Raw genomic sequence first — 57,671 nt, 5'->3', positions numbered from 1 at the left:
CTGTTTTACCATATGAAAAGTCACCACTTTGGAAACCGCCAGCACCAATCGCTTGCTTTTCTTTAACTACGTTAGTGCCATCAAACACCGTTGGTGTTTCAATGAAGCCGTTACCGTTTTCGAATGTATTTGAGAACCACATCGCGTTTTGCGATTCGTTTTCGTAACCTGTGTAGAAACCTTCAGCTGTGATTTCGAGTGTTTCATTAGGTGCCCACTGTAAAGAGACAGACGCAGCTGGACGCTTACGAAGACCGGTGAATGAAGTACCAAAAATAGCATCACGTGCAAGTAAGTATTCAGTTGGCTCACCATTTACGTCTAAAGTAGAACCTGCTGCAGTCGGTAGACCTAACTCAGTACCTTGAGTCCAAAATTCATTTGGTACACGTGAGTACGGTGAGTAGTTGTACTGTGGTTTATCAGTAAAGAATGGGAACGCTGCACCCGCAGTGATGGTGTCATCGCGGTAATGTGTTTCAGCATAAGAAATATTGAAAAGTGCGCCAAACTCACCAGCGCCGTCGATTTCCCAACGGTTAGAAAGTAACGCACTGATATTTGGATCAACTTCATCTGGTTGATCTGAGTAAATCGCACGTGCCGCTAAAACAACTTTTTCACCTTCGAAGTTGAAAGGACGGTGGGTTTTAATATCGATCGCACCTGCGATACCACGTTCAATTTGATCCGCCGAACGGGTTTTATAAACTGTTACACCCGAAAGTAAACTTGCAGGTATGTCTTGCAGCGCCACATCACGACCCGCACCTGTAAAGATAGCGCGACCATTTACTGTGGTATTAACATCAGTAAGACCACGGATTGAAACCGCACTTACTTCACCAGCACCACGGCCTGTTGTTTGTACACCCGTTACACGTTGTAATGCTTCAACTACGTTGTTATCAGGGAATTTACCAATATCTTCAGCAACAATTGCATCCACGATTTGAACGCTTGCACGTTTTTCATCTAACGCTTTGTTTAAACTGCCGCGAATACCTGATACTTGAATAACCTCCATCTCATCGACGTTATTCTCAGGAGTGTTTGGTGCTTCCTCCTGTGCAAAAGCAAATTGACAGGTAAATGCCATAACTACAGCACTGGCTATGTGTGTTCTTTTAAACATAAGCGGTGTTCTCCAAATTATAGTTATATCGGTCCGCTGAACTTTCCCCATTCAGTTACCGAAGAGTGACCACTGCATTGTGCATCGTGTGTTGTCAAAACGGTGCGCGAGTGTGTCTACATTTTATTATGTTAATACATTGCTGCCTGAACTTTAATCATATTGTATGATTATTTAACAGTCAACTCAAAAAGCCAAATTAAAATTAGTGCCATAGTGTTTACAAAAAACGTTGTAATTATAACACGTTACAAACTAAAAAAGGGCTGCGTTTTTATCTTGGGAATTTATGTAGACCCATTATTATCAGTCACTTAGCGTTTGTTTGTTTGCTTGTTTTATTTGTTTTTTGTTCATCCAGAGCAACAAAAAAGGGCTAACAAGTTATTTACCTGGCGTTTTTTGGTGCTACTATGATAAAAATACAATAATACAATATAGAGTTATTTTTTGCTGCACTTTTACTGGTTTGTTTCGATGTAAACAATCAGTTACTCAGTATAATCAGGCATACACTGTGTATTATCTGGTCATTCAGAGCGAGCTCTAAGTACAAAAGCTGCAGTTCGAACAACAATTATTAGTCACAGAGGACACTCATGAAGAAATTGAAAGCGTTAGCGCTGCCATTGCTTTTTTCGAGCAGCTTAGCCGTTGCACAAAACCCATTATTCACCGATGTATTTACTGCAGATCCAGCAGCACTTGTTCACAATGACACCGTATACCTTTATACAGGTCATGATGAAGCACCTAATAATGATGTGTTTTTTGAAATGCACGACTGGTTAGTCTTTTCATCAACAGACATGGTGAACTGGAAAAAACACGGCCCAATCATGAAAGCAACCGACTTTAAATGGGCTAAGGGCGAAGCATGGGCTTCACACATGATTGAGCGTGATGGCACTTTCTATTTCTTTACAACCGTTCGTCACAACGACACAAAACCAGGTTTTGCAATTGGTGTTGCGACGTCTAAATCACCAACAGGTCCATTTAAAGACGCGATTGGCCATGCATTGGTTACCGATGATATGACCAAGCATACGCCAAATGATTGGGACGACATCGACCCTGCTATTTATACAGAAGAAAACGGCGATACTTACATGTTCTTTGGTAACCTAATGCCAAAATACGTAAAGCTAAGCGACGACTTACTGTCTCTTGATGGTGAAATTAAAACGCTAGATTTACCAAACTTTACCGAAGCGTTATGGGTTCATAAGAAAAACGACAACTACTATGTATCGTACGCATGTGAGTTCCCTGAGAAGATCTGTTATGCCATGAGTAAAAGCATTCATGGGCCGTGGGAATATAAAGGTATTTTGAATGAAATCGCAGGTAACAGCGAAACCAACCACCAATCAATCATCGAGTACAAAGGTAAAGACTACTTTATTTACCATACTGGTGCTGTACCACCGATTGATGGCAAACCAAGTGGCGGGCGTTTTCGTCGCTCAGTGGCGATTGAGCCACTTTACTACAACGAAGATGGCACACTTAAACGTATTATCATGACCACTGAAGGTCTAAGTAAACAAGACAAGTAATATCAAAAAGGGCTCTTTAAGAGCCCTTTTTAATGTTCAAATGTAATACAAATAAACAAATTTAACGGAAAATCCTCTCTTTCAGATAAGTAAAAAACTTCCCTAATAGCGCAAAAATACCGAAAAAAACGCCAAAAATGACAACTTGAGAAAATTAAAATCACACTGTACATATTGTAAACACTGATACTTCATGTTTACATACCAATTACCTTTGCAAAAGTATTTGCACATTTTAAATCATACTATAAAATTACAATACTACGTTCTTATTAGTTTGATATAGGCACGCGGCAATTTTATTGACAACAATCGAATAAAAAAAATGAATCCCAGTTTCAAGAGGACACATAAAATGAAATTAAATAAATTAGCCATGGTCATAGCCTGCTCTTTGGCTGTTACAGGTTGTGGCAAAGAAGATGGTACTAAGCTTGACACAGCACCAGCGGTTGCCGACCCGCAAAGTGCAAAACCGACAGTAAGCAGCAGTGTTGAATACACTGAATCAGGTAGCGTAATGGTTACCAATGTAAGCGTGCACGATCCTTCTGTCGTTAAAGTTGACGACACTTATTATATTTTTGGTTCACACCTTGCTGCCGCTAAATCAACTGATCTCTTGAACTGGGAAATGGTTTCCTCGCCTTCAGTAGTAAAAGTAGACGGGCAAGATGTATTACAGGTCAATGAAAGCCCGTTGTTTGATTACAATTACTTAGCAGAAATAGCCGAAGGCGTTGAGTGGACCGATGGTTACCCTAGTAACTGGGCAGCCGATGTAATTCAATCACCAAATGGTAAATTTTGGTTCTACTATAATAGCTGCGGACAAGACAATACCAAAACGACTGACATAACTAATGATCAAATTTGTTGGGATAGAGGTTATTTAGGATTAGCTGAAGCCGACAATATTGAAGGCCCTTATACAAACAAAGGCATTTTCTTACGTAGCGGCTATCGCAATGAAGCTGAGTTTGCTGCATACCCTCTAGATAACGGGCAAACGACCTATGATGGTGGCATAGATCCGAATGTGATCGACCCAGCGGCATTCTATGATACAGACGGCAAACTGTGGATGGTGTACGGTTCTCATCATGGTGGTATTTTTATACTGGCTATGGACGAAGAAGCGGGCATGCCAGAAGCTGGTCAAGGCTATGGAAAACACCTTCTTGGTGGTGCTGGGCGCTTCATCGAAGGTGCTTTCGTAATGTACAGTCCAGAAAGTGAATATTACTACTTATTTTATTCTACTGGTGGCCTTGACTTAAACGGTGGTTACAATATCCGTGTAGCTCGTTCAAAAACACCGGATGGCCCTTACCTAGACAACGCAGGTAACGATATTTCAACATTAGGCGGCTTAGAAGTTGGTGAAAAACTAATGGGCGGCTATGAGTACACGCAAGAACTTGGCGAAACAGCACCTGCATGGGGCTACCAATCACCGGGCCATAACTCTGCTTACTACGATGAAGCGACAGGACGTCATTTATTAATCACGCATACGCGTTTTCCACAAACGTCTACTGAGTTCCCTGAAAATACAGAAGCGCACCAAGTTCGCGTACATGAAATGTTCATTAACTCATTAGGTTGGCCTATGGCTTCACCGCAGCGCTACGTACCGCTTGAAGGCGACAACATGGTTGTGGCAAATGAACTTTACGGTTATTACAAATTTATCAATCATGGTAACGATGTAAATACAGATGCTATTCGTTCAATGCATATTGCACTAAATGAAGATCACTCAGTAACAGGTGATGATCCAGGTATCTGGTACATGATTGATGACTCAAATATTAAGCTTGAGTTAGATTCTGGTACGTACTTTGGTGTCGCTAAATGGCAATGGGATGATGCAACTAAAACGATGGTTGTCACTGTATCAGCAACATCAAGCGAAGGTGCAACCATTTGGGCAAGTAAACGTGATGAAATTACCGCAACTACAAACGTGCTGAGCACTGTTCAAGAAGCACTAGATATCAAAACTGAATTATCAATTGCTGACGAAGGTTACTCATTACCAACTAAAGGTAAAGACGGTGCTGTAATTAACTGGGAAAGTAGCGATGAATACTACATCACCAGTGAAGGCTCAGTATTCATTCCAACGCCAGATCGCGGTGATAAAGCGGTTACTTTAACGGCTAATATCTCTTTAAACGGCGAGAGCACAACCAAGACATTTAATGTAAACCTTGAAGCACGCCCTGAGTTTAAAAATGCGATTGCTCACTATGCATTTGAAGACTCACTAAGTGATAGTCTGGATAATCTTGATGATGCGGGTGTAACAGATAACAACCTACTAAATGTAGGTGCTGGTACAGCTGCATACGCAGAAGGTCAAACAGGTAAAGCATTTAACTTTGACGGTGCAACCGGCGTACGCTTACCTGATGAAATTATTAACTCTGACAGTTTTACAGTTTCTTTTTGGTCAAAACCAGACACTCTCAATCCTTACACACCACTATTCTTTGCAGCAGAAAATGTCAATCGTTGGATTAGCTACATACCTGCTGGAGCTGCTCATTTTACCGAAAATCCATTAATTTGGAGTTTTTATCTTGGTGATAATGGTGAAGAGCTATGGAATCAAATAGTCCATACGCAAAAAGCGACTCTAAGCGCATGGACTCATGTGGCTATTAGCTATGATGAAGGGGTTATGAACTATTACTCGAATGGGGTATTAGTTGGCTCTATGCCTCGCCCCGATATGTTCAGCCATGAATCTAGTAACTTTGCGCTGGGTGTGAACTACGGTTGGGACTTACCTTTCCAAGGTCAAATTGATGAATTCATTGTATATGACTATGCCTTGAATAGTTTTAATATTAATGCTGCAGCAATGACAAACCAAACCAACCCAGATAACTTCCCTGCATTCATAAAGAGTGCGCTTGATTTAGGTGATGTATCTGCAGTACGTGAAAACTTTGAATTACCACGAGTAGGTCCATTTGTATCTGGTATTAGCTGGACGTCAAACAACGAAGAGTACTTAAAACCAGTTAACGGCACGGCTGTTGTGACACAACCAAGTGCGTCTGCTGGCGACCAAGTTGTAACATTAACTGCAACCATTAAGTACAAAGACTTTACTGATACTAAGTCATTCGATGTAACCTTAAAATCACTTGCTCCTGCTGAATACAGCTTCGAAGGTGACTTAAGTGCATTAAACGGTGCGTATGCGGCGGGTAAATCAACGGGTGGTTTCATCAATAATACAGGCGGTAGCGTAAGCTATGTTGACGGTGTAATTGGTCAAGCAGTATTCCTAGAAGGTTCAGGTGTTCGTTTACCGGATAACCTAATCACAACTAATGACTACTCAGTATCTATGTGGCTTAAACCAGAAAGCTTCACAGATTACACAACAGCGTTCTTTGCCGGCGCAAGTGCAAACGCATGGTTAAGTTATGTACCATCGATGGCTGACACAGCGCTAACGCGTTTATGGGCAAATAACGGTGCCTTCTTCGATAATGCAGAACTAGATAGCCGTATTCCTGCAAAAGAGTGGACACATGTTGCTTTCACTGTTGATGGTACAAACGGTGATGTACTGAAGATGTATGTTAACGGTGAACTACAGCTAGAAGCCGATGGCTTCCCACGTGTATTCACGGTTCCTGGTGAAACAAATGAGTTTGCTCTAGGTGTTAACTACTGGGATACGCCATACCACGGTGCTATCGATGAACTGAAAATTTTCAACGGTGCGATTAGCGCTGAAGAAATAAAAGCACTCTTTGATGCAGCACCTGCACAAGAGTAACAAAGTGAGGTGAGCTGCCTCACCTCAACTATTTGTTGTCTGGAAAGGCCGGGTGAAAACCCGGCTTTTTTCTAAAGCTTTAGTACCTTTTGCCGATACATACATATCATTCACTTTCATCGCTCTCATTATGGCTATTAACTCATTAGCAAGTGCGTTAACTAACTCAAACGCAGATACAGCAAGCAGTAATACCAACTCAAAAGTAGGCTACAAACTCAGCAACCAAGAAATGAATAAGCTCTCTGGTCGTGAAGTAGAGCCCGCTCAAAAAGAAGAAGTATCTAGCGAACTCCCCGCACATATTCGCAAAATGGTTGAACAACTTGAAAAGCTCAAAGAACAACTCGAACTTGCCAAAGAGCAATTAGCCAAACTGCAAGCACTCAAAAACCAAGAAGATGAAACTGTAAAAGTGCAAGTTGAAACACAGACCAAGATGGTTATGGAAATCCAAACGCAAATAATGTCTCTTAGCCAATCAATTAGCGATGCGCTAAAAGAAGCTGGTATTAGCGATCCCGGAGTGCTAATGAGTATGTTAGTTTGATGAAGGCTTTGAGCTTTAAGTCTCAAGATTTGCTCTTGCAACTTTCCCCTTGCTCACTCCTCATATAACACCCAAAAGCGAGTCAAAACCCAGTGAATATGCGGGCTCTGAAATATCGAGTGCGGAAATACGAAACTTCCTTTGCGGCTAAAATCAGTTATCTCATCTGTCATCTAGGCACACTACCACAATAGAGAAAAGTTAAACATTTAACTTTAAAATCAAAGCCATAACATTAAGAAAACAAAAGATTTAACCTTCTAATAAGTTCGAAATTAAAGCTCTCCTAGAATTAAATCAAAGCTTAACCTTATCAAAACCCCGCTGAGCAATACTTTGTTAGTATAGAAATTAGCCAGCTCAATCGTACTATGGACTCCCCCTATCAACGAAGTGAGGGCGTGTTATGCGTCAAATTTTATTACTTTCTGTAAATGGATTTACGCTACAAAGATTTTTATTAATGACATGTCTTTGGGTGTGCTTTTTTGCCACAGCCGATGAAACAAACCCGATTCTTACCGCAAGATCATGGTTAACTTTAGTGGACAATGCTGAATATATAAAAAGCTGGGAACAAACTGATCCACAATTTAAAGCAAAGACTCCACAAACAAAATGGCTTAAAGCATTAGATTACGCGCGAGTTCCTCTTGGTAGAGTGATGTCTAGAACTTACTTTTCCACTTCAGAGTATTCATCACTTTCGGGATTACCTGATGGCGAGTATTTAGTTATTAAATTTAAAACCGAATTCATTAATCAAGACAGTGCCATGGAAACAATCAGTTTGAGTAAAAATAATGGCCAGTGGCAACCTTTAGGTTATTTTATTAATTAGGAGTTTGCAAAGTTTGAGATGGATTATGTTGGGTTTCGCTTCGCTCAAACCAAGCTACCCGAAGAATGAGTAGGGCAAGTAATATGGTAGGCGTCACGCTTGCTTGGCACGTCATGAAAGCAATACCCTACGAGCAGACAAACATATCACCAACATACCCCACCGCTCAGCTAAAAACTGACAGCTGAAGGCTGACAGCCACAAAAAAGCCACTCATAAATGAAGTGGCTTTGGTTGAGTCGATTTTTTACTTATAACTTAATTTGGTTCACGCAAATGGAACACTTGGCACTTGTTACCTAAATCAGGTTGTTGTGCGAAGTTAGTGTTTTCAGCTAAACCACAGTTACTTAAACCAAGCGCTTGTTTTGTGTAGCGGTTGATAAGCATCACACCACCACCTTCTACTGGAGCAATGCGCCACTGTGCTGTTTTCGCCGCACAAGAAGCCATCTCTACGTTGGCACCGGGTACTAAGGCGTTATCAGCCACCGCAGCACAGAAATCGCTGTCAGCGCTTTGTTTAAGGCTTACATAGCCTGTATCTGTTGGTGTGAAGAACCATTGCTGTGCATCTTTATGCGTGTAAGCTTGTTGCTCAACATTGGTACCCGCTTTAACCGTACCAGCCACGCTAAGTGCTTTACCACTTTGTTGGCTTAATACTACAACACTGCCCATAGGGCGTAATTGCCAGTCGCCACACGCTGTTACGTCGCTTTGCTGTAAAACCGCTTGGTTTTGTGCAGCAGAACAACCAGCAACCGCTAATGGCTTGCCTGTGTAACGGTTGGTAATAGAGACATTACCATCTGTACTTGGTGCTACTTTCCATTGCTGGCAGAAGTTATTACGCCATGCTGCAGATTGTACTTTAGCGTTATCTGCGTCATTACAGCTTTCAAGCTCTAAGAACTTGCTGTCTTCACGGTTAGCTAAACGAACAAAACCATCTGTTGTTGCATCAATAACCCATTGACCATTGGTGCTTGCACACTGACGTTGCACAGCACGTGCATCTTGTGGATCAGCTGCGATGTCTAAACATGAGCCACTTGTTGCATTCACTAATTGATAGCGCTGACCTTGTACTCGCGTTACCAGTGGACCGTATTCACCTGATGGCGGAGCTACTTCAACGCCTGGTGTTAATGGTTTACCAAAGCTTGGCGTGCCATCGTCGTTCCAAGTAAATTTTTGCGCACGTAATGAACGAGTCGCACTACAACCGTGCTCTACCGAATCATTACCGTGATAAACTAACCAGTCTTCTGTACCGTCTGGCGATGTGAAAAAGCCGTTGTGACCTGGGCCAAACACTTCTTCTGTACGCTCAAATACTGGCTTGTCGTATTTTTTCCAGCTGCTCGCTTTAAGCGGATCGTCACCAACAAGCTCAAGCATACCTAGTTTGTAATCTGGGGTATTACAGAAGCTTGCTGAGTACGTCATAAACGTACGACCATTGTGCTGTAAAATTTCAGCACCTTCAGTTACTTTACGACCACTGATTTCCCAATCTAGCTCAGGACGCGTGATCACCGTATGCGGTGAGTTCTTCTTCAGAGTCCATGGGTTTTCCATTTCAGCAATAATGTTTAATTGCTGATCACCCTGCCATTGTGAGTAGATCACATACAACTTATCTTTGTACGTTAGGTAGTTACCGTCGATGTTCCATACGTTAGGCATTAATGCGCCCTTGTATTCGTATGGACCCATAGGATCGTCACCGGCACTTTCTAGTACGTTTAAGTGTTGGTTATCTAAAGTGCCATCAGTACCGGCTGTGTACATCATGTACCAACGGTAGCCGTTTGGCCCTTTTAGACGATGGAATTCAAACGCCCAGAAGTTACAGCAACGCTCAGGGTTTGCATCAGACCAAACATTGATAGGTGTTGCATCAGCAAGGCCCGCTAATGTTGGTGATTTACGCATCACTAACTCAGAAGTCCATGTTGTTGTAGTTAGGTAATAGTTACCATCCCAATACTCAAGCCATGGATCGGCGCCATTTGGGAAAAGAGGATTAGTAAAAATACCATTATCTTGGATTGGCGCTTTTGCTGTGGCTGCGATATCTGCTTTGGCTGTGTTGTCTTCAGCCGTAGTCTGACAGCCCGTCAGAGCGCCAAACGACAAGGCAAATACGCTGGCTAAGCCAGCCTTTTGCATTGCGCTTTTAAGCTTTGTTGTTTTCACGATTGTGTTCCTTTATTTTGTACCAAATTCGTACACGATGCGTGTTGAATACACGTCACCTGGCAGTAATGTTGTGCTTGGGAACGTTGGCTGATTAGGTGCATCAGGGAAATGCTGTGGCTCTAAACAAAAACCACTTCTGAAATTATGCACTAAGCCAGACGCTTGCTGAGTACTACCGTCTAAGAAGTTACCTGAATAAAACTGTACTGCAGGCTCTTCTGTGTAAACTGTTAACGTTCGGCCTGAGTTTGCTTCGTAAACCGTCGCAGCTTCTACAAGCTCATTGCTTGGCGTGTCTTTAAGCACAAAGTTATGATCATAACCTTTACCAAGTTTCAGTTGTTCGTTGCTTGCTTTGATATCTTGACCGATTGCTTTAGCAGTACGGAAGTCAAACGGTGTGCCAGCCACATCCATCAACTCACCAGTTGGGATCAAGCCGCCATCGACAGGGGTAATTGCTTTTGCGTTAATTTGCATTTGGTGATCAAGAATGTCGCCTTTACCCGCTAGGTTGAAGTAGCTGTGTTGCGTCATATTGATTATGGTAGGCTTGCTTGTTGTAGCAATAAACTGCATATCTAGCGTGTTGTTGTTCGTTAGCGTGTAAGTCACTTCTGTGGTCACTTCACCCGGGTAACCTTGGTCACCATCAGGGCTCACTAAACTTAAAGTAACGCCAGCGCTGTTTTGCGTCGTGAAAGGTGTCATGTTCCACACTTTTTTGTCGAAACCTTGCACACCACCATGTAAGTGGTTGTCACCGTCGTTGGTTGCTAATTGGTATTCAGTGCCGTTTAAGATGAATTTACCGTTTGCGATACGGTTACCAAAACGACCGATGATTGCACCGTAGTAAGTTGTCGCCTTTGTGTATGCTTCTAGGTTATCTAAACCCAGTACAATATTACCCATTTCGCCTTTTGCATCTGGCGTTTCAATACGCGTGATAATGCCGCCGTAGTTAATTACATCAACGCTAATACCATTGCTGTTAGTCAACGTTACTTGATTAACTGGGGTCTGATCAGCAAGTACGCCATAGGCCGTCATTGATGCTGAAGGGGAAGTCGTCATATTGTCTCCTTGATGAGCACACGCTGGTGTAAGGGCAATCCCACATGTCACCAACAATGCATAAAGCCCGCGCGACTTTTTCGTGTTCGAACTGGCTGTTTGATGAGTTGTTTTTAAACCTTGGAAAACACATTGCAATGACATATGAATAACCTTTTTGTAATTGTATTTATAGTTTTATAATACAATTACAGGTGTCATTGCAAATTTAATCGCTAAAGTTGGATTTTGCCGTCTTTCACCATGATGCAATCCATCCCCGCACTTTTGGCGGCTTGGTAGCCAATTTGCGTGTCTTCAAACACCACACATTTACTTGGTTCAACACCTAAAAGCGCTGCCACTTTTAAGAATGTTTCTGGGTTCGGCTTACCTTTACTAACATCACTGGCAGTCACTAAGGCACCAATTTTATTAATTAAATTCGTATCTGTTAGATGATCAATTGCATGTTCGCGATCAGCCCCCGTGCCCACGCCCATTGGCAATACACCATGGTACTTTTCAAGTACTGCGACGGTTTCGTCAATCACCAGTGGTTGGTGCTGTAAATCAACCCAAAACTGGTGTTTATCTTTTGCCACAACTAGAGGGTCGTGTTCTAAACCAAATTTTTCGTTAAGCATTTCAATTGTTTTAACGGTCGGAATGCCACCTAAGCTGTACATATAGTCGTAATCGAATGGGTAGCCATAGGCTTCGCAAGCTTTTTGCCATGCCTGTAAGTGACTGCCCATTGAGTCAATTAAGGTGCCATCCATATCAAAAATAATGCCTTGGTAGGCGCTTAAATCGATCATATCTACTCCTAAAAAGTTTCGCTTCACAATAGCATAAGCCAGCGAAGAGCGTGGCTCATCACTGGCTTAATCGACAACAAAATTTGGGGTGAACGTGCTCACACACAGCACGTTCTAGTACATAAAGTACTAATTCTTACAAGCCACGTTTTAGCATGTAGTAAGCTGCGTTATGACGAAGCTCTGTTTTGAAACCACGGATCGTCGTATTGTTATCGATGATCATCGTTTCAACGCCAGCCATTTCAGCAAAATCGATAATCATATCGGTTGTTACTGCTTGGCTGTATGCAGTGTGGTGTGCACCACCGGCGTGGATCCATGCAGCTGATGCTACAGATAGATTTGGTTTTGGTTCCCAAAGCGCTGAAGCAACAGGTAAGTGAGGTAAATCAGCTGGCGGAGCCACTGTGTCTACTTCGTTGATTAAGATACGGAAACGGTTACCCATATCAATTGGTGATACGTTGATTGCAGCACCCGGTTTTGCAGTAAACAATAAACGACCTACATCACATTTAACACCAATAGTGTGCTGGTGAACTTCAAGACGTGGTTTTTGCGCTGCAATTGAAGGACACACTTCTAACATGTGCGCGCCAAGTACTTGGTCAGTCTCACCCATGTTGTAAGTGTAATCTTCCATGAATGAACAACCGCCGTCACGGCCTTCACCCATTACTTTCATGATGCGAACCATAGCAGCTGTTTTCCAGTCACCCTCACCACCGTAACCATAGCCTTTCGACATTAGGCGCTGTGTAGCAAGACCCGGAAGACCAGAAAGACCTGATAAGTCTTCAAAACAGTTTGTGAATGCTTTAAAGCCGCCTTTCTCTAAGAAACGCTCCATACCAAGCTCTAAACGTGCTTCGTTACGTAGCATTTTCACTGCGTAATCGTCTTGTAGAGTTTCGTCAGCAATTACGTAGTCTTGCTTATATAGCTCTAACTGTGCATCGATTTCGTCTTCTGTGATTGTATCAACCACTTTTACAAGCTCAGCGACACCAAACGCGTGTACTTCATAACCAAAAGTAATTTGCGCTGAAACCTTGTTACCTTCAGTAACTGCAACTTGACGCATGTTGTCGCCAAAACGCGCAACTTTAAGTGTTTGGCTTTCTGCCCAACCTTTTGCCGCACGACACCAGTCATCTAACTGCTGTTGTACGTCAGCACGTTGCCAGTGACCTGCAACCACTTTACGCTCTTTACGCATTACAGTACCGATGAAACCGAACTCACGGTCACCGTGTGCACTTTGGTGCGTATTCATGTAGTTCATGTTGATGTCAGACCAAGGAAGGGCTGCATTGAACTGAGTATGAAGGTGTAACCAAGGCTTACGTAATTCGCTTAGGCCAGCAATCCACATTTTCGCAGGTGAGAAAGTGTGCATCCATAATACTAAACCAACACAGTTAGGATCCGTATTTGCCGCTTGGCAAACAGCGTGAATTTCTTCAGGTGACTTAACGGTAGGCTTACATACCAAGTTTACTGGTAGGTTCGCTTCGCTGTTTAAGCCCGCTACAATTGCTTCGCTGTCTTTGGCAACCGTTTCTAACACCTTAGGACCATAAAGATGTTGTGAGCCGGTAACAAACCAGACTTCTTTCGTCATCGTCGTCATGTTAATAATCCTCTAAATTCTTGCTATTTGCTCTGACCGTAATACGCGTTTTTACCGTGCTTACGTAGATAATGTTTATCCATCACTGCTTTTTTAAGTTCAGCTGCGTGTGGATCTAAAGTGCGTGTTAAATACGCCATGCGTGCAATCTCTTCGAGTAGCGCGGCATGGTATACAGACTGAGCGGCATCTTTACCCCACGTGAAAGGCGCATGACCCGCAACAATCACCATAGGTGCAGCTTTCGGATCGCGGTCTTGATACGCATCAGTAATTTGAATACCGGTTTCTAATTCATAATCGCCATTCACTTGCTCATCGGTTAGCTCACGAGTACAGGTGATATCACCGTGTACATAGTCAGCGTGAGTTGTGCCAAGGCAAGGAATGCTTTGTTTTGCTTGCGCCCATGCAGTTGCATAGGTCGAATGCGTGTGTGTTACACCGCCAATTGCATCAAAGTGGCGATATAAATGAACATGCGTTTTAGTGTCAGAAGACGGACGCATAGACCCTTCAACAATGTTGTTTTCAAGGTCGACGATCACCATGTCGTCGGCTTTCATTTGGTCGTACGATACACCACTTGGTTTAATCGCAATCACGCCTTTGTCGCGGTCGATTTGCGATACGTTACCAAAGGTATAAATTACTAAGCCACGACGTTGCAGCTCCATGTTCGCTTCATAGACTTCACGTTTTAGTTCAGTAAAACTCATGCTTTGTCTCCGTTTACATAGCTTGCAAGTGCTTGGTAGTTGGCATAAAGCTCGTCATATACAGCAACGCGCTCTGGGTTTGGTAAGTACTGATGACATACTGACGACGCCATTACTTTTTGAGCATCTGCTACTGTTGCGTGCTCACCCGCAGCAACCGCAGCCATAATTGCCGCACCCAATGCACAGCTTTGCTCACTTTCTAAAACGTCGATTGGACAGTTCCAAACATCAGCACAGGTTTGCATTACGTAGTCTGATTTTTTAGAAATACCGCCAATAACGACCACAGACTCGATTGGCACGCCTTCGCTACGGAAACGCTCAGTGATAGCACGTGCGCCAAAGGCTGTTGCTTCAACAAGCGCTTTGAAGAACTTAGGTGCATCAGTGCCCATTTTTAAGCCTGTTAATGCCATGGCAACGCTTTGGTCAGCATCTGGCGTACGACGACCATTTACCCAATCAAGCGCAGTTACATCGTTGCTTGTTACAGGCAGTGCTGCCGCCGCTTTTGATAGATCAACTAAGATTGAATCTTCTAGCTTGTTAACTAACGCTTGTTCAGCGTCAGATAGATTTGTCAGTTGGCGAGTTGGCCAAAGTACTAGGTTTTTGAACCATGCGTATAAATCACCAAACGCAGATTGACCAGCTTCTAAGCCAACCATTCCAGGGATCACTGAGCCATCAACTTGACCACAAATACCTTTAACGCAAGTATCACCTAGTTGCTCTTTAGACGTTACTGTGATGTCACAGGTTGAGGTACCCATTACTTTAGTTAGAACGCCAGGACGAACATTGGCTGCTACTGCGCCCATGTGACAGTCAAATGCACCGTAACCAATTACGATACCTTGTGGTAAACCTAGCTTCTCGGCCCACTCAGCAGTTAAGTTGCCAGCAACTTGGTCGCTTGGCTCTGTCGTTGCATTTAACGTATCAACAACACCATCTAATAGTGGATCGATATTGCTGAAGAAACTGTTTGGTGGGAAACCGCCCCACTGCTCGTTCCACATTTGTTTGTGGCCCGTTGCACAACGCCCTAGCTTTAATACTTCAGGGTGAGTTGTGCCACACATTAGCGCGGTCATCCAATCGCAGTGTTCAACCCATGAATAAGTGGCTGCTTTTACACTGCTATCAACGCGGAAAATATGTAATGCTTTGGCCCAGTACCACTCAGAAGAGTAGATACCGCCCATATGTGAAAGGTAGTTCACATCGTTGTTAGTGGCAGCTGCAGTGATTTCATTTGCTTCTTTAATAGACGTATGGTCTTTCCACAAAATGAACATTGCATTTGGGTTTTCTGCAAATTCTTCAGTTAATGCCAGTGGTGTACCTTGGCTATTAATTGCCACAGGCGTTGAGCCAGTTGTATCAAAGCTCATACCCACTACTTTGTCTGCAGTACCCGCTGGAACTTGTGACCATAGACCATTAACTACTTCTACAAGGCTATCAATATAGTCTTGTGGATGCTGACGAAACTGATCCTTACTTGGGTCACAATATAAGCCTTGTGCCCAGCGCGGGTAGTTTACTAAATGGCTGGCAAGTTCTTCACCAGTCGCAACATCAACGAGTAATGCTCTTACCGAGTCTGACCCGTAGTCTAATCCCAACGTATAACGAGACATAATTACCTTTCACTAATTGCTTACTAACATTGTTAGTCATTATCTTTATTTGTATGATAATATCAACAATACCAGATTGTAAAGGTATTATAAAAATATTATTAACAGGATTATTTGCTGCTGGCGGGCGATTTATTGCGCAGTTTCTCTGGAAGATTAGATTGTTTTTTCAGCACAAATAATAGGTTAAAGCCACTACATTAACTTTTGTATGATAAGAATGGGAAAACTATGTCTAGTCAATTAGAACAACTTAAAGCAGTGACAACCGTTGTTGCTGATACGGGTGATTTTGAAGCAATCAACGAATATAAACCGCAAGATGCAACAACGAACCCATCACTAATCTTAAACGCGATTCAAATTGAGAAATATCGCCCACTTGCTGCCGAAGCCGTATCATGGGCAAAAGCACAAAGCAGTGACGCAGCTGAAGTTGTAACAAAAGCAGCTGACAAGCTAGCGGTATTAATTGGCTCTAAATTAATGGAGCAAGTGCCGGGTTTAGTTTCAACAGAAGTGGATGCGCGTTTATCATTTGATACTCAAGCAACCATTGATAAAGCACTTGAGCTTGTTGCTCTATATAAAGAGCAAGGTATCGACACATCGCGCGTGTTAATCAAAATTGCTTCAACATGGGAAGGTATTCAAGCGGCTAAAGTACTTGAAGCGCAAGGTATCCGTTGTAACCTAACGCTGGTATTTGCATTTGCTCAAGCACGTGCTTGTGCCGAAGTAGGCGCTTACCTAATTTCACCATTCGTTGGTCGTATTCTTGACTGGTACAAAGCACAAGATGCAAGCGCTGATTTCGACGGTGCTAACGATCAGGGCGTTAAGTCAGTAACGCATATCTATAACTACTTCAAAAAGCACGGCTACGAAACGATTGTAATGGGCGCAAGCTTCCGTAACATCGGTGAAATCCAAGAATTAGCAGGTTGTGACCGTTTAACTATCAGCCCTAAATTACTTGCTGAACTAGCTGCAACTGACGCACCGTTAACTCAAAAACTATTACCAGCAACAGAAAAAACAGACGCGCCAGCAGCCATGACTGAGCAGGCTTTCCGCTGGGAAATGAATGAAGATGCCATGGCAACTGAAAAGCTAAGCCAAGGTATTCGTCAGTTCGCAATTGACCAAGAGAAACTAGAGTCAATCTTAAGCGAATTAGTTTAAACCGATTGTTTAAGCAGCAAAAAGCCCGCAAACCAAAGTTTGCGGGCTTTTTTATTACCTGCCTTTTAGTAAAAGCAGGCTTATCGTGTTGCGATTACGATAATTTTTAGCCAGTCACATTATTCAGCAAGTAATGCGTTTGCTTTTGCAACTAGGTTTGCCACTGTGAAACCAAAGTGCTCAAGCAGTACTGCGCCAGGCGCTGATTCACCAAATGTCTCCATGCCTAGTACATCACCATCTTGGCCAACATACTTGAACCAGAAGTCGCGGTGTGCAGCTTCAACAGCAATCTTAGGTGTACCCGCTGGTAACACGCTTTGACGGTATGCTTTATCTTGGCTATCAAACTGATTCGTTGATGGCATAGATACCACGCGAACTTGCTTGCCTTGTGCTGTTAACTCAGCAGCAGCATTCACAGCTAGTTCTACCTCAGAACCCGTTGCAATAAGGATAAGCTCTGCAGCTTGTTCGCTATCAACAAGTACATAACCCCCTTTTGCAATGTCAGCAACTTGCTGTGCATCACGTGCCATTGCTTTGGTACCCTGGCGGCTGAAGATAAGTGAACTTGGGCCTGTTTCTTTTAATAACGCTTGGCGCCAAGCTACTGCTGTTTCAGTTTCATCACATGGACGCCATGCAGTCATGTTTGGTGTCATGCGAAGGTTAGCGATTTGCTCGATTGGTTGGTGAGTTGGACCATCTTCACCTTGACCGATTGAGTCATGGGTATACACAAAAATGCTCTGTGCTTTCATTAATGCTGCCATACGTACAGCATTACGTGCGTATTCCATAAACATTAAGAAGGTTGCGCCAAATGGAATGAAACCACCATGTAATGCAATACCATTCATGATTGCGCTCATACCAAACTCACGTACGCCATAGAACACGTAGTTACCATCAGCAGCATCTTGTAAACCTTTTGCTTCTGGCCATAAGGTTAAGTTAGAACCAGCAAGGTCGGCAGAGCCACCCATTAGTTCAGGAAGCTGGTTAGCAAAGAAGGTGATCGCATTTTGTGATGCTTTACGTGTCGCAATGTTTTGCATGTCGGCTTGGCATTTAGCAATGTACTCATCAGCTAATTCAGCGAAATTAGCTGGTAATGCTTTTTCAAGAACACGACGTGTGTATTCTTTTGCTAGTTCAGGGTGTGCTTTGCTATAAGCTGCAAACTTTTGCTGCCAAGCACCTTCAAGCTCTTGGCCTTTCGCTTGATTATTCCACTCGTTATAAACTTCTTGTGGAACTTCAAATGCTGGATGTGGCCAGTTTAACTGCTCACGTACAGCAGCGATTTCGTCGTGACCCAGTGGTGCACCGTGACAGTCGTGGCTACCTGATTTATTTGGCGAGCCAAAACCAATCACTGTTTTACAACAGATTAGTGTTGGTTGCGTAGTGTTGCTTTGTGCCGCTTCGATTGCACCCGCAATTGCATTCATATCGTGACCATCAACATCACGAATAACTTGCCAGCCGTAAGCTTCAAAACGTGCAGGCGTATCGTCGGTGAACCAACCTTCTACTTCACCATCGATAGAGATGCCATTGTCATCCCAAAATGCGATTAGCTTGCCTAGACCTAACGTACCCGCCAGCGAACATGCTTCGTGCGAGATACCTTCCATTAAACAACCATCACCCATAAAGCAGTAAGTGAAGTGATCAACAATATCAAATTGTGGCTTATTGAATTGTGCCGCTAAGGTTTTTTCAGCGATTGCCATACCAACTGCGTTAGCAATACCAGAACCTAATGGGCCTGTCGTTGTTTCAACACCCGGTGTGTAACCATATTCTGGGTGACCCGGTGTTTTAGAGTGAAGCTGACGGAATTGCTTAATATCTTCAATACTTACGTCGTAACCGCTAAGGTGTAACAATGCATATTGCAGCATTGAACCATGGCCATTCGATAACACAAAGCGGTCACGGTTAGACCAGTCTGGGTTTAATGGGTTATGACGGTGAAAGTTTTGCCACAATACAGCTGCAATATCAGCCATACCCATCGGCGCACCTGGGTGGCCAGAGTTAGCTTGTTGAACGGCATCGACAGCAAGTATGCGAATAGCATTTGCAGATTGAGAACTAGGCAGAGTCATCTTATTAGCTTCCTGTTAATATTATAATATAAATAATATCGCAAAAAGAAGCTAAAATGGCAACTCAATAAATGTCATGCAAACTGTAAAAACGAGAAAGGTTGGCCAATAACCAACCTTTTTATATCAATTCGCTTAATTAAGTGATCTATTTCTAGGCAATTACTCTGCATCCATGCAGTTGTAAATAACACATTTTTAACGCAGATAGCGACTACTTTAACCTATCGAAATGATTAATTATTATTGCGGGATTGATATTGCCGAATATTAAAAGCTATCGACCATCTTCGAATGAAGCAGTTGCAGCGACCTTACTCCAGCGACCATCCGTATATAAAATAGTCGCTTCAGCTTTATAAGATCTAAATGCTCGAATTTGGAATGAGCATGATGTTCCTGATGTACCACATGATGATGCCGCATTAGACCAAATAACACTATCAATTGCTGAACCATCGCCAACTACACGAAATACAGCTGTTGCATTTGTTTGCCCATAAACCAATGCAAAACAACGGTTTGGTGTATATTTGTCATACGCTTGCGTATCGACATAACACTCCATTGAATCCGCACTTGCATGAACAGAGAATGCGCCTGAAAGCAATAAACCTAATGCTGTTAATACCTTTTTCATATATTTATCCTTATTTATTAACCAAAAGTGGTACAAACAACTTACAGGAATAAAGTCGCATTAAAAATACGAAATTAATATTAATTTAACCATTTTAGAACATTTAATTTACACTCGTTCGAGTTTCACCTTGCTACAATTTGGTACATTATTTCATTGTTCAAGACTGCATTAACACCTTAATGTTAAATACTCTTTTCATTAAGGTTGTTTATTTGTGACTGTTCTAGGTAGTTGCTCACTTGGGCTACGAGTTTTATTTCTAATTAGTGCATTTTGCCTTTCAGCAATGGCAAGTAGCACTGATTCTGCGTATTTAGCAGATGAAGGAGTAAGCCTTGGTGTAAGCTTAGGCTATGGTCAGCTCGCCAACCCAGTTTATAAAAAAGACGACATTCCTCTTTATGCCCTACCGCGTATTGAGGTATTCGCCGGTGACTTTTCATTTGCAAATACTCAGTTTGCTTGGACCCCCGTGTGGGGCGATAACTATCAAGTGTCGTTATTCACGCAACTTAATGAGGATGGCCTATATTTTACTAAGCATTCAGCTATATTAGCCGCGGTTAGAACAGCTAGCGGTCGCCCCTCAATGACACCACCGCCTCCCGGTACTAATATTGAAACTCCAGCAATAATTAAGCGCCGTGGTGATATCTCTAAAATATCAAAACGTAAACTGTCTGCCATGAGCGGTATTGAAGCAATCGTTGACTTGCAAAGCTGGCGATTTAGCGCGTATTGGTCAATGGAACTCACCAACTATCACAAAGGGTTACAAGGCGCATTGTCTGCACAGCGCTTGTTTTTATTTGATAAACATCTGGTATTGCTCGGCGTAGAGTTACAGCATTTAAGTGCTGGTTTAGTGGATTACTACTATGGTAGTGCTTTGCAAGAAATGGGCGCTGGATTTAGCCCTTTTTTAGGTCACTCTAGTCAAAAATACAATCTAAAAGCCAGTTACCAATATCAGTTTAATCAACAATGGCAATTTATAAGCGATATAAAATACCAACGCTTATCATCAGGTATCGCCGATAGCCCCCTTATCAATGACAGCAACTTACTGTCTTTTTATGCTGGCTTTGCATGGAATTTCTAATGATGTTACTTAGCAAGCTTCTCTCATTTTTACTCATCTGTAGCCTCGTATATATCGACAGCACATTCGCAAAAGCAGGCTACATTGAAGTATCACCAGAAAACTGTGTGACGGTAGAGCAAGACTGTGTGATGGATGTCTCGATTAATTGGTACACCGAAGTCAGCAAAACAGTGTGCATTCGCGTTACTGATCAACAAATTAGGCTATTCTGCCATAAACCAAGCCAAGGACAGAACTTTGCAATCACAGTGCAAAACAATCGCAACATTGTGTTAGAGCTACTCAGCAAACAGCTCGAACCCTTAGAAAGCACTGAAATTAGTTTATTCCACCAGCACGTAAAAAAACGTCGTCGTGATATCGCATGGAGTATTTTTTGATGAGCCAGCATACTATTTTATATATTGAAGATGATTTAAAACTTGCCCAGCTAGTCTCTAATTATTTAAGTAATCATGGTTATATCATTGAACATTTTGACAGTGGTTGCCATGCTTGTTACCAAGCAAGTAGCAAGAAGTACGACTTAATTTTGCTCGATATCGGATTAGGCTCGGAAGATGGCTTTGAGGTATTTAAAGAACTAAAACAAGTCCAAGATACGCCAATTATTTTTATGACCGCAAGGCAGAGCCAAGTCGATCATATCACTGGCCTTGAACTAGGCGCCGATGATTACCTAACCAAACCCGTTTCCCCGTCAATTTTATTAGCGCGAATTAACAATACCATTCGCCGCAGCCTAGCTGTAAAGCCAACAAGTACCACTCACAACGCCCATAACATTCGCTTTGGTTCTTTAAGCATTAATACCATTCAGCGCGAAGCTTACTTGTATAGCCAACCACTTGAACTAACCAGTGCAGAGTTCGAAATACTGATCCAACTAGCTCAATCAGCGGGTCAGTTGGTCAGTCGAGACCAATTATTTGATGGCACCATTGGCCGTAAATACGATGGTCAAAGCCGCACTATCGATGGCCGCATTAGCCGCTTACGCAAAAAGCTCGGTGACGAAGCGGTGCCAGCACAAAAAATTGTAACCGTTTGGGGCAAAGGATATATTTTTTCTCCACAAGCATGGGGGTAATACAGTTTGCTACGCCTATTTTGCTATTTGTATTTAACGCTAGCAGTTTGTCTAGGGAGTGCCGCTTGGTTACTAGAAACCTATTTTCCAAGCCCACCGAGCTACAGTACAGAACAGCAATTAGCAGAAAGCATCTTAAGCCTTACGCCCAATAATCCTGCTATTAAACACACACCTCTTGCAAACTTTTACCTTGGTGAACAACTACAGGCATCACTTTTAGCAGGTCAGGTAATTAGTGTTAACGATGCCAATAGCAACCTTTACTTTCATAAGTTAGCTGATGATAGGCACACCTTATTAAGCATTGGCCCCTACAGCCAGCCTGCTGATCAGGGTTATCAGTCTTTAGTGAGCCTACTGTTTTACTCTAGCCTTGCCTTAGCTGTGGTGATTTTTACAGGTCCACTGCTGTTTGACTTAAATAAGCTACGCAAAGCCAGTAGTAAAATATCTAACGCCGACTTTACAGCACAAGTGCACTTCACACGTTTTAGCCTGCTAAAGAGCATTGGCGATACCTTTGATAACATGGCATTAGCGCTTCATAACCGTAATCAAAGCCAGCGTGAATTAATCAATGCAGTTTCTCATGACTTTTTAACGCCTATATCGCGAGCTAAATTCGCCCTCGAAGCAGTCGTTGATAACAATGCTTACCGACACAGTGTGTTGCAAGACATTATTGAACTTGAGCTTTTAGTCGAAGAGTTTTTAACCTATGCCGAGCTCGAACAATGCGAGCCCACCTTGTTAGTGAAAGACTACTGCCCAGAGGAGCTATTACAGCCCTGCATTACAAAGTTTCAAAGCTATAGCCCTTTGGCTATTCGTCTTGACTGCGAATTAACAACTATTTGCGTTGATAAACAAAGCTTTCAACGCTTATTGCAAAACTTACTCGGGAACGCGGTTCGCTTTGCTAAAACGCAAATCTATATCAAGGTTTCACAATACGAAAACGGCATTTTGTTAGTGATTGAAGATGATGGCCCGGGGATCCCTGAAAAAATGCGCGCCAGCCTTATGCAGCCATTTTCTAAAACCGCTTCGGTGCACCAAACAGGCTATCAAGGTGTTGGCCTTGGCTTATCAATCGTTAAGCAGTTATGCCTGTGGAATAACGCAAAGTTTAGCCTAGATAACGCGCAAACCTTAAGCGGAGCAAGAGCAAGTATCCTATTTAGGCCCATCTCTCCTTTATAGAAATGTATCAATCTGTATCAAAGTGAACCATTTATTCACGGTTTATTGATGAAAACACATACATATTTAACCATTCAGCAAGGTTTTTAAGCGAAAAACCCAATGTTTATAGCTTTTCGCCAAAACCGCTCGTTTGTTGGCTAAAAAAGATTTGTTATACCATAACATTTAGTTTGTGTTTCAATTCATATAACTACAAGCCAACTTGCTATTCCGCTAGGAATTGCCCCAAAAAAATAAAATCCATGGGAAGTTAGATCACATGTTCAATATGAAAAAAGTATCAGTGATGGTCGCATCTGCACTTTACTTAGGTGTAGGTACGTCTGCTGCTGCGCTAAATGACCAAGTATGGTCAGAACAGCCGGTAGACTATGCGCCAAAGCAAACCGTTAGCAATGAATTTGTGTGGGAAGACAAGGTTAACAACACAGTTAAAAAACAAAGCCGCGTTTTCACACCAGAGAAAAATGTTAGTGGTATTCAAACTTATATCGTGCAACTAGACGACGCACCAATTTCAACTTACCAAGGTGGTATTAAAGGGCTTACAAGCACAAAAGATGTAGTAATGCAGACGCAACAAGCAACTACGCGCTCAACGCTTAATATGGCGCAGCCTGCTATTGCAACTTACGCTAACCACCTAGCAAGTAAGCGCCAATCAGTTGTTAATACAGCAATGAGCCAACAAGGCTTACAACTAAATGTTGAGCGCACATTTAATGTGACATTAAACGGTTTCACCACCAAAATGACACAAGATGAAGCGAAGCGCCTAGCTAAAGTGGCTGGCGTGAAGAAAATCACTCGCTCAAAAATCTACAGCCTAAATACCTTTAATACCATTGAACAAACAGGTGCTTCTGCACTTTGGAGCGCAAGTGCTAGCAATCCTAGCAGCAACAAAGGTGAAGGCACGGTTGTAGGTATCATAGATACAGGTATCAATACCGATCACCCATCATTCGCAGCAGTAGGCGACGATGGCTACACTCACACCAACCCACTAGGCGACAAGTACCTAGGTGACTGTGCAACCGCTGAATTTGCTGATCTGTGTAACGACAAGCTAATTGGTGTTTATTCTTATCCCGAGATCACCGCAGCTTATGTGGATTCGGTATTTGAAGAGACTCGCCCAGAAAATGGTGAAGACTATCATAGCCATGGCTCACACGTTGCTGGTACAGCAGCGGGTAATATCCTATACGATATTCCTTACAAACTGACTGAGTATGAAAGCCAATCACCAGGTTTAGAAACCAATGTAACTTTCCCGCAAGTATCAGGTATGGCACCCCATGCCAATATCATTTCATATCAAGTATGTTGGCCGGGTAATTCTGGCGACCCTTATGCAGGTTGTCCAACAAGCGCTATTTTAGCCGCCGTTGAACAAGCTGCTATTGATAATGTTGATGTACTTAATGCTTCATTAGGCGGTCTTGAAGAAGATCCATGGAGCGATCCAATTGAGCAAGCGTTCATGAATGCAGCCGAAAGTGGTGTATTTGTCGCTGTAGCGGCAGGTAACAGCGGCCCTGAGTATTCAACGGCCGATCACTCTTCTCCTTGGGTTACCACTGTTGCAGCATATAGTCCTGCAAGCAAAGTTAACTTTCGCAATAAACAACTTAAAAACTTAACTGGTGGTGATAATTCAGCACCTGGTCCTTTTGAAGGTGCTGGTGTCAACTTTAACGAGTTAACAGGTTTAATTGTTGCTGCGACTGATTTTGAAAATCCGAATGAAAGTTCTAGCTATGCACTTGCTAACTGTGACAAACCATTCCCTGAAGGTACATTTGATTTAGTTGATGATCCTGCAACCGCTATTGACGAAAGCGCACAAGATGTCATTGTGGTATGTAAGCGCAGCTCTTATCCGTTATATTCTAAATCATTAAATGTACAAGCGGGCGGTGCTGAAGGCCTCATCGTGTATAACCAAAGTGCCTTTTATGATCGCTATACTATTCCTTCTATTTCCTACCCAATCCCTACAATACATATAAAAAATGTTGATGGTACAAGCTTACTAGAATGGTTGAGCGTAGGCGACAGCCACGTAGGCACCATTGAAGCAACCGAGGGCACCGTAGACGCTGTGGATAAAGACCGCATTGCTTATTTCTCTGGTCGTGGTCCATCATACTTTGGCTTTGATACTTTACTCGTTGATGTAGCAGCCCCTGGGGTCGATATTTACGCACCATCATCAGACGATCAACCGTTTACAAATAATCCTGCAACTTCAGATTGGCAATCTATGTCTGGTACATCAATGGCGAGCCCACACGTTGCTGGCGCGGCAGCATTGTTAAAACAATCTCATCCTGACTGGTCGCCAATGCAAATTCAATCTGCATTGATGTTAACTGCAAATAATCAGCTAGGAGTTGCTCAATACTTAAACAACTATGCAGACGATGGCTTTGATGCAGCACTTGCTGAAATGGGTGCGGGTAAAATGCAAGTTGAGCGAGCAGATAAAACAGGCTTATTGCTTGATGAAAGCATTGCTAACATGGCTGCTGCAAACCCAAGTCTTGGTGGCCGCGAAAAAGCATTAAACACGGCTTACATGGTTGATAATGACTGCGGCTTTAAATGTACATTTATCAGAACCTTTACGGCGACAGAAGACGCAAGCTGGACTCTACATACAGAAAACTGGATTGGTAATAGCAAAATTAGTGTTGAGCCAAGCAGCTTTGATATCAGGGCTGGCGAAACACAAAGTATCATTGTTACTGTGGAAGCAAGCCAACAAGCAACGCCGCAAGAGTTAATTGATTACACGGGCAATCAAGGTCAAGTCGTCATGACTTCTAATAACCCTGAGTCACCGATTCTAGAGATGCCAGTGTGGACATTTGCCGGTGACACCGGTTTACCTGAATTTATTCAAATTGACGCACACCGACGCTCTGCGACAATGAAAGTAGGACCTTTCAATACGGGTGAAATCAGCAACCTAACCACACAATCGTACGGCTTAGTAAAAGGCCAAGTTGAAACCGTACACCTATTCAACGACACCACACCAGGCGACCCATTCGATAGCGTTGATGTCGACGGTGAAGCTGTAAACAACAACCACATTCAGTGGACCACTGTACCAGAAGACGCAAAAATGCTGAGCGCCAGTGTTATGAATGAACAATCTCGCGTATTGGTATTTATGGGTAAAGATAGTAATGGTGATGGCATTGCGTCTTTTGAAGAAACGCTATGTATGTCAACTAGCTACACCCTAACTAACTTCTGTAACATTGTAGACCCTGAAGCAGGTGAATATTTTACTCTGTATATGAACTTGCAAAACTACGATTACGATGAAGTAGATGAAGGAATAGAAGTTTCATTTGCAACCGCAATTACAACCTCTGACAATGGCTCACTTACTGTGACAGGACCAAGTAGCGTAGCAGGTTACGATAACTTTGAGCTTGACCTTGCATACAATTTACCTGATATGGAAGTAGGAGATATCTACTTCGGTGGCTTTGATATCGGTAGTAATCCAGAAGATATTGGCAATCTTGGTTTTGTACCAGTGATCATCGAGCAAGTTGATAAGGACGTTACTTTTACGGCGAGCAAAGAAAAAACATTTGTCGGTGATTTAGTCGACTTTGAAATTAGTGTCATTGCCAATAATGAGGATGAAGCACGTCAATTTGCGCTCAATACAGAATTCCCTAATGGGATCAATATTATACCTGATAGCCTTGTTGCAACACACTCAACGCCTGTTGAACCAGTGTTAGATAACAATATGCTTTCGTTAGTAGGCATACAAGAAACCACAAAAGATGTAGGCCGAAATTATAATATTACTACCAATATCACCGATGAAATGTGCTCATTAACCGCGGCTCATTCGCCTGATCCTCACTATTTAGAGCTAAGAGAACTTGGCTGGCGAACACTTGTGGGAGTTGAAGGTCAATATTACAATGAGTTTGAGTACTCGTTTAAAGAACTAATGAACACAGATCTAGATGTGTCATTTCCATTTTTTAATAAGTATCACTTTGATGCTATAAAGCTCAACCCCGCAGGCTTAGTAACATTTGGTTCGCAAGGTCGCACATCACCATTTCATGTTGACCTACCAGAAGGTTACACTCAGCCGCCTCCGCCGCCATACCTTATCGCTCCTTTCTGGGTTGGTGACAACATGATCCCAGAGCGTGTGGACGGTGGTTATGGTAATTATGATGCCAATGCGGGTATCACCCCTACTTACACAGTTTCACGTGAGTGGTTAGTACTTGAATGGGATAACATTCAACGCAGCAACACCGAAGGTCAACTTATTGATGTAGAGATGTTTATGCGAATGGGGATTGATTATGAACCAGGTGAGTATGAGCTACTATTTGCGTATGACAATATTAATCTAGCCGATGCTCAGGGCTCTATTGGCCTAAAAGCCGCTGATGGCAGAGCCTTCATAAGTGGTGACATACCCATCGATTTAAATATCGGTAACAAGCTAGGCTTTAATAATATGGATGAAGTTTTACACGACGACCTAGTTGTGTGTCTTGACTACACAGGCCCTGAAATCTCTAAGTTTGACGTAAAATTCCAGGCTTATATTGGTGAACAAGCAGCAAACCAAACTCACCAACTAACCTTAGTGAACGGCTTAGAAGGTGCAGATGATGAAACCATCACCCTTGAGCTTGAAGTTATCGGTAACCTAGAAATGGCAGGCTTAACTGATATGTCGGTGGCAGAGAACGAAACGATTAGTTTTGACGTGCTTTATGCTGACGAAAACCAAGTGAGCAACCAAATCGAGGTGTTAGGTGAAAACTTCACTTATGAAGTATCTGGTCACACTTCAGGTAGCACTGTGACTATTACACCTGCGGCGCACTTCCATGGTGATATTGATGTAACAGTAAAGGTTAGCGACAACGTTAACCCAACTGATGCAGCAATGAGCTCATTTGTATTATCAGTGATGTCTGATGGTGAAGAGCTTGGCTGTACTGACAGCTCAGCAACTAACTATGATGAAAACGCCAATACTGACAATGGTAGCTGTACTTTCCCTGAGGCAGTAATCCCAGAGACAGAAATTGAAAAAGACAAGAAATCATCAAGCGGTTCATTCGGCTGGTTACTACTAGCAGTTGCACCACTGATGGCACTTCGTCGTAAAAGATCTCAGATTAACTAAGGACGAGTTAATTAGGATAGTTAAGTAATGCCGATATGTTTAACATATCGGCATTTTTCGTTATAAATACTTTAACCAAGGCTTGTTAGCCTTACGCTTGTATTCACTAAACTTCTTGGTTGGCCAATATAGCCCTATTGCCAACAATAAAGTAATAAACCAAATACCGGATATATCACTGACTCCTAAATATTGTCCTTGATTTGCCCCCCAGATCAGCATGCCTATTTGATACATAAATAGCAGTACATAGAGGTGGAAAATATAAAAGAACATAGGCACAGAGCCATATACACGTAGCGCATTAGTAAAGCGGTTGAGTGGTCTTTCAAATAACCACAAGCCTACAAACATACCTGCTAACGTGATCAACAAAAAGCTCAGTGACGGTGGGTACTTAGTCACATTAAACACCGACATCATGGTTTCGGTTGTGGTGCTAAACGTTTGCCATGGCAAGGTTTCACCATAGATATTAAACCCACGCAGCAGCGCAAATAACCCCACACATAACAGCGCTAACAGCAGCAATGCTCGTTTACGTGAATCCGCCGATTGAGTATGCGCATATAAAGGACCTGCACAGTAACCCAACAAAATTACGCCAATCCAAGGCAGCACTGGGTAGCTAATTTTGACGTCGATTAAACCACCTTGTGATAGATAGCCTCGATCATGCAAAATCGTCCACAGCGAGTAACCAAACTCATCGGGCGTAAAGCTGATTGGCGTCAGTAAGTTGTGACCAAATACAATAACCAAACCAAGTACCAGCAATAGATTGCGTGGCAGCTTAATCAATACTGCTAACACCAGCATACACAGGCCTATCGCCCACATCACTTGCAGCCAAATAGTGTGGTAGTAACCCATCCACGAAAAACAAATTAGGGTCACTTCAAGGGCGATTAAAAAAAGCCCTCGCTTGATTAAAAAGCTGCGTGCTGAGCGCGCTACGCCACTTGCGGGATGACTATAAAGCCACGCCGACAAACCAGTTAAGAAGATAAAGGTTGGCGCACAAAAGTGTGCAGCAAAGCGGCTCCAAAAAAGCCCCGGCGAAGTGGTATCAACCACCATGGGATCGGCCACCTGCATGTGCAAGAAAAACCGCTCTCGCACATGATCAAGTAACATCAGCAGAATAACGACACCACGCATGATGTCGATACTATGAATACGGCTTTTAACTTGCTCAGAAGTCATAACTTACGCCAAGTTTAAATTGCGTCGGCGCACCCGGGTAGGCCCACAATGCATTGTAAGAACTGGCAATATACTGCTCATCAAAAACGTTATCGACATTCAGTGATACTGTCGTACGTTCTGTCGCTCGCCATTTAGCAAATAAGCCAACCGTTTGGTAACTCGGTAATCGGAAGGTGAGATCAGCAGGGTCGCCTAAACGGTCAGACACATATTGATAATGACCACCAATCTTTATTTCTTGTGCGAATACATTCAGATTATGGTTTAAGCCAATCGAAAGGTTATTCTTTGGTACGTTCACAAGTGGACTGCCCTTAGGAATTGGTACTAACCAGTCAACATTTAGACTATCTGTTGCAGTCTCAGCATCCACATAGGCATAAGATAGGGTGTACTCGGTATTGTCACCCAATGAACCTATTAAATCTAACTCAAAACCTGTGCTATTTGCTTTACCTACAGGTGTTGAATAACCCACATTTACTGGATCTGCCACCAGCATGTTGCTCTTGCTCGCATCAAAATAAGCAAGCGTACCGCTGATATTGGCGTAGCTAAATTTAATACCCACTTCAAACGAGTCACTTTCCTCAAAACCGAATGGATTACCTTCGGCATCGGTGCCGCTCAGTGGTAAAAAGCCTTCTGAATAGCTTGAGTAAAGGTTAACGTCGTCATTAAGTGCGTAAACCACACCAAAACGTGGACTAATGCGATTTTCTTTGCTGTTTGATGCAACACCAGACTTAGTTTCAAAAATATCTTGTTCAATTTCATCAAAACGCAGACCTAACATCACTTTTAAGTTATCGGTTAGATCGAGCTGATCTTGCAGATAAATACCGTACGCATTTTGCTGTTCGTTATTTTCGTACTGCATGCCCACTTCAGGGCCTTCAGTAGTGCTGTACTCTGGCTCATAAATATCAATGGTGTAAGTGCCATTACCACCACGGTAGCGATAAAGCCCAGTGCGCAGCTCATAGTCGTAACCATCAACACCAATCAGTACATGGTTAGTAATACCGGCAACATCAAAGTGACCGCTTAATTCAAAGCGCAACGATAAATCATCAGATTCATAGTCACGGTATCTGTGTTGGCGAGTTAAGGTTCTGCCATCATCAAATAATGACTGGCGCGATGGTGACAGCTCAGCATCTGACGAATAACCCGTTAACGTTGCAGTACGGTAACTCGCACCTAATAACAAGCTCCAATCTTGGTTTAGATCATTGCTGTAATTTAATTGATGACCACGTGAATGCACCTTGGTTGGAGCATCATTTGGGTTACCTAAAAAGCGTGACTCAGGTACGGTATCAAAATCACCATTTAGCACCACAATACCGCGGTCATACATTTGCTGTTGGTCAACATACTCAAACTCATAAGTCAGCGATGAGTTATCGTTGATTTGATAATAAAGCGAAGGCGTAATCACGAATTTGTCGTGGTGTACATAGTCTCTGAAGCTGTCGCTATCTTGCCATGCACCATTAATACGAAACGCTAAATCATCGCTTAGACCGTTAGTGAAATCACCTTGAATACGCTTGTGATCATCGCTACCGAACTCAGCTTGAAGTTGCCCTTGCTGATAAAACTGTGGCTTTTTAGTAATAATGTTTACGGTACCGCCCGGCTCTGAGCGGCCATAGAGTGCTGAGCCAGGTCCTTTTAATACTTCAATGTATTCAATATTTGATACATCACGCGGACCTGCAAAACCGCGACCACCACTAAAGCCGTTAACTAAATACCCAGACGGCATATTTTCGTTACCTGATAAACCACGGATTGAATAGCTATCCCACAGCGCGCCACCATTATTCTTGCGAGTAATGCTGGCAGAAAAATCCAGTGCATCACGAAACTTAGTAATACCGTTATCAGTCATCATGTCTTTACTTAATGTGGTGATCGACTGCGGTAAATCTTTTGTTGGAATATCACCACGAAACGCCTGTTTGTGTTCAATGGTGATTGTTTCGATATCGCTGTTATCAGCTGCATGGGTATTCGCTGCAAACGTCGCAGCTAAAGCTAAACTTAGTGTTGAGTACTTCATAAGGTCTGATTGTAGAAATTAAGCAAAATGATTTGTTATAAAATAACACAAATAAAAAATGGGTTATAGTATAACAATGCATTTTATTGCTAATTTTTAACCCGTCATTTTGACTACTGCTTAATACACGACTTCGACAAAAGAGTGAAGCCATAGCCATGCGTGAAGAGCATTCAGAACAAGCCTGCGAGTAAACAATAAAATTGCCATGTAGATACTTGAGCCAATGCCAGCTATTGCCTACAATGGCGCACAATTTATTCAATGCAGATCGCGACTATGACTGATACACAAAAACCAGAATTACCAAACCAACTTTCTATCAACCCACGTAGTAAATTTTATGTGGAAGAAGTTTTCGAGCATGAAATTGGTGTAAAACTTAACGGCAAAGAGCGTTTTGACGTTGAAGAATACAATATCAGCGAAGGCTGGATCAAAATCGCTTCACCAAAAGCGCTTGATCGCCGCGGCCAACCTTTACTATTAAAAGTAAAAGGGACTGTAGAAGTATTCTACAAGTAAATCAGTTTTACTGAACAAGCGTGTTGGTCAATCACTTATTGGCCGACATGCTTGTATGTAGGGCCTGCTTATAAGCTTCTATTGCGGGAATAAAGGCGGTGATCACCGCTGCAATCGTTATCATCAGCACTAATTCAAGTATCTGCCGATTAAAAAGCTCTCTAATTAAAGTCATCAGTTAAACACTCATTACTCAATTTTATTCTGCAACCTATCGCTGTTCGCTAGGACAAGGGCAGTGTTCATCTACTTTTGTATTACATAAGCGAAAATTAAACCAATGCCCTGCAATTACAAATAACGACCCTAATAAGGTCAGCACTTTCTCACCAGCTTCACCAATGATATTTTCGCCTAATACTACAGCCGACAATAATAGAGCAAGACCCACAACCCCCAGTATAAATAATTGATATCGTTTATGTTTTTTACACCCTAAAAATAGCGCTAATAAGCTACTTGGCAACACTGCTGCCAACATCCAAAAATGAAATTGCTCGTTACCTAAACCCAGTGCAGCGGCACTTGGTAATAAAACTAATAATACTGGCACAGCTAAGCAGTGAATCGCACACATAGCTGATAACCCGATGGCAAACTTATCCATCATTAATTGTAATTTCACTGAAAAATTCCTAAAAAATAGAACACATGAATTATAAAAAGTGCATCAAGCAAGTTTAGCTTGGCACTCACTACATACTCCCATCATTTCAAATTGCTTTGTTTGTGAGGTAAAGCCCACATCAGCAAAGTGAGGGAAAAGCTTTGCAACATCACTTTGTGAAACCGCTAAAGTCTCAACTTTTTGGCAATGACGGCAAATCAAAAACAAAGAAATCTCACGCTTAAAAACCTCACTGTCGGTACCGTAAGCAATATATTTGTTAGCACTATTAAGCCTGCGAACAAGGTTTATCGACTCCAAAAAGCTCAAGATTCGATAAACAGACATAACAGATACACTAGAGCTTGTGCGCAGCTTGTAGCAACTGGCCAACTCGTATGCTGATAGCGGCACGTCTGTGGTTAGTAAAATTTGCAGTATTTGCTTGCGCTGAATGGTGAATTTTCTGCCATGCTCAAGGCAAACCTGCTTTGCTTTATTAAGTGTGTTGGTTAATCGCTGTTTATTCATAGCGGCCACTCAATATAAGGTTTTGTTGCTGTCAGCTCTGCTATCCCTTGCGCTTGCTCTGTGATCCACTGTGCTTCTATAACAGATATGGCTTCAGCCCATGCAAATAAAGTAACTGTGACTTTAGAGACGGGCTTATCACAGTTAAACGAGTATTCAACTTCAAGGTCTTGATGTGCATGATGAGTGTGATGCTCAAATGGGTTTTCAAAATTTGCTTGAGTAAGCTTACATTCGCCGTTAAATGTCACTAACTGCTGTGAATTTGCTAATTGGGCTAACGTTTGTTTAATAGCTTGCTTTTGCTCAGCTGTTTCGGGCTGATGCTCAAAGCCAAAAATATCTCCAGCCGGTAAAATGAATTTAACCTGCCACTTGTCTTGATCATGAACCACAAAAAGCACTCCCTCACCATGTGAATGATGATGGTGTTGATGCCCTTGAGCTGAAAAAATACATCCAACCATAAAGCATATCACTGCTAATTTTGCTGCTTTCATAACCCCAATCACTCCATTTACCTCACTTTAAACATGCTGTTACAAAAAAGAATAAAACTCATTCGCCGATTCACACTTGATACATTATAACAATTAAAGCACAATTGATACATTATAACATATCTACAATGGTGAATAATGAATAACATCTCAAGAGTGGCTGTCGTCATAGCAGCGTTATTACCAGCCAGTGTTTTGGCACAATCGATCAAAGGCGTTGTTTTAAATAACCAAGGTAAAGCGGTGGCTAATGCTACAGTTGACCTTGAAGGGTCTGATCAAAAAGTAACAACTAACGACAAAGGTGAGTTTGAAATCAGCGGCTTAAATAACGGCTTAAAAGAGCTGCATATTTCAGCGCCAGGTTATGCTCACTTACATCGAGATATCACACTTGCCAATGACCAAGACCACAGCGCAACCTTTAATCTAAAGCGCTCACCGATTGAAGTGATTGATGTTGAAGCAACGCCGATTCATATGTCGGCAATGGAATCTGCCTCACCTGTTAGTGTGTTATCTGGCGAACAATTAAGACGCCAACAAGCATCAACGCTTGGCGATAGCCTCGAAAAACTACCGGGCGTTAACACAAACTTTCATGCCAAGGTTGCCAGTACGCCTGTGATCCGTGGTTTGAGCGGCCCACGTGTTTTAATTACGCAAAATGGCTTAGATGTAAGTGATGTGTCACGTGTTGGCCCTGATCACTCAGTGGCATCGGAAGCATCAACAGCGCAGCAAATTGAAGTATTACGTGGCCCAGCAACTCTTTTTTATGGCAGCGGTGCAATTGGTGGTGTCGTCAACGTAGTTGATAGTCGAGTACCAACAGACAGCACAACACGTGGTGAATGGAACCTAGAACATAACTCTGTAGATGAGCAAAAAGTTGCTTCGTTTAATGCCACCACAGGGACAGAGTCATTTGCCTTTTATGCTGATGCATTCTGGCGTGAATCAGACGATTACGAAGTACCTGTTGCCGCCGATATTGACGACACAGAGCGCAGCTCAAAGTACGTAGTAGAAAACAGTAATGAAGACTCAGATGGCTTTACTTTAGGCACTAGCTATTTATTTGAGCAAGGTTACCTTGGTGTTGCGGTTGAGCAGTTTAACCGCCAATACGGTATTCCTGGCCATACTCATGGTGAAGAAGAAGAGCATGATCACGAAGAAGAGCACAGCGAAGAAGAAGCCGTTTTTGCTGACCTTGAACAAACCAAAGTCCAGCTACTTGGTGAATACAATATCGACAGTGAATGGCTAAGCAAAATTAACTTACGTGCGGGCCACACTGACTACGAACACGCTGAAGTCGAACACGGTGCAGTAGGCACAACCTTCAAAAACGAAACCAATGAGCTGCGCGTTGACATTCTGCATAGCCAATTTGATGAGTGGAATGGTGGCGTTAGCTTTCATTACAAAAAAAGTGATGTAGAAGCACAAGGCTCTGAAGCCTTCACCCCTCCGTCTGTTACTGAAAGTATTGCTTTTGCAATTATGGAAGAAAAGCATTTTGGCGATTTTTTAGTGCAATTAGGTGGCCGTGTTGAGCGAGTTACTATTGATGCTAACAATGTGCTTTTACCAGACATTGGCGCCCATGCACATGATGAAGACGGTGATGAGCACGACCACGGTCATGATCATGGACACGAAGAATCAAACTACACACGTGTATTTGATGTCGCCCAAGAGTTTACACCAGTAAGTTTATCAACAGGGGTGGTATGGGATTTTACACCGGGTTATAACCTAGGTTTATCGGTATCGCGTTCTGAACGTGCTCCATCTGCTTCTGAGCTGTTATCTTTCGGCCCACACATTGGTACTGCAACTTATGAAGTTGGTGCGCTATTCGATACTCATGATGGTCATTTTGAGCTATCAGAAGAGGCTATCGACTTAGAAACAGCAAATAATATCGACCTGACATTCCGTAAAACCGAAGGTGATATTGGCTTTATCTTCAATGCCTTTTACAACCAAGTAGATAACTATTATTACCAGGTCAACACAGGCCTATACGCAGAAAGTGGCCATGATCACGACCATGGCGATGAACATGCTCACGAAGATGAGCACGATCATTCATCTGAGCTACCTGTTTATTTATTTAAAACAGATGACGTGGTTTTACATGGTTTTGAAGCGCAATTTGCTTGGCAGCTAACCGACGAATTTAAAGTCGACTTATTCTCAGATTATGTACGCGCGCGCCTAAAAGACGGCGGAGATTTACCGCGTACTCCACCACTGCGTTTTGGTACTGAGTTTAGCTATCAAACAGAGAATCTAACGGCAAATATTCACGTTACGCGCTACCAAGAGCAAGACCGCATAGCACAACAAGAAACCACAACAGACGGCTATACCCTTGTTGATGCCAGTATTTCTTATGACTTATCGGTATTAAACCAAGACGTCTCACTTTACCTAAAAGGCACTAACTTAACGGACACAGAAGCCCGCGTTCATAGCTCATTCTTAAAAGATATTGCACCACGTCCTGGGCGCAGTTTTGCGCTTGGTGTTCGCGGCTACTTCTAAAACAAAATTACAAATAAAGGAAACCTACATGACACACTTATTTAGATTAAAACTATTGGCACTGGCAATTAGTAGCACCCTGATCACCGCATGTGGTGATGCAGAAACAAATATTGTTGAGAAAGATCCTATTGAGGTTCCAGACGACGGTGGTGATGACCATGATCACGATCATGACGATGGCTATACCATTGACTCAATGGGTCGTTTAGCGGTTTTAGCAGCAGATAGCAACGAAGCGAATATTTTTGATTTAGATGACGACTCGTTACTAGAAACGTTTTCGCTTACTCATGAATCAAGCTCACTAAATGTTTCACCAAGCTACCGTTATGCGGTTATTGCTAACCGTAACCAAGATTACTTAGGCTTTATCGATGGCGGTTTATGGCGTGAAGATCATGGCGAACATTTACATGACTATAAACAAGGCCCTGCATTTAGTGACTACGAGCTAACAACGGGCAGCCGCCCTACTCACATCGTTAAACATGATGGCCAAATGGCCGTGTTTTACGATGGTAATGCCGACGCAGGTACAGTTGCCTCTGTAGAAGTGTTAACCGATAACGACATTGCTAACGAAACCGCGACACTTGCTGGTATTCAGTACGACATCAATATGCATGGTGTTGCAGAGCCACGTGGCGAGCACCTAGTTGCTACACTGCGTCGTGCTGATAGCGAAAGCACTTCAAACGCTAAAATCCTGCCGGATCAAGTGGGTGTTTTCCACCTTCATGACGGTGAATATGAGCTTGAACAAACATTTGAAGTTACTTGCCCAGATTTACACGGTGCAGCGCAAAACCATGATTATGTAGCATTTGGTTGTGGTGACGGTGTACTGGTAGCCCACCAGCATGATGATGAATATCATGCAGAAAAAATCGCCAATATAGATGCTCTAGGTGATACACGTATTGGCACATTATATGGCCATGAAGGTAGTGAAAGCTTTATTGCAATTGCATCGGGTGTATTTGTAAGTATCAACCCAAGTGAAGCTGAAATGGAAGTACTTGAGTGGCAACTTGATGAAGGCGCAAGTGCTGTATCTTACTCATTCTCAGCAAGCGGTGAGCACTTTTTAGTACTTGATAGCTTAGGCTTTTTAAACGTGCTTGAAGCCCATGAGCACGACGGCCACATGCACTGGGAACTTGCCGGTAAAGTAGATATCACTGAAGAAGACGTAACAACAATGCCAGAGGGCATGAACTTCAGTATGACTGTGTCACAAAATAGTGAGTTTGCTTACGTTGCTGACCCTATCGCTCAGCACGTACTAAAAGTACATATCGAAGATCTTGAAATTGAAGGTGATCTTGAACTGACTTTTGCACCAAGCGCTATCACTTGGTTAGGTATTGCAGAAGAAACTGACGATCACGACCACTAAGAAGTTATGTTTTATGGTATGACATAGCTCGCAAAGGTTGGCATTTACTGCCAACCTTTTTTTATTCATATTTTGTAACAGACTTTCATCGCAACTGCATCGCTATTTAAAACTGAATAGTTATGATGTAACAGTTCCCAAAATAGGATGTAATCCCATGAAAAAACTAACAACGTTGGCACTGGCCATGGCTGCGACACTGGCACCTTGGGCATCAGCTTACGAAACAAAAGACACGCGCTTACTGCGCTTTCCAGATATTCATAACCAAAATGTTACCTTTGTGTACGGTGGCGATATTTACATTGCTAATACGCAAACTGGCGAGAGCAAACGCTTAACCGACCATATTGGCTTTGAAACCTTCCCTAAGTTTTCACCTGACGGTAAACGCATTGCCTTTGCAGCCGAGTACAATGGCAGCCGCCAAATTTATGTCATTAACAGCGATGGTTCTGGCTTAAAACAACTGACTTACTACAACGATGTTGGCCCAATGCCACCACGCGGCGGTTTTGATTATCGTGTTCTCGATTGGACACCTGATGGCAAAAATGTGGTATTTCGTGCTAACCGTACACCGTGGGGTAAACGTATGGGTCGTCCATACATGGTGCCTGCTGACGGTGGCCTTGAGCAACCTCTGGCTATTCCAGAAACCGGTGGCGGCATGCTTTCGCCAGATGGTAGTAAATATGTTTACACGCCAATTGACCGTGAATTTCGTACTTGGAAGCGCACCCGTGGCGGTCGTGCACAAGATGTCTGGGTTTACGATCTAAAAAACAATACCTCAGAGCAGCTAACCAGTAACCGCGCTACCGATCAGCAACCAACTTGGGTTGGCGACAACATTTACTTTGTATCTGACCGTGATTACACCCTTAACTTGTATCAATACCAAAAAGGCGCTGAGCCTAAGAAGCTGACCAACCATAAAGACTTTGACGTACTGTGGCCATCAGCTGGCCCAAATGCCGTTGTTTATGAAAACGGTGGTTACCTTTACCGCTTTGATCCAAAAACTCAAAAAAGCAGCAAGCTGAGCATTAACATTGCTGGTGTGCGTCAATACGCAATGCCGTACACAAAAAATGTGAGTGACTTTATCGACTCAATGTCGATTTCTCATGATGGTAAGCGTGCACTCTTTACTGCCCGCGGTGAGCTATTTAGCGTACCGGTTAAACAAGGCCCAACACGTAACCTATCTTACACAGCAAAAGGCCGCGAAATTGACGCAAGTTGGTCGCCAAATGGCCGTTATATTGCTTATATGAGCGATGAAAGTGGCGAATACGAAATTTACTTAAAAGACCGCAGTAAAAATAATGCCACCAAGCAGCTAACCAGCAACGGCACTATTTGGCGTTTTACACCTATTTGGTCACCAGATAGCTCAAAACTGTTATTTGCAGATAAAAACCATACTCTGTGGTGGATAGATGCAAAGTCAGGAAAACAACACAAAATTGATACCAGCATCTACGATGAAGAAGGCATTCGCCAATATGCTTGGTCGCCAAATAGCGAAGACATTGTGTATGTGAAAAACAATGAAAACCGCTATGCCTCACTGTGGCACTACAATGTTGATAAAAAGAAAGTGACTCGCTTAACGGATGAAATGACCAATGAGCAAAACCCAACTTTCTCTCCTGATGGTCAATACCTGTATTTTAGTTCTGAGCGCGACTTTAACTTAGCCTTTAGCAGCTACGAGTTTGACTACATGTTTAATCGTGCAACGCGTATTTATGCCGCAGCCGTAAATGACAGCATCAAACCACTTATCGCACTACAAAGTGATGAAACAGCGATCGTCAGCGATAAACAAAAAGATGACGACAAGAAAGCTAAAAATAGCCTGCAAAGCAGTGACTTTATGCTGCGTGTAACCGCTTTAAATGCGCCAGCTGGAGATTATCGTGGTTTAACGGCAGTAAAAGGTGGCGTGCTAACACTGGCTAATGGTGGCCTACAATTGATAGGCACAGCTCACGACAGCGAGCTTGAAACCGTGGCTAAAGGGGTTCGTAGTTATACTATTTCGAGCAACGGTGAGCACCTGTTAGTGCATGCGGGTAACGATTACAGCTTAATTGAGCCTAAAGCAAAACAAGACCTAGCAGCGAATAAGCTTGATCTTAGTAACATGACCTTAAAAATTGAGCCACAAATTGAATGGCAGCAAATGTATGTTGAAGGCTGGCGTACATTACGTGATTGGTTCTACGATGAAAACCATCACGGCCAAGATTGGGACGCTATTTTAGCCAAGTATCAACCTATGGCTGACGCTATCTCACACCGTAGTGACCTAGATTACATTCTCAGTGAAATCGCAGGTGAAATTAACTCAGGCCACATTTATGTGCAGTCGGGTGATATGCCAAAAGCAGAGCGTAAAAAGCACGGCTTATTGGGTGCAAAACTTGCCAGCGATCCATCTGGATACGTAAAAATTGAGCAAATCTTCCAAGGTGAAAACTGGCATGAAGACTTCCGCTCACCACTTGGCACAACAGGGGTAAAAGCACATAACGGCGACTACATCATTGCCGTAAATGGCCGCTCAGTAAAAGACGTCGCTAACTTCTACGAACTACTAGAGAACACTCAAGGTGAGCAAGTTGAGTTAGTTCTTAACAGTAAGCCGCGCAGCAAAGGTGCATGGCAAGTAACCGTTAAGCCTGTCGCCAGCGAGCAAGGTTTGCGTTATTTAGACTGGGTTAACTCTCGTGCAGCTTACGTTGATAAGCTATCAAATGGCCGAATTGGTTATGTTCACTTACCAAATACAGCCTACGAAGGTAACCGCGCCATGTTCAAAAACTACATGCCGCAAACCACCAAAGACGCCATGATTATTGATGACCGATACAATGGCGGTGGCTTTATTCCTGAGCACATGATCACTTGGCTTGCTCGTAAACCGCTTAACTACTGGAAGCGCCGCGGTGTTGAGCCTACGAAAACACCACAATTTGCTCATGATGGTCCAAAAGCCATGCTGATCAATGGTTACTCAAGTTCAGGCGGTGACGCTATTCCTTACTACTTCCGCCAAGCAGGGTTAGGTAAGCTTATTGGTACCCGTACTTGGGGTGGATTAATTGGTATTTCAGGTAACCCAAGCCTAGTAGATGGCGGCCAAGTTATCGCGGCAACATTCCGCATTTTAGATAACGATGGCAACTGGATCATCGAAAACGAAGGTGTCACTCCAGATATCAAGGTTGTTGACCGCCCAGAGTTAATCTACCAAGGTAAAGATCCATCGATTGAACGTGCCGTAGAAGAGCTATTAAAAGAGCTAAAAGACAACCCGAAAAAGCCACTCACCGTGCCACCAGCACCGACTGACTTTTAATTTTTAACTCTTTGTAAAAAAGCCAAAAAACCCCGCAGCAATGCGGGGTTTATTTTTAATTAAAAGAACTACCTTTTAATTTGTATATACAAATAATTTAAACTAAGTCAGACCATGCTAAATTGAATTTACGTAAGTATTTTTGTAATCGAGTTGAGTCATTGGCTTGTGCTTTTTTGGTACGACTCACATCAAATAACTCACGCCCAGCTGAGGCCATGCTTGAATGCTGCTCACAGATACTAAGCACATAATTTAACTGAGCAATATCAAACTGATCTAAATTCGCTATTTGCTCTTCTGACAAATAGTGAGCAAGGCGATTAGACGCTTTAGGTTGCACATTAGATTGCCATGAGTCTTGTAACCGTGCGATTTCGTCATTAACATCCGTCACGGTGATACGCGAGGAGCTCGCCAAAGTACATAAACGAGTAATTGCAGAGCTTAAATCACGAAAGTTTCCCCGCCATACCGCTTGCTTCGACATAGCAAACTGCTCAAACAACTGCTTTGCTTCTTTATTGAATTGAATTCGCTGCCCGGTTTTTTGCTCAAATAAACCCATTTCATAGTCAATATTGGCAGGTATATCTTCTTTTCTGTCTTTTAATGCCGGTAACTGATAGCTCCACAAATTGATACGTGCTAATAAATCTTCACGAAACAGTCCTTTTTCAACTTCGGCTTTTAAATCTTTGTTAGTGCCAGCTATGAGTTGAAAATCACTCGCAACAGTTTGATCACTGCCAACTGGATGAAAGGTCTTATTTTCAATGGCGTGTAACAGCATTGCTTGCTCTTCTAAACCAAGCTCGCCAATTTCATCTAAAAACAGCACACCATTATTTGCAGTGAGTAAGTAACCGCTTCGCTCTCTTTGAGCACCAGTAAAGGCCCCTTTTGTGTGGCCAAACAAAGCAGCCATGGCATTTTCACCACGTAACGTGGCGCAGTTAACCGACACAAGCTCACCTTTTAAAATGGCGCGCTTCTTTTTCAGTTTATAAATTCGCGTTGCCAACTGGCTTTTACCAGCTCCCGTAGGGCCGGTCAGAAGCATAGGGTCATCTGAACGAATTGCCACAACTTCAATCTGTGCAATCAACTTATTGAATGCACTGTTTTTAGTTTGAATACCGCCTTTTAAAAATGCATTACCTTCTAAATGCTCTTTATCAAAACGAGTGGCAAGTTGATCATACTTAGATAAGTCCAAATCAATAATTTGAATCTTACCTGTCGCTTTATTTTGATTATGCTTATCGGGTGATGTTTGAATTAAACGCCCAGGAAAATGACCACTCTCGGTTAATAAGAAAATACATATCTGCACAACATGGGTGCCAGTCGTGATATGAAAAAAGTAATCGTGCTGATCAGTATCAAAACGCTGATGATGACACCAATCATAGAGCTTGGCGTAAACCTCTTCAAAATCCCAAGGGTCTATAAAGTTAATATTTTCAAGGCATACCGTGGTTTCTGGGGAAACTGACTCAATATCTACTGCAACATTATTCGCTAAACGCGAGCTATGAGTATCATGCATCATATACAGCTTATTAACGATGAACTCTTCTTGACTACATAAGCTGACATTGGGTCGCCATCTTGCCCAACGGTCTACGCGCTTACCCACATAGTCTAATTGAGTTCCGAGAATACTCACCACAATCGTACTTTTCAAAATATATCCTTATAGATAGAAACTGTATCCATTTAAATACCAAATAACACTATCGTCAAGTACCTCATCACACAACACAAACTACAAAAATAGAACAAAAAACATAAAAATCAGTGTGTTAAAAAATAAAAAACACTCTTTTTTAGTTGTGGCACAGCTCTTGGAATAGAGAAGTGTGATTAATTAGGAGTGATTCAAATATCACCCTGGTGCGTTACACACTGTGAACACGTATGCCTAATCACAAAACTATTAATGTAGCTCAGAGGTAGAGCAGCGAAATGATTTCGTCGGTCATGGGTTCGATTCCCATCTTAATACTATAAGTAGCTCAAACAGGTAGAGCACCAAAACCAATTTGGATGTTGCGGGTTCAAATCCCGCCTTAGTCAAAATCGTAACTTTAAATGTTAGTAAGTCGTTGTTTGCGCTGACTGATAAACGCTTAAGCATGAACGATAACAGCAAGCCGGATGCTCCCTGTTATTGCGACGCCCAAAGCCTTTTTCAGTTAACAAATACACACTTGCTAACTATCAATAAGGAAATAGAACATGTTAAGAAAAACACAATTAGTAGCAGAGAACCAAAGAGTGCTCGTTTTTAAAGACCAGCAACTAACAGACGTGTTAATGCCAGGAAAGCATCGTTATTGGGATTTTCAGAAGCAGCTTGAGTTTGTCACCTTTGATATTAACTCGCTGTATTTCTCAGAGCGAAATACTGAACGTTTGTACCGCAATAACCCAATCTTGCAACAGCATATAAGTCATTGGAAACTTGAGAACAACGAGCTAGGTATGTTGTATGTTGATGATTTACTACAAGGGATCGTCGCTCCTGGTGAGCACTTATATATTTGGCAAGATGCAGGGGCTATAAAACTTGAAAGAATTACTCTCAGCAGCACTCAAGCGGTGCCTGAGCAATTATTAAATTTAGTTAATCGAGCTGGTGCAAATAGCGCAACTCGCTTAATTAGAAGCGAAAAAACAGTCGCAATCAAACCGATCGCCGAGTTTAAAGTCGCTAAAGAGCATGTAGGCTTACTTTACATTAACGGCCACTTTATTGGCAAGTTGCAGCCTGGTATTCATGCCTATTGGCAATTTAACCATGATATTGAAGTGAAATGTTATGACTGTAGAACACAAAGCGTAGAAGTATCTGGGCAAGAAATTCTCAGCAAAGACCGAGTTAGCCTGCGCATTAATTTAACTGCCAATATCAAGCTGATGGATGCTGAGCTTGCAGCTAAGAGCGTAGATAAATTGGATGAATTCATCTACAAAACTCTACAACTTGCACTCAGAGAAGCGGTTGGTACAAAAACGCTCGATGATATCTTATTAGATAAGTTGTATATCAATGAAACAGTGAAAGAGCTGGTGATTGAACAGCTGAAGGAGATTGGTATTGCTCTAGCAGGCGTTGGTGTAAAAGACATTATTTTACCGGGCGAGATGAAAGCCATTTTAAATCAAGTGGTCGAAGCACAAAAAGCAGCTGAGGCAAATGTAATAAAGCGACGTGAAGAAACATCAGCAACACGCAGCTTACACAACACCGCGAAAGTAATTGAGAACAACCCGACACTAATGCGCCTTAAAGAGTTAGAGGCATTAGAGAAAGTCGCAGAAAAAATAAATAACTTAACCGTTTATGGCGGCCTTGAAGGGCTAATGAACGGGGTCGTAAAAATAGCCTAACAGGCTAGGACGAGTAAGGAATCAAATTATGTGTAATAACTACAACACAATCGAACAACAAGGACAGGTACCTATAAAGACATGGACAAAAGGCGTACCGTTTGAAGATGCAGCTATTGCTCAATTAAATAATATTGCGCAAATGTCGCTAGTTCATTCTCATATCGCGGTCATGCCAGATGTTCACATGGGCAAAGGCGCCACAATAGGTAGCGTCATTCCCTCTGTAGATGCGGTGATCCCCGCAGCGGTAGGCGTTGATATTGGTTGCGGCATGGTTGCAACTAAAACAACGTTAACGGCTTCGCAACTGCCCGATAATCTGGCGGCAATTCGTCATGCGTTTGAAGCTGCGGTACCACATGGTCGAACGGGCCGTGGTAGAGGGGCTCGCGACCGAGGTGCTTGGCATAATATTCCTGATGTTGTTGCTGGTGAGTGGCAAAAGCTTGAGAAGCGGTTTGAAAAAATCTGCGTTAAGCACCCTGCAATTAAAAACAGTAATCATGTAAATCACCTAGGTACGATGGGCACAGGCAATCATTTTTTAGAGCTTTGCCTAGATGAAAATAATGCAGTTTGGATCATGCTGCACTCAGGTAGCCGAGGAGTTGGTAACCGCATAGGCACTTACTTTATCGAGTTGGCTAAAAAAGAGATGGAGCGTCATCAAATCAACTTACCTGATATGGATCTTGCGTATCTGAAAGAAGGAAGTGAATACTTTGATGACTATGTTGAGGCTGTAGAATGGGCGCAAGATTTTGCAGCTAAAAACAGAGAGATCATGATGTTTAACGCAATCAAAGCGCTAAAAAAGCAAATACCTATCGCTTTTGAAACCGCGGAGCTTGCTGTTAACTGTCATCATAACTATATCTCGCGAGAGCATCATTTTGGCAAAGATTGTTTTGTAACACGCAAAGGAGCGGTACGTGCACAAAAAGGTGAAATGGGGATTATTCCCGGAAGTATGGGGGCGCGCTCTTTTATTGTTCGCGGCTTAGGAAACCCAGATAGCTTTAATAGCTGTAGTCATGGAGCTGGCCGAGTCATGTCACGTACAAAAGCTAAAAAGGTCTTTAATATTCAAGATCAAATAGCGGCAACCCAAGGGGTAGAATGTCGTAAAGATGCCGCGGTGATTGATGAAATCCCGCATGCGTACAAGGATATTGAAAAGGTTATGGCAGCACAGCAAGACTTGGTTGAAGTTGTACATACACTAAAGCAAATAGTCTGCGTAAAAGGATGATAATGAACTATTTAATAATTGATGGTGCACAAGGTGAAGGCGGAGGGCAAGTACTTCGCACCGCCCTCACCTTATCAATGTTAACCAAGCAAGCCATTGAAGTTGTTAATATTCGGGCCAAGCGAAAAAAGCCTGGCCTGTTACGCCAGCACCTAACCTGTGTGTTAGCAGCACAACAAATCTGTGATGCCGAAACAGCAGGAGTTGAACTAGGCTCAAACCATATTCGCTTTGCGCCTAAACAAATAAAAGCGGGTGATTATCACTTTGCGATTGGCACAGCAGGCAGTACAACGCTTGTATGCCAAACTGTATTACTGGCATTAGCGACAGCAAAGCAGCCCTCTACCATAACCTTTGAGGGTGGCACACATAATGGCATGTCACCTTCACTGTGCTTTTTTGAGCACTGTTATTTGCCAGCTTTAGCAAAAATGGGGGTGTATTGTGAGCTCACTGTTACCAAGTATGGCTTTTACCCTGCCGGTGGTGGCGAATGGCAGTTAACCATTTACCCGTGTGAAACATTAAAGCCCTTTGCGCATTTTGCACCGCCAACGAAGGATGCCAAAAAGGCGATTAAAGTACTTGTTAACAAGTTACCGGGGCATGTTGCGAAGCGTGAAATTAGCACTGTAAAACAATACCTTGATTGGACAGGCGCTGAAACCACGATAACTCGTGTAGAAAGTATTGGAGCAGGAAACAGCTTGCAGCTACAGATAACATCAGACACCCATAACAGTATTTTTGAAGTTATTGGTCAACATGGTATTGCAGCACAAAAAGTGGCTCTCAAAGCAGTAGAGCAGGTTACACAATTTACCCAATCAGCAGCGGCAGTAGAAGAACATCTGGCAGATCAGCTGCTTTTGCCATTAGCTTTGGCCGGTAAAGGCGATTTCAAAACCAATGAACCAAGCTTGCACAGCTTAACCAATGCAGAGGTCATAAAAACGCTTTTGCATGTAGAGATAACGTTTACTCAGCTTGATGATAACCTTTGGCAGGTATCATTAACTGATACCTAATTAGGATGATCGGCAATGGAAAACACATTAAAACATGTTTATTTAGTCGGCGGTGCAGTTCGCGACAAATTGCTAAACAGAGCGGCAGCTGATCAAGACTTTGTTGTTGTGGGTGAAACACCAGAAACCATGTTAGCCCTAGGCTTTGAAACTGTTGGTAGTGATTTTCCAGTATTTTTACATCCAACCACCAAGCAAGAATATGCCCTAGCTCGCACTGAACGAAAGCAAGGTCGTGGTTACAAAGGCTTCACGGTGAATGCCAGTACCAGCGTAACTTTAGAAGACGACCTTGCGCGACGAGACTTAACTATCAATGCAATGGCGATGAGTGCCGATGGCGAGCTTATAGACCCATTTAACGGCCAACAAGATTTAAATAACAAAGTACTTAGACATACATCAGCCGCATTTGCTGAAGATCCATTACGTGTACTGAGAGTGGCTCGATTTTTAGCTCGTTTTGGTGAAAGCTTTAGTATACATCCGGAAACCAAGGCATTAATGATGCAAATACACCAACAAGGTGAATTAGCTTATTTAACGCCAGAACGGGTTTGGAAAGAAACCGAAAAAGCACTTGCTGAGCCTCACCCTGAGCTTTACTTCAAGACGTTGTATGGATTAGGTGTGTTTCCAGAAATAGATGCAATGAGAGGTGTTCCCCAACCAAAAGAACACCACCCTGAGGGCGATGTTTACACCCACACACTGTTAGTTTTGCATAGAGCGGCTCAGCTAAATTTTGATGTAGAAACTCGCTTTGCCGCATTAACGCATGATTTTGGCAAGGCGACGAGCTTTGAGCTAAACGGTAATTTACATGGCCATGAACAACGCGGCGTAGCAGTGATCAAGGAGTTTTGTCAGCGTTTAAAAGTGCCTAAACGGTTTTATGAGCTGGCAGCATTAACCAGTGACAATCATACGCGTTGTCACAAAATCGCACAGCTAACACCAAAAACATTACATAAATTACTTGTCGACAAGCTAAATGCGCAAAATAAGCCTGCGCGGTTTTTGCAGTTTTTGGATGCGTGTCAGTGTGATGCGCAAGGACGGGGACCAAGCTTTATACATCGGCCTTATGCGCAACGAACACTTGCACTGGATTTAGTAAAACAACTAAACAAACTAAATAAAAAAGCACTTGTGCAACAAGCAATACAGCAAGGTAAAAGCGGCATAGCCATCGGAAAAGCAGTTCGCGAAGCAGAAATAAAGCAACTACGAGATTACCTCACAGAGCAAAGTAGTAAGGAAACAAAATGAATAACACAACAGCACACTCAGCAATCGATTACAGTGTAAGAGCTGAAATAATGCGACGCATAAAAACGGCAGAAGCAGAACATAACGTTAAAGTGTTATTTGCTATTGAGTCGGGTAGCCGAGCATGGGGATTTGCAAGTCCTAACAGTGATTATGATGTGCGCTTTATTTATGCGCACGCTAAAGATTGGTATGTAGCAATTGATGTTGAAGAGCAAAGAGATGTAATTGAATACCCAATCGTCGATGAAATCGATATAAATGGTTGGGATATTCGTAAAGCACTCAAACTATTCAGCAAATCAAATCCCGCGTTTATTGAGTGGTTACAATCACCCATAGTGTATGTTGATGATGGCTTTTTTGCTGCACATGCAAAGCGACTAATGCCACAGATAGTGTCATCTCATAAAGGCATTTATCATTACCTGCATATGGCAAAAGGTAACTTTAGAGAGTATCTAAAAAAAGAGCGTGTTCCGCTGAAGAAATACTTTTACGTATTACGACCGCTACTGGCGATTATGTGGCTCGAAAAGTACGATGAACCCGCTCCGATTGAGTTTGATAAACTAAGGGAGCTTGTCAAAGAGAACCTTGCACTGGATGCTGCGATTTCAGATTTGCTCGCCCGAAAACGGGTAAGCTTAGAAAAAGAATACGCGCCAGCTGTGCCTGTAATTAATGAGTTTATTGAAGCAGAGTTAACACGGCATGAAAACTACACAGCTAACGTAAAGAAGAAAGTCGTCGATTTTGATGCTTTAAATCAGTTGTTTAAAGAAACATTAGCAAGATACAGTGAGTCCTAAAACTCACTGTATCTGTTTTTCTACAAGTATTGATTTATGACATCAATTAAAGTTTCAATGAGTGCCTCATCCATATATTGGTACTCGTCGGGTATATCGAGTACCTGAATCGGCTTGTGCTGCAATAAACGGCTAAACTGCGCTTTAAGGCGTTGTTTATGCTTATGTTCCATCACAAAAATTATATCTGCCCAATTAATATCAGCAGTTGTTACCGTGTGCCTTGCTCGTGGGCTTGTGCCTGCAGAGCGGGCTTTAATACCATTGTATTGGTTGAATACCTTTTCTGCCGTTGGGCTACGCCACTGATTACGGCTACATATAAACAGTAAGTTTTCCATGTCCTTTCCTTTGTGAGTCTGGCTAAACTCAGGGCCCTTAAACGTACGAATGGGGTTACCCCGTTGCAGCTCATTGTGTTGTTGCCACCGCGACTTTTGCTGCTGGCTTGCAGCCTGCTGAGCTTGCTCTGCCAGTTTTTGCATTAGCAAAACTCGGGCTAAACGCTTATTCGCATGCTGACTTCGTTCACTCTCTACGCGAACAGTAATGCCTGTCGCAACATGGGTAGCACGAACAGCCGAATCAGTGGTGTTTACATGTTGGCCTCCCGCGCCACTTGCGCGGCATTGTTGAAAGCGGATCTCGCTATCAAATTTTTGCTCTGCTATTTCAAATAGTTGACCGCCAAAATACCAGTTTTTACGCTTATGCCTTGATCTGAATGGGCTTTGACAAACCCACAACATCGAGCCATGCCATTGCTGCGCAAACTGTTTTAAAATTTGCGGCTCAGCATCGGTTAATTCAAACAATACCGATTTGTAGCAGCCTGAAAGTTCAGCTTGCTCTACAGCAAGAGTATTCACCTTAATAGCTAACGCTTTAGCATCACACTCAAGGCGCTTAACAGCCATTGCCACCGCTTTACAGCACTCTAAAGGACCCGCCCCTGACGATAATTGCACTAAGATCATCCGCACGTTCCTTGTGTTTTAAAGGTAAGCACAGGCTTTAATTTGACAATTACAGTAACCAGCCCAGCATCAACAAGGTCATCAATAACTGTTTGGCAGTCTTTGTAAGCTTGTGGTGCTTCATCATAAAGCAGCGTTTTATCATTACAGATCACCCTGCTACCAAACGCAGTGCGATATAAATCTTCCTTTTTAAACTTGTGACTCAAACGGCCTTGGCATTCTCCACGTTTCCATTTGCGACCAGCGCCATGCGCAAGGGAGCGTAAATTTACGTTTTGCTCAGCCGTTGGCTTAACTAAGTAACTGTAATCACCGCGAGAGCCCGGGATCATCACAGCCCCTTGATCGCTGGGTGTAGCGCCTTTTCGATGTAACCAGCCAGCTTGCCCTGCAATCTGTGATTGACTTACAAGGTTATGATTCACATCTAAAACCTGTTCGCCACCAGCACGAATAGCTTGCAAAAAACGCCGTGCGATCAGTTCTCGGTTTAACTGAGCCCAACGCAGGGCTTCGTCATGTTTAGTCATATAATCTGTAAAGGCACCACTTTCTACCTCAAGGCCATCATGGTTATGCTCTGCAATATGCTTAACTAAAATAGCTTGTCCTAACCCTCTAGAGCCAGAGTGCACCAATAGCTGCAGTTGTTTAGGTTGTAGGCCTAAAGCAAGCAAGGCTTGTTGATCAAACACCTCTTCAATCGCCTGAAACTCAGCGAAATGATTGCCACCACCTATGGTGCCAAGGGCGCTATCAAAACCAGTTTGTGTGATAGCCAGTTCATGTTTTCGCTCGCTAATCAGTGTGTGCCAACTATCATCTAGCGGCTGTTCAACATCGCTAAAGCGTTTTGCGAGCTTATCTACATTTAACTTGGCTAACTTAGTATTGGTTTGCCAAAGCGACATACCGCAGCCAATATCATTCCCCACTAAAGCGGGGTAAATTCTACCTTCTGTAAAAAAGGCTGCCCCAATGGGGTAACCTCGACCAGGGTGTAAATCGGGCATACCCGCTACAGCGTGCATACCAGGTAATTCAGAAGTTTTAATTAATTGTTGTATTGCTAGCCCTTCAATCCACGACTCTTTAGACGCAATTAGGCTAACGTTATCAGTAAGTTTTTGGACGGACTTGCCCATAATACCAATTCCTTTCTCTGCAATAGAAAAATGCTAACGAAAAATGATTTGGCAGGTCTTTGATTAATTGATCAGGCTTAGCTTTAAAAAGCTAATAAAGAAATAGCTTCGAGCTAGGCAAGAAAACGACCTGCAAAGGAACAAGTTGTATAAGTCATATTGTTTACTCCTCTACAGTGTGTGAATGGTTAAAATCGCGGCGATTGTAAACACCTTAAAAAGTGAAAGCAACTAAAAAAATAATAAACTCTAGCAAAGTTCCCACTTTAGATACTTGATAAAATAAACACTTCTGCCATTTTGTTCGCTCAATGGATTGATTTTAATGTAGGGATATTATGTCTAATTTTGACTTATGCTTTAATACCAAAAGCAGAACAAACTTACCAATTAACGAAAATGACCTTAAACTTTTAAAACAGTTTAGAAAAGATAACCCCCACATTATCGGGAACTTCATTCCTCAAGGTACTCCATTCATTCTTAGAAATCCTGAACAAGGTGACATGAGTGATTTTAGACGAACACGTCCTGATATTGCTTGTGCACTCGACAGCACAATTTCATGGCCAGAGCATACTAAAAGAAATATTAGCACTATAGTTAACCAATTTGGTGATGAAGATGCTCTGGCAATTGCAGAATTGTATGAGGCTGAGATTTCCCCTTACATCAATAAAGTAAGAAAAATTACAGAGCTTCCAGTTGCAGGTAAAAAGTTTGATTCCCTAACAGCCCTTGGCGCAGCAGCAACTTCCCTAGAATCTAGCCAAGTTAGGCTTAGTGATTTTGGAAAGTCTATTTTAAAATACCAAGTAAGCTTATTAAAAGTTCGCGAAGCTGCACAAAACAAAGCTCCAAAAATTGAATTAATAAAGTTAGGGAATGCAGCAAAACAAGCTCATTTAGAATTAAATACAAAATTTCAATCTGAGCTGGTTAAATTTAAAGGAAGAATCAAAGCCTCAGCGCGAGGTAATATTTGGTCAAACCCACAGCGGGGAATTAACATAGCTAAAAGCGCTAGAAGCTCAGCTCCTTTGCAATTGTCTTCGTTAGCAAATATTCAGCATTTACGTAAGTTAGAGCAAGGTGCAAATATCGCCGGAAAAGCCATTATAGCTTTAGATGCAGGGCTTCGAATTGACAGCGTTTATAGTGATTACAAAGCTGGGAAAGATTGGCAACGTCGTGCTGTTGTAGAAACAACAGGGTTTGGTGCAGGTGCTGCTGCGTGCATTGCAGTAGGGAGTGCAGTAGTAAATGCAGGCGTTGGTATAGCAATTGCGATGGGGCCTGTTGGTTGGGTTATATTAATCGGAGCTGGTTTAGCTGCAGGCTATGCTGCAGGAAAAGCAGGTAATTCTTTCGGACAATTTATATCTGGTACAGTATATGATTTAAGTTCAAGTGTTGACTGGTTTTAATATGTTTATAATACCCGAGTTCATTTTTTTTATAATATCATTTCCTGTATTTATCTCTTTTCTTATCTCAACTCTATGCTTCACTCGCATTTCGATGAAGCATATTGAGAAGAAAATGCGTGAAGAAGGATTACACGAGCCTCTTTGGGATAAAGGGATAGGTATAAGAGTGAGCATGTATGGCAAAGTAATTCGTCGTCAAAAACCAGCAAAAGCAACTATCGTTAACGACGAAGCGATACTTCGTCACGCACGCCCGATTGATCTTGTACTCGCTCGAGCGATGCATTACTCATTAGTTGCTATGATGATCTTTGCGACCTATGGTTATTTTGCGTATGACTTAGGGGAGCGCGCTTATTAACTATAGCTGCCCTTGTAACCTCGTTTTTGTCTCTTTTAAGTAATCTGGGTAGGGATACGAGTCATCTGCAACAGCGATTGCAGCCTCAATTTGAACTAATGCTTGGCGAACATTACCTTGCATTTCATAGCCATATGACAAAGCTGACAGTGCATACGCTGATTTAGGGTAGTTTTTGATATTGTACTTAAACACCTCAATAGCCCGCTCAAATTGCTGGTTATCCGTTAAGCTGTAACCCAGCATCCGAACAGCGCGGTCTGATGGCGCTATTTGCTCGCCCCATTGCTGAGATAAACGTTGATAATAGGCATCAATTGATGAAACATCATCGCCTAGTGCACTCAAAGGCATATGTTTAGATAAAAATAAGCCATGGTACGCATTAAATGCCCCAGCGGCTGAGGTTAGGTTATGCGAAACACCTGCAAAGGCATCGCTCTTAAAGCGCAAATTTTGCACCTTACTATTTTGCACTGTTTGCTGCATATTATCGTATCTTTCGCGCATAATGCCGGCTTCTTCGCCGATATTCATATATACATAGCTGTTAATACTTTTGGCTTTAGTAACAAAGGTATTTAAAGTTTTAGCCGGGGCGCCATAGTTCCACCATACCGCAGGGCTATAAGCAATGTGCGCTTGAAATAACTCAGGGTCAGCCTGCATAGCATAAAGAGCAAATACACCCGCAGCTGAGGCTCCTGCAATAACTCTATAATCATGAGTACGATACTGTTTATTAACCAAAGGCATCAGTTCTTGCTCTACAAAAGCTAAAAACTTTGCTGCACCACCGCCTTCGCCAACAGGCCCTTGTGGTTCTTTGTTCACTGTCGGATAAAAATCTCTAAGTCGATTAGTGCTTTCAATAGCAACTACAATCACCTCTGGCGCTTGATCATTTTGTTGTAAGCGCTCAAGCACAGCATTAATCAATGGTAAATTACCGGCCCCATCCAAACGATAAATAACGGGATACCTTTTGTTTGGATGTGTTTGATAACTTTTTGGCAATTGCACAACGACAGAGCGTTGCTCACTAAGATTACTTGATTCGATAGTATGCGTATGTTGGCTGTAATGTGTAACCGCATCATCTGCAGCTGGTTGAGCCATTACATGACTAGTACAGAGTAAAAAACCACTAATACAGAGTAACTTAAATAGTCGCACGACTTATCCTTAAGAAATATTGGTAATTTTTTAAGCTAACAGAATTACTGGTACAAAAAAAGGCGCATATTGCGCCTTAATAAAAATAAAACTCTTAACTTACTCAACCGTCACCGATTTTGCTAGGTTTCGAGGTTGGTCTACGTCGGTGCCTTTAATAACCGCGACATAGTAAGAAAGCAGCTGTAGCGGAATTGTATATACAACTGGAGCAATCACGTCATCCACATGGTTTACGTTGATTACACGCATTGTTTCGTCAGATTCAAACGCTGAGTCTTTGTCTGCGAATACATAGATAATACCGCCACGGGCACGTACTTCTTCTACGTTTGATTTAAGCTTTTCTAGTAGTTCATTGTTTGGTGCCACAACAATGATTGGCATGTCGGCATCAATCAACGCAAGAGGACCATGCTTAAGCTCACCCGCTGCGTATGCTTCGGCGTGAATATATGAAATTTCTTTCAGCTTAAGCGCACCTTCCATCGCGATTGGGTACTGTGAACCACGACCTAAAAACAATGAGTGGTGCTTGTCAGCGAATTCTTCAGCTAAATCTTCAATACCCTCAGCAAGCAATAATGCTTCTTCTAACTTGTTAGGAAGTGTTTTAATTGCATTTACAATCGCACCTTGCTCTAAGCCTTTTTCTTGCGCAATCGAAGCCGTTAGCATTAGTAAGCCAACAAGTTGTGTGGTGAAGGCTTTAGTTGATGCAACACCAATTTCAGCACCGGCTTTAGTCATAAAGGCTAAATCTGATTCACGTACTAACGATGAACCCGGTACGTTACAAATGGTCATTGACGCCATGTAACCTTGCTGTTTTGCAAGACGAAGTGCAGCTAGCGTATCGGCTGTTTCACCAGACTGTGAAATGGTCACAAGTAAACTGTTTTCATGTACAAATGATTCGCGGTAACGGAACTCAGAGGCAATCTCAACGTTACAGCTCACGCCTGCAAACTGTTCAAGCCAGTAACGCGCAACCATACCTGAGTGGTATGAAGTACCACAGGCAATAATTTGCACGTGTTTTACGTCTTTAAAGATTTGCTGAGCACTTTCGCCAAAGGCATCAATCGCTACAGTGTCATTAACTAAACGGCCATCAAGGGTGTTACGTACAGCAAGCGGCTGCTCGTAAATTTCTTTCAGCATGTAGTGACGATATTCGCCTTTACCTGATGCATCTTGCGTAATGTTTGATTCAATCACTTCGCGTTCAACTGCATCACCATTTGCATCAAAGATTTCTACACTGTCACGGGTAATACGAGCAACATCACCTTCTTCAAGGTAAATAAACGTACGTGTAACAGGTAATAGAGCAAGTTGGTCAGAGGCAATAAAGTTTTCGCCAAGACCTAAACCAATCACCAGTGGGCTACCTGAGCGCGCTACGATGATTTCGTTGTCGTTCGCTTTATCAAAAACAACCGTACCAAATGCACCTTCAAACTGCTTCACAGCAGCCTGTACTGCAGCTAAAAGCGTATCGTGTTGTTGGCGAAGTTGGTGAATAAGGTGCACCATAACTTCAGTGTCTGTTTCTGATAAAAACTCATAACCGTCGCCTTTAAGCGCATCACGTAGGCTGGCATGATTTTCGATAATACCGTTATGAACAAGGGCAATTTCGCTATTCGAAACATGTGGGTGAGCATTCGCTTCAGTTACGCCACCATGAGTTGCCCAGCGAGTATGCGCGATACCAGTAGTACCATTAACTGCTGCATCGTTAAGTGCCGCTTCAAGGTTAGCAACCTTACCCACTGCTTTTACAGTGTTAAGCTCAGTACCTTTAAGTAAAGCCACACCAGCTGAGTCATAGCCACGGTATTCAAGGCGTTTAAGGCCTTCAACAAGAATTTTATTTACTGGGCGTTCTGCAATAGCCCCAACGATTCCACACATAATTTCTCCTTTTGCACATGCCAAAGCGTTCTACTTTGGGCGGTATGTGTTGTCATAAATGATGCGTAATAAGGTGTTGTCGGTCTTATTACGGGTTATTCAATTTCTGCACAGATCAGCTGTACACCACATGCTGTTATCGCCTCGCGCTTATCTGCACTTAGGTTGTTGTCTGTAATAACAGTGGTTACACGCTGCCAAGGCAGTTCTAAATTCGGTATTCTTCGGCCAATTTTTTCTGACTCAACCAGCACCACTACCTCTCGGGCAGCTTCAGCCATCACTTGGCTAAGCCCCACTAATTCATTGAAGGTTGTAGTACCTCTATCAATATCAATGCCATCGGCACCAATAAACAGTTGGTCAAAGTCGTAAGAGCGTAGAACATTCTCCGCAACTTGGCCCTGAAACGATTCTGAATGTGGATCCCAAGTTCCGCCGGTCATCAAAAGTGTTGGCTCATTTTCTAATGAAAGCAGCCGGTTAGCGACATTAATAGCATTTGTCATCACCACTAAACCGCGCTTACTAGCAAGCTCAGGGATCATCGCCGCTGTAGTGCGACCGCTATCAATGATGATGCGGTTATGGTCTTTAATAAGCTTTGCAGCCGCCTGTGCGATTGCCATTTTGCGAAGCGAGTCGCTTTTCTCGTTGCTATTTGCAACGATTTCTTGCGGCAATGCAATAGCGCCACCGTAACGGCGTAGCAACAAGCCACTTTTTTCAAGGGCTGTCAGATCTTTACGTATCGTCACTTCAGAAGTTTGAAACTGCTCTGCTAACGCTTCAACAGCAACTTCACCAAGTTCATTCACTTGGCTTAAGATAGTATGGCGACGTTGTTGAGTGTTTCGTTTTGTCATAAAGTGAATTACATAAGTTTCGTTTCGAAAGTTGTGAGATTTTAAACGAAACAATATAAATGGCAAGTGAATACTCGTTAACCTACACAGCTTTAATTTTGATCTTCATGACCAACACGCTAAGCTATTGGCAAATATAACCATGAGCATGCCCCATGAAAGAGTTTAATAGCCTCGATAAGTCCTTACTCGAACAACGAAAAAATGCCCATGAAGTTTGCCGTTTATTTGCCAAAAGCCCAAGTAAAGGCAATTTAAAACGTCTAAGAGGCATGTTTGCTCACTGTGGCGAGCAGGTTGTTATAGAAGCGGGTTTTCATTTTGATTACGGCAGTGGTATTAAAATAGGTGATCGAACCTTCATAAATATTAACTGTACTGTGCTCGATGCGCCGTTATCTGATGCGCAAATTACGATAGGCAATGACTGCTTAATAGGCCCTAATGTGCAAATACTCGCGGTATCGCATGCTGTAAACCCAACCGAGCGTTTAGCAAAAGCTAATTTTGCAGCGCCCATTAGCATTGGAAACAATGTATGGATTGGTGCAGGCGCTATTATACTTGCGGGTATTAAAGTTGCTGATAATGCCGTGATTGGCGCAGGGGCAATAGTTACCAAAGATGTCGCGGCAAATACCTTAGTAGCAGGTAACCCCGCGGTGAAGGTCAAAGACATTTAACCCTATATTTACGCTAAAGCACGTCCTACG

Annotated in this window: 43 protein-coding genes and 1 tRNA gene (1 of these 44 running past the window's edge); 23 read left to right on the top strand and 21 right to left on the bottom strand. The window is 42.6% G+C overall.

What is annotated here, in order from left to right:
- Window positions 1-1,135: the 5' end (the start) of a TonB-dependent receptor gene (locus tag CWB80_RS01490; protein ID WP_138599116.1), read on the bottom strand. The gene continues 1,682 nt to the left of window position 1, outside the view; only the first 1,135 of its 2,817 coding nucleotides appear in the window; it begins with the start codon at window positions 1,133-1,135; its stop codon lies off the left edge, out of view.
- 599 nt (window positions 1,136-1,734) lie between these two features.
- On the opposite strand from CWB80_RS01490, the gene CWB80_RS01485 reads away from it, so the two are divergent.
- The 4 genes from CWB80_RS01485 (at window position 1,735) to CWB80_RS01470 (ending at window position 7,893) form a co-directional block, all read left to right on the top strand.
- Window positions 1,735-2,697, top strand: a complete 963-nt coding sequence (locus tag CWB80_RS01485) for a glycoside hydrolase family 43 protein (protein ID WP_138599117.1) — start codon at window positions 1,735-1,737, stop codon at window positions 2,695-2,697.
- Between the two features lie 355 nt (window positions 2,698-3,052).
- Window positions 3,053-6,502 carry a LamG-like jellyroll fold domain-containing protein gene (locus CWB80_RS01480; RefSeq protein WP_138599118.1) on the top strand — a complete coding sequence of 1,150 codons (3,450 nt, stop codon included), beginning with the start codon at window positions 3,053-3,055 and terminating at the stop codon, window positions 6,500-6,502.
- 52 nt (window positions 6,503-6,554) lie between these two features.
- Window positions 6,555-7,052 carry a type IV pilus assembly protein FimV gene (locus CWB80_RS01475; RefSeq protein ID WP_249362486.1) on the top strand — a complete coding sequence of 166 codons (498 nt, stop codon included), beginning with the start codon at window positions 6,555-6,557 and terminating at the stop codon, window positions 7,050-7,052.
- A 406-nt stretch (window positions 7,053-7,458) separates the two neighbouring features.
- Window positions 7,459-7,893, top strand: a complete 435-nt coding sequence (locus CWB80_RS01470; protein WP_235372521.1) for a DUF4019 domain-containing protein — start codon at window positions 7,459-7,461, stop codon at window positions 7,891-7,893.
- A gap of 258 nt (window positions 7,894-8,151) precedes the next feature.
- Here CWB80_RS01470 and CWB80_RS01465 read toward each other — a convergent pair whose 3' ends face one another.
- The 6 genes from CWB80_RS01465 to CWB80_RS01440 all read right to left on the bottom strand — a co-directional run bounded on the left by CWB80_RS01465 (window position 8,152) and on the right by CWB80_RS01440 (window position 15,982).
- Window positions 8,152-10,098 (bottom strand): RICIN domain-containing protein, encoded by a 1,947-nt coding sequence (locus CWB80_RS01465; RefSeq protein WP_249362485.1) that lies wholly within the window; start codon window positions 10,096-10,098, stop codon window positions 8,152-8,154.
- Between the two features lie 12 nt (window positions 10,099-10,110).
- Window positions 10,111-11,322 carry an aldose epimerase family protein gene (locus CWB80_RS01460; RefSeq protein ID WP_138599119.1) on the bottom strand — a complete coding sequence of 404 codons (1,212 nt, stop codon included), beginning with the start codon at window positions 11,320-11,322 and terminating at the stop codon, window positions 10,111-10,113.
- Between the two features lie 71 nt (window positions 11,323-11,393).
- Window positions 11,394-11,978, bottom strand: coding sequence for an HAD family hydrolase (locus CWB80_RS01455; protein WP_138599120.1), 585 nt, complete (start codon window positions 11,976-11,978; stop codon window positions 11,394-11,396).
- Between the two features lie 136 nt (window positions 11,979-12,114).
- Window positions 12,115-13,614, bottom strand: a complete 1,500-nt coding sequence (gene araA / locus CWB80_RS01450) for an L-arabinose isomerase (protein WP_138599121.1) — start codon at window positions 13,612-13,614, stop codon at window positions 12,115-12,117.
- Window positions 13,615-13,637: 23 nt separating this feature from the next.
- Window positions 13,638-14,333 (bottom strand): L-ribulose-5-phosphate 4-epimerase, encoded by a 696-nt coding sequence (locus CWB80_RS01445; protein WP_054552270.1) that lies wholly within the window; start codon window positions 14,331-14,333, stop codon window positions 13,638-13,640.
- On the bottom strand, window positions 14,330-15,982 hold the full coding sequence (locus CWB80_RS01440; RefSeq protein WP_054552269.1) for a ribulokinase: 1,653 nt from the start codon (window positions 15,980-15,982) through the stop codon (window positions 14,330-14,332). The genes CWB80_RS01445 and CWB80_RS01440 overlap by 4 nt, the downstream gene beginning before the upstream one ends.
- A 231-nt stretch (window positions 15,983-16,213) precedes the next feature.
- Between CWB80_RS01440 and tal the strand changes: the two genes are divergently transcribed.
- Window positions 16,214-17,167 carry a transaldolase gene (gene tal, locus CWB80_RS01435; RefSeq protein ID WP_138599122.1) on the top strand — a complete coding sequence of 318 codons (954 nt, stop codon included), beginning with the start codon at window positions 16,214-16,216 and terminating at the stop codon, window positions 17,165-17,167.
- A gap of 119 nt (window positions 17,168-17,286) precedes the next feature.
- Here tal and tkt read toward each other — a convergent pair whose 3' ends face one another.
- Both tkt and CWB80_RS01425 read right to left on the bottom strand, forming a co-directional pair.
- On the bottom strand, window positions 17,287-19,287 hold the full coding sequence (tkt, locus tag CWB80_RS01430; protein ID WP_138599123.1) for a transketolase: 2,001 nt from the start codon (window positions 19,285-19,287) through the stop codon (window positions 17,287-17,289).
- 277 nt (window positions 19,288-19,564) lie between these two features.
- Window positions 19,565-19,927 (bottom strand): hypothetical protein, encoded by a 363-nt coding sequence (locus CWB80_RS01425; protein ID WP_054552266.1) that lies wholly within the window; start codon window positions 19,925-19,927, stop codon window positions 19,565-19,567.
- A gap of 217 nt (window positions 19,928-20,144) precedes the next feature.
- On the opposite strand from CWB80_RS01425, the gene CWB80_RS01420 reads away from it, so the two are divergent.
- The 5 genes from CWB80_RS01420 (at window position 20,145) to CWB80_RS23055 (ending at window position 28,534) form a co-directional block, all read left to right on the top strand.
- Window positions 20,145-21,032, top strand: a complete 888-nt coding sequence (locus tag CWB80_RS01420) for a MipA/OmpV family protein (RefSeq protein ID WP_138599124.1) — start codon at window positions 20,145-20,147, stop codon at window positions 21,030-21,032.
- Window positions 21,032-21,415: a DUF3019 domain-containing protein gene (locus CWB80_RS01415; RefSeq protein WP_171041476.1), complete on the top strand. Its 384-nt coding sequence runs from the start codon at window positions 21,032-21,034 to the stop codon at window positions 21,413-21,415. Before CWB80_RS01420 ends, CWB80_RS01415 begins: the two co-directional genes overlap by 1 nt.
- Entirely contained in the window at window positions 21,415-22,125 is a 711-nt protein-coding gene (locus CWB80_RS01410) for a response regulator transcription factor (RefSeq protein WP_166341275.1), read from the top strand. Before CWB80_RS01415 ends, CWB80_RS01410 begins: the two co-directional genes overlap by 1 nt.
- 6 nt (window positions 22,126-22,131) lie before the next feature.
- Complete coding sequence (locus CWB80_RS01405; RefSeq protein WP_138599127.1) at window positions 22,132-23,331, top strand: ATP-binding protein; 1,200 nt, start codon at window positions 22,132-22,134, stop codon at window positions 23,329-23,331.
- A 262-nt stretch (window positions 23,332-23,593) separates the two neighbouring features.
- Window positions 23,594-28,534 (top strand): S8 family serine peptidase, encoded by a 4,941-nt coding sequence (locus CWB80_RS23055; protein WP_138599128.1) that lies wholly within the window; start codon window positions 23,594-23,596, stop codon window positions 28,532-28,534.
- 60 nt (window positions 28,535-28,594) lie between these two features.
- Here the strand turns inward: CWB80_RS23055 and CWB80_RS01395 are convergent, their stop codons facing one another.
- Both CWB80_RS01395 and CWB80_RS01390 read right to left on the bottom strand, forming a co-directional pair.
- Window positions 28,595-29,740, bottom strand: coding sequence for an acetyltransferase domain-containing protein (locus CWB80_RS01395; protein WP_138599129.1), 1,146 nt, complete (start codon window positions 29,738-29,740; stop codon window positions 28,595-28,597).
- Window positions 29,730-31,814 carry a TonB-dependent siderophore receptor gene (locus CWB80_RS01390; protein ID WP_138599130.1) on the bottom strand — a complete coding sequence of 695 codons (2,085 nt, stop codon included), beginning with the start codon at window positions 31,812-31,814 and terminating at the stop codon, window positions 29,730-29,732. Before CWB80_RS01390 ends, CWB80_RS01395 begins: the two co-directional genes overlap by 11 nt.
- Before the next feature lie 279 nt (window positions 31,815-32,093).
- On the opposite strand from CWB80_RS01390, the gene CWB80_RS01385 reads away from it, so the two are divergent.
- Complete coding sequence (locus CWB80_RS01385; protein ID WP_171040424.1) at window positions 32,094-32,339, top strand: DUF3297 family protein; 246 nt, start codon at window positions 32,094-32,096, stop codon at window positions 32,337-32,339.
- A gap of 31 nt (window positions 32,340-32,370) precedes the next feature.
- On the opposite strand, the gene CWB80_RS22450 is transcribed toward CWB80_RS01385, so the two are convergent.
- Genes CWB80_RS22450 through CWB80_RS01370 form a run of 4 tightly spaced genes read right to left on the bottom strand, consistent with a single transcriptional unit; the run spans window position 32,371 to window position 33,977 of the window.
- Complete coding sequence (locus tag CWB80_RS22450) at window positions 32,371-32,514, bottom strand: hypothetical protein (protein WP_171041475.1); 144 nt, start codon at window positions 32,512-32,514, stop codon at window positions 32,371-32,373.
- 36 nt (window positions 32,515-32,550) lie between these two features.
- Complete coding sequence (locus CWB80_RS01380) at window positions 32,551-32,964, bottom strand: MerC domain-containing protein (RefSeq protein WP_249362484.1); 414 nt, start codon at window positions 32,962-32,964, stop codon at window positions 32,551-32,553.
- 45 nt (window positions 32,965-33,009) lie between these two features.
- Window positions 33,010-33,477: a Fur family transcriptional regulator gene (locus CWB80_RS01375; protein WP_138599131.1), complete on the bottom strand. Its 468-nt coding sequence runs from the start codon at window positions 33,475-33,477 to the stop codon at window positions 33,010-33,012.
- Complete coding sequence (locus CWB80_RS01370) at window positions 33,474-33,977, bottom strand: ZrgA family zinc uptake protein (RefSeq protein ID WP_138599132.1); 504 nt, start codon at window positions 33,975-33,977, stop codon at window positions 33,474-33,476. Before CWB80_RS01370 ends, CWB80_RS01375 begins: the two co-directional genes overlap by 4 nt.
- Window positions 33,978-34,115: 138 nt before the next feature.
- On the opposite strand from CWB80_RS01370, the gene CWB80_RS01365 reads away from it, so the two are divergent.
- The 3 genes from CWB80_RS01365 to CWB80_RS01355 all read left to right on the top strand — a co-directional run bounded on the left by CWB80_RS01365 (window position 34,116) and on the right by CWB80_RS01355 (window position 41,311).
- Window positions 34,116-36,536 carry a TonB-dependent receptor gene (locus CWB80_RS01365; protein ID WP_138599133.1) on the top strand — a complete coding sequence of 807 codons (2,421 nt, stop codon included), beginning with the start codon at window positions 34,116-34,118 and terminating at the stop codon, window positions 36,534-36,536.
- 28 nt (window positions 36,537-36,564) lie between these two features.
- A complete protein-coding gene (locus CWB80_RS01360; protein ID WP_138599134.1) occupies window positions 36,565-37,938 on the top strand; it encodes a 5-methyltetrahydrofolate--homocysteine methyltransferase in 1,374 nt (457 codons plus the stop codon).
- 157 nt (window positions 37,939-38,095) lie between these two features.
- Complete coding sequence (locus tag CWB80_RS01355) at window positions 38,096-41,311, top strand: S41 family peptidase (protein WP_138599135.1); 3,216 nt, start codon at window positions 38,096-38,098, stop codon at window positions 41,309-41,311.
- Between the two features lie 97 nt (window positions 41,312-41,408).
- On the opposite strand, the gene rtcR is transcribed toward CWB80_RS01355, so the two are convergent.
- Entirely contained in the window at window positions 41,409-43,001 is a 1,593-nt protein-coding gene (rtcR, locus tag CWB80_RS01350; RefSeq protein ID WP_249362483.1) for an RNA repair transcriptional activator RtcR, read from the bottom strand.
- Between the two features lie 250 nt (window positions 43,002-43,251).
- On the opposite strand from rtcR, the gene CWB80_RS22445 reads away from it, so the two are divergent.
- The 6 genes from CWB80_RS22445 (at window position 43,252) to CWB80_RS01320 (ending at window position 49,080) form a co-directional block, all read left to right on the top strand.
- Window positions 43,252-43,322 (top strand) — tRNA-Ser (locus CWB80_RS22445).
- Window positions 43,323-43,555: 233 nt separating this feature from the next.
- On the top strand, window positions 43,556-44,710 hold the full coding sequence (locus CWB80_RS01340) for a slipin family protein (protein WP_138599137.1): 1,155 nt from the start codon (window positions 43,556-43,558) through the stop codon (window positions 44,708-44,710).
- A 28-nt stretch (window positions 44,711-44,738) separates the two neighbouring features.
- On the top strand, window positions 44,739-45,965 hold the full coding sequence (locus tag CWB80_RS01335) for an RtcB family protein (RefSeq protein WP_138599138.1): 1,227 nt from the start codon (window positions 44,739-44,741) through the stop codon (window positions 45,963-45,965).
- A 2-nt stretch (window positions 45,966-45,967) separates the two neighbouring features.
- Window positions 45,968-46,996, top strand: coding sequence for an RNA 3'-terminal phosphate cyclase (gene rtcA, locus CWB80_RS01330; RefSeq protein ID WP_171041474.1), 1,029 nt, complete (start codon window positions 45,968-45,970; stop codon window positions 46,994-46,996).
- Window positions 46,997-47,011: 15 nt separating this feature from the next.
- Window positions 47,012-48,268, top strand: coding sequence for a multifunctional CCA addition/repair protein (locus tag CWB80_RS01325; protein WP_138599140.1), 1,257 nt, complete (start codon window positions 47,012-47,014; stop codon window positions 48,266-48,268).
- Window positions 48,265-49,080: a nucleotidyltransferase domain-containing protein gene (locus CWB80_RS01320; protein ID WP_138599141.1), complete on the top strand. Its 816-nt coding sequence runs from the start codon at window positions 48,265-48,267 to the stop codon at window positions 49,078-49,080. Before CWB80_RS01325 ends, CWB80_RS01320 begins: the two co-directional genes overlap by 4 nt.
- A gap of 20 nt (window positions 49,081-49,100) precedes the next feature.
- Here CWB80_RS01320 and prfH read toward each other — a convergent pair whose 3' ends face one another.
- On the bottom strand, window positions 49,101-50,057 hold the full coding sequence (gene prfH / locus CWB80_RS22435; RefSeq protein WP_138599142.1) for a peptide chain release factor H: 957 nt from the start codon (window positions 50,055-50,057) through the stop codon (window positions 49,101-49,103).
- Window positions 50,054-51,205, bottom strand: coding sequence for an RNA ligase RtcB family protein (locus CWB80_RS01310; RefSeq protein WP_138599143.1), 1,152 nt, complete (start codon window positions 51,203-51,205; stop codon window positions 50,054-50,056). Before CWB80_RS01310 ends, prfH begins: the two co-directional genes overlap by 4 nt.
- Before the next feature lie 338 nt (window positions 51,206-51,543).
- On the opposite strand from CWB80_RS01310, the gene CWB80_RS01305 reads away from it, so the two are divergent.
- Window positions 51,544-52,632 (top strand): hypothetical protein, encoded by a 1,089-nt coding sequence (locus CWB80_RS01305; protein WP_138599144.1) that lies wholly within the window; start codon window positions 51,544-51,546, stop codon window positions 52,630-52,632.
- A gap of 115 nt (window positions 52,633-52,747) precedes the next feature.
- On the top strand, window positions 52,748-52,996 hold the full coding sequence (locus CWB80_RS01300; RefSeq protein WP_138599145.1) for a hypothetical protein: 249 nt from the start codon (window positions 52,748-52,750) through the stop codon (window positions 52,994-52,996).
- Here the strand turns inward: CWB80_RS01300 and CWB80_RS01295 are convergent, their stop codons facing one another.
- The 3 genes from CWB80_RS01295 to CWB80_RS01285 form a co-directional block, all read right to left on the bottom strand.
- Window positions 52,997-54,115, bottom strand: a complete 1,119-nt coding sequence (locus tag CWB80_RS01295; RefSeq protein WP_138599160.1) for an alpha/beta hydrolase — start codon at window positions 54,113-54,115, stop codon at window positions 52,997-52,999. It abuts the gene before it with no gap.
- A gap of 156 nt (window positions 54,116-54,271) precedes the next feature.
- Window positions 54,272-56,092 (bottom strand): glutamine--fructose-6-phosphate transaminase (isomerizing), encoded by a 1,821-nt coding sequence (glmS, locus tag CWB80_RS01290; RefSeq protein ID WP_054552251.1) that lies wholly within the window; start codon window positions 56,090-56,092, stop codon window positions 54,272-54,274.
- Window positions 56,093-56,187: 95 nt separating this feature from the next.
- Window positions 56,188-56,958: a DeoR/GlpR family DNA-binding transcription regulator gene (locus CWB80_RS01285; protein ID WP_054552250.1), complete on the bottom strand. Its 771-nt coding sequence runs from the start codon at window positions 56,956-56,958 to the stop codon at window positions 56,188-56,190.
- A gap of 155 nt (window positions 56,959-57,113) precedes the next feature.
- Between CWB80_RS01285 and CWB80_RS01280 the strand changes: the two genes are divergently transcribed.
- Window positions 57,114-57,641: a sugar O-acetyltransferase gene (locus tag CWB80_RS01280; protein ID WP_138599146.1), complete on the top strand. Its 528-nt coding sequence runs from the start codon at window positions 57,114-57,116 to the stop codon at window positions 57,639-57,641.
- Window positions 57,642-57,671: the final 30 nt, after the last annotated feature.

This window comes from Pseudoalteromonas sp. S1650, assembly GCF_005887195.1.
Classification (GTDB): domain Bacteria; phylum Pseudomonadota; class Gammaproteobacteria; order Enterobacterales; family Alteromonadaceae; genus Pseudoalteromonas; species Pseudoalteromonas simplex.
Note: the sequence above shows the minus strand (reverse complement) of the source record. Positions and strands in the feature narration are given on the sequence as shown.

Bases quoted from the DNA above. Each gene is read 5' to 3' on its own strand.
- tkt (WP_138599123.1), bottom strand. From the start codon at position 19,287: ATGACTCTGCCTAGTTCTCAATCTGCAAATGCTATTCGCATACTTGCT.
- CWB80_RS01320 (WP_138599141.1), top strand. From the start codon at position 48,265: ATGAATAACACAACAGCACACTCAGCAATCGATTACAGTGTAAGAGCT.
- CWB80_RS01305 (WP_138599144.1), top strand. From the start codon at position 51,544: ATGTCTAATTTTGACTTATGCTTTAATACCAAAAGCAGAACAAACTTA.
- CWB80_RS01340 (WP_138599137.1), top strand. From the start codon at position 43,556: ATGTTAAGAAAAACACAATTAGTAGCAGAGAACCAAAGAGTGCTCGTT.
- CWB80_RS01360 (WP_138599134.1), top strand. From the start codon at position 36,565: ATGACACACTTATTTAGATTAAAACTATTGGCACTGGCAATTAGTAGC.
- CWB80_RS01460 (WP_138599119.1), bottom strand. From the start codon at position 11,322: ATGTCATTGCAATGTGTTTTCCAAGGTTTAAAAACAACTCATCAAACA.
- CWB80_RS01325 (WP_138599140.1), top strand. From the start codon at position 47,012: ATGGAAAACACATTAAAACATGTTTATTTAGTCGGCGGTGCAGTTCGC.
- CWB80_RS01390 (WP_138599130.1), bottom strand. From the start codon at position 31,814: ATGAAGTACTCAACACTAAGTTTAGCTTTAGCTGCGACGTTTGCAGCG.
- CWB80_RS01445 (WP_054552270.1), bottom strand. From the start codon at position 14,333: ATGAGTTTTACTGAACTAAAACGTGAAGTCTATGAAGCGAACATGGAG.
- araA (WP_138599121.1), bottom strand. From the start codon at position 13,614: ATGACGACGATGACGAAAGAAGTCTGGTTTGTTACCGGCTCACAACAT.
- CWB80_RS01485 (WP_138599117.1), top strand. From the start codon at position 1,735: ATGAAGAAATTGAAAGCGTTAGCGCTGCCATTGCTTTTTTCGAGCAGC.
- CWB80_RS01395 (WP_138599129.1), bottom strand. From the start codon at position 29,740: ATGACTTCTGAGCAAGTTAAAAGCCGTATTCATAGTATCGACATCATG.
- CWB80_RS01480 (WP_138599118.1), top strand. From the start codon at position 3,053: ATGAAATTAAATAAATTAGCCATGGTCATAGCCTGCTCTTTGGCTGTT.
- CWB80_RS01295 (WP_138599160.1), bottom strand. From the start codon at position 54,115: ATGGCTCAACCAGCTGCAGATGATGCGGTTACACATTACAGCCAACAT.
- CWB80_RS01415 (WP_171041476.1), top strand. From the start codon at position 21,032: ATGATGTTACTTAGCAAGCTTCTCTCATTTTTACTCATCTGTAGCCTC.
- CWB80_RS01370 (WP_138599132.1), bottom strand. From the start codon at position 33,977: ATGAAAGCAGCAAAATTAGCAGTGATATGCTTTATGGTTGGATGTATT.
- CWB80_RS01440 (WP_054552269.1), bottom strand. From the start codon at position 15,982: ATGTCTCGTTATACGTTGGGATTAGACTACGGGTCAGACTCGGTAAGA.
- CWB80_RS01335 (WP_138599138.1), top strand. From the start codon at position 44,739: ATGTGTAATAACTACAACACAATCGAACAACAAGGACAGGTACCTATA.
- CWB80_RS01410 (WP_166341275.1), top strand. From the start codon at position 21,415: ATGAGCCAGCATACTATTTTATATATTGAAGATGATTTAAAACTTGCC.
- CWB80_RS01300 (WP_138599145.1), top strand. From the start codon at position 52,748: ATGCGTGAAGAAGGATTACACGAGCCTCTTTGGGATAAAGGGATAGGT.
- CWB80_RS01470 (WP_235372521.1), top strand. From the start codon at position 7,459: ATGCGTCAAATTTTATTACTTTCTGTAAATGGATTTACGCTACAAAGA.
- rtcA (WP_171041474.1), top strand. From the start codon at position 45,968: ATGAACTATTTAATAATTGATGGTGCACAAGGTGAAGGCGGAGGGCAA.
- CWB80_RS01285 (WP_054552250.1), bottom strand. From the start codon at position 56,958: ATGACAAAACGAAACACTCAACAACGTCGCCATACTATCTTAAGCCAA.
- CWB80_RS01375 (WP_138599131.1), bottom strand. From the start codon at position 33,477: ATGAATAAACAGCGATTAACCAACACACTTAATAAAGCAAAGCAGGTT.
- CWB80_RS01280 (WP_138599146.1), top strand. From the start codon at position 57,114: ATGAAAGAGTTTAATAGCCTCGATAAGTCCTTACTCGAACAACGAAAA.
- CWB80_RS01355 (WP_138599135.1), top strand. From the start codon at position 38,096: ATGAAAAAACTAACAACGTTGGCACTGGCCATGGCTGCGACACTGGCA.
- CWB80_RS01455 (WP_138599120.1), bottom strand. From the start codon at position 11,978: ATGATCGATTTAAGCGCCTACCAAGGCATTATTTTTGATATGGATGGC.
- CWB80_RS23055 (WP_138599128.1), top strand. From the start codon at position 23,594: ATGTTCAATATGAAAAAAGTATCAGTGATGGTCGCATCTGCACTTTAC.
- CWB80_RS01310 (WP_138599143.1), bottom strand. From the start codon at position 51,205: ATGGGCAAGTCCGTCCAAAAACTTACTGATAACGTTAGCCTAATTGCG.
- CWB80_RS01365 (WP_138599133.1), top strand. From the start codon at position 34,116: ATGAATAACATCTCAAGAGTGGCTGTCGTCATAGCAGCGTTATTACCA.
- CWB80_RS22450 (WP_171041475.1), bottom strand. From the start codon at position 32,514: ATGACTTTAATTAGAGAGCTTTTTAATCGGCAGATACTTGAATTAGTG.
- glmS (WP_054552251.1), bottom strand. From the start codon at position 56,092: ATGTGTGGAATCGTTGGGGCTATTGCAGAACGCCCAGTAAATAAAATT.
- tal (WP_138599122.1), top strand. From the start codon at position 16,214: ATGTCTAGTCAATTAGAACAACTTAAAGCAGTGACAACCGTTGTTGCT.
- prfH (WP_138599142.1), bottom strand. From the start codon at position 50,057: ATGATCTTAGTGCAATTATCGTCAGGGGCGGGTCCTTTAGAGTGCTGT.
- CWB80_RS01385 (WP_171040424.1), top strand. From the start codon at position 32,094: ATGACTGATACACAAAAACCAGAATTACCAAACCAACTTTCTATCAAC.
- CWB80_RS01425 (WP_054552266.1), bottom strand. From the start codon at position 19,927: ATGAAAAAGGTATTAACAGCATTAGGTTTATTGCTTTCAGGCGCATTC.